General features: G+C 42.9%; 42 protein-coding genes (1 of these 42 running past the window's edge). 38 read left to right on the top strand and 4 right to left on the bottom strand.

The features are described from left to right. Both BS63_RS0102750 and BS63_RS0102755 read right to left on the bottom strand, forming a co-directional pair. A partial coding sequence (locus tag BS63_RS0102750; protein ID WP_032798538.1) for a transposase family protein occupies nucleotides 1-215 on the bottom strand: 215 nt, incomplete at its 3' end. Nucleotides 216-314: 99 nt separating this feature from the next. After that, nucleotides 315-1,523: an L-lactate MFS transporter gene (locus BS63_RS0102755; RefSeq protein WP_002962206.1), complete on the bottom strand. Its 1,209-nt coding sequence runs from the start codon at nucleotides 1,521-1,523 to the stop codon at nucleotides 315-317. Between the two features lie 233 nt (nucleotides 1,524-1,756). Between BS63_RS0102755 and BS63_RS0102760 the strand changes: the two genes are divergently transcribed. The 29 genes from BS63_RS0102760 to BS63_RS0102905 all read left to right on the top strand — a co-directional run bounded on the left by BS63_RS0102760 (nucleotide 1,757) and on the right by BS63_RS0102905 (nucleotide 45,896). Continuing rightward, a complete protein-coding gene (locus BS63_RS0102760; protein WP_002962205.1) occupies nucleotides 1,757-2,359 on the top strand; it encodes an NADPH-dependent FMN reductase in 603 nt (200 codons plus the stop codon). A gap of 18 nt (nucleotides 2,360-2,377) precedes the next feature. After that, entirely contained in the window at nucleotides 2,378-4,789 is a 2,412-nt protein-coding gene (locus BS63_RS0102765) for a flavocytochrome c (protein ID WP_002962203.1), read from the top strand. Between the two features lie 161 nt (nucleotides 4,790-4,950). Beyond that, a complete protein-coding gene (locus tag BS63_RS0102770) occupies nucleotides 4,951-5,862 on the top strand; it encodes a CPBP family intramembrane glutamic endopeptidase (protein ID WP_002962201.1) in 912 nt (303 codons plus the stop codon). Nucleotides 5,863-5,951: 89 nt separating this feature from the next. Beyond that, a complete protein-coding gene (locus BS63_RS0102775; RefSeq protein ID WP_002962199.1) occupies nucleotides 5,952-6,716 on the top strand; it encodes an HAD-IIB family hydrolase in 765 nt (254 codons plus the stop codon). Nucleotides 6,717-6,862: 146 nt separating this feature from the next. Then, nucleotides 6,863-7,366, top strand: coding sequence for a thiol peroxidase (gene tpx / locus BS63_RS0102780; RefSeq protein WP_002962196.1), 504 nt, complete (start codon nucleotides 6,863-6,865; stop codon nucleotides 7,364-7,366). Between the two features lie 286 nt (nucleotides 7,367-7,652). Continuing rightward, nucleotides 7,653-8,246: a restriction endonuclease subunit S gene (locus BS63_RS0102785; RefSeq protein ID WP_002962195.1), complete on the top strand. Its 594-nt coding sequence runs from the start codon at nucleotides 7,653-7,655 to the stop codon at nucleotides 8,244-8,246. 426 nt (nucleotides 8,247-8,672) lie between these two features. After that, nucleotides 8,673-13,337, top strand: a complete 4,665-nt coding sequence (locus tag BS63_RS0102790; RefSeq protein ID WP_028798420.1) for a glycoside hydrolase family 70 protein — start codon at nucleotides 8,673-8,675, stop codon at nucleotides 13,335-13,337. Between the two features lie 239 nt (nucleotides 13,338-13,576). Next, complete coding sequence (locus BS63_RS0102795; protein WP_002960484.1) at nucleotides 13,577-14,932, top strand: Nramp family divalent metal transporter; 1,356 nt, start codon at nucleotides 13,577-13,579, stop codon at nucleotides 14,930-14,932. 178 nt (nucleotides 14,933-15,110) lie between these two features. Further along, a complete protein-coding gene (locus BS63_RS0102800; RefSeq protein ID WP_002960486.1) occupies nucleotides 15,111-19,220 on the top strand; it encodes a glycoside hydrolase family 70 protein in 4,110 nt (1,369 codons plus the stop codon). 305 nt (nucleotides 19,221-19,525) lie between these two features. Then, nucleotides 19,526-24,052, top strand: a complete 4,527-nt coding sequence (locus tag BS63_RS0102805; RefSeq protein ID WP_028798421.1) for a glycoside hydrolase family 70 protein — start codon at nucleotides 19,526-19,528, stop codon at nucleotides 24,050-24,052. A 248-nt stretch (nucleotides 24,053-24,300) separates the two neighbouring features. Continuing rightward, nucleotides 24,301-24,621 carry a hypothetical protein gene (locus BS63_RS0102810; protein WP_002959652.1) on the top strand — a complete coding sequence of 107 codons (321 nt, stop codon included), beginning with the start codon at nucleotides 24,301-24,303 and terminating at the stop codon, nucleotides 24,619-24,621. 161 nt (nucleotides 24,622-24,782) lie between these two features. After that, nucleotides 24,783-25,013, top strand: coding sequence for a DUF1858 domain-containing protein (locus BS63_RS0102815; protein ID WP_002959651.1), 231 nt, complete (start codon nucleotides 24,783-24,785; stop codon nucleotides 25,011-25,013). A 1-nt stretch (nucleotide 25,014) separates the two neighbouring features. Further along, on the top strand, nucleotides 25,015-26,424 hold the full coding sequence (locus BS63_RS0102820) for a DUF438 domain-containing protein (protein WP_002959650.1): 1,410 nt from the start codon (nucleotides 25,015-25,017) through the stop codon (nucleotides 26,422-26,424). Nucleotides 26,425-26,499: 75 nt separating this feature from the next. Then, complete coding sequence (gene truB / locus BS63_RS0102825) at nucleotides 26,500-27,384, top strand: tRNA pseudouridine(55) synthase TruB (protein ID WP_002959648.1); 885 nt, start codon at nucleotides 26,500-26,502, stop codon at nucleotides 27,382-27,384. A gap of 5 nt (nucleotides 27,385-27,389) precedes the next feature. Beyond that, nucleotides 27,390-28,307, top strand: a complete 918-nt coding sequence (locus BS63_RS0102830; RefSeq protein ID WP_002959646.1) for a bifunctional riboflavin kinase/FAD synthetase — start codon at nucleotides 27,390-27,392, stop codon at nucleotides 28,305-28,307. Nucleotides 28,308-28,546: 239 nt separating this feature from the next. Next, nucleotides 28,547-28,960 (top strand): Spx/MgsR family RNA polymerase-binding regulatory protein, encoded by a 414-nt coding sequence (locus tag BS63_RS0102840; RefSeq protein WP_002959644.1) that lies wholly within the window; start codon nucleotides 28,547-28,549, stop codon nucleotides 28,958-28,960. After that, nucleotides 28,953-29,231 (top strand): UPF0223 family protein, encoded by a 279-nt coding sequence (locus BS63_RS0102845; RefSeq protein ID WP_002959642.1) that lies wholly within the window; start codon nucleotides 28,953-28,955, stop codon nucleotides 29,229-29,231. Before BS63_RS0102840 ends, BS63_RS0102845 begins: the two co-directional genes overlap by 8 nt. Beyond that, complete coding sequence (locus BS63_RS0102850; protein ID WP_002959640.1) at nucleotides 29,221-29,982, top strand: inositol monophosphatase family protein; 762 nt, start codon at nucleotides 29,221-29,223, stop codon at nucleotides 29,980-29,982. Before BS63_RS0102845 ends, BS63_RS0102850 begins: the two co-directional genes overlap by 11 nt. 241 nt (nucleotides 29,983-30,223) lie before the next feature. Further along, nucleotides 30,224-34,306: a glycoside hydrolase family 70 protein gene (locus BS63_RS0102855; protein ID WP_028798422.1), complete on the top strand. Its 4,083-nt coding sequence runs from the start codon at nucleotides 30,224-30,226 to the stop codon at nucleotides 34,304-34,306. 108 nt (nucleotides 34,307-34,414) lie between these two features. Beyond that, complete coding sequence (locus BS63_RS0102860) at nucleotides 34,415-35,731, top strand: RsmF rRNA methyltransferase first C-terminal domain-containing protein (RefSeq protein WP_002961542.1); 1,317 nt, start codon at nucleotides 34,415-34,417, stop codon at nucleotides 35,729-35,731. Between the two features lie 134 nt (nucleotides 35,732-35,865). Beyond that, complete coding sequence (locus BS63_RS0102865; RefSeq protein ID WP_019775437.1) at nucleotides 35,866-36,738, top strand: phosphate ABC transporter substrate-binding protein PstS family protein; 873 nt, start codon at nucleotides 35,866-35,868, stop codon at nucleotides 36,736-36,738. 103 nt (nucleotides 36,739-36,841) lie between these two features. Further along, the gene (gene pstC / locus BS63_RS0102870) at nucleotides 36,842-37,777 is read left to right on the top strand and encodes a phosphate ABC transporter permease subunit PstC (RefSeq protein WP_002961538.1); all 936 of its coding nucleotides are present in this window, start codon (nucleotides 36,842-36,844) and stop codon (nucleotides 37,775-37,777) included. Further along, a complete protein-coding gene (pstA, locus tag BS63_RS0102875) occupies nucleotides 37,767-38,654 on the top strand; it encodes a phosphate ABC transporter permease PstA (protein ID WP_002961536.1) in 888 nt (295 codons plus the stop codon). The genes pstC and pstA overlap by 11 nt, the downstream gene beginning before the upstream one ends. A gap of 11 nt (nucleotides 38,655-38,665) precedes the next feature. After that, a complete protein-coding gene (gene pstB, locus BS63_RS0102880; RefSeq protein WP_002961532.1) occupies nucleotides 38,666-39,469 on the top strand; it encodes a phosphate ABC transporter ATP-binding protein PstB in 804 nt (267 codons plus the stop codon). 11 nt (nucleotides 39,470-39,480) lie between these two features. Continuing rightward, nucleotides 39,481-40,239, top strand: coding sequence for a phosphate ABC transporter ATP-binding protein PstB (gene pstB, locus BS63_RS0102885; RefSeq protein WP_002961529.1), 759 nt, complete (start codon nucleotides 39,481-39,483; stop codon nucleotides 40,237-40,239). A 39-nt stretch (nucleotides 40,240-40,278) separates the two neighbouring features. After that, nucleotides 40,279-40,932: a phosphate signaling complex protein PhoU gene (phoU, locus tag BS63_RS0102890; RefSeq protein ID WP_002961527.1), complete on the top strand. Its 654-nt coding sequence runs from the start codon at nucleotides 40,279-40,281 to the stop codon at nucleotides 40,930-40,932. A gap of 106 nt (nucleotides 40,933-41,038) precedes the next feature. After that, nucleotides 41,039-43,582, top strand: coding sequence for a M1 family metallopeptidase (locus tag BS63_RS0102895; RefSeq protein ID WP_002961526.1), 2,544 nt, complete (start codon nucleotides 41,039-41,041; stop codon nucleotides 43,580-43,582). 264 nt (nucleotides 43,583-43,846) lie between these two features. Beyond that, nucleotides 43,847-44,521, top strand: coding sequence for a response regulator transcription factor (locus tag BS63_RS0102900; protein WP_002961524.1), 675 nt, complete (start codon nucleotides 43,847-43,849; stop codon nucleotides 44,519-44,521). Beyond that, entirely contained in the window at nucleotides 44,511-45,896 is a 1,386-nt protein-coding gene (locus tag BS63_RS0102905) for a sensor histidine kinase (RefSeq protein ID WP_002961522.1), read from the top strand. Before BS63_RS0102900 ends, BS63_RS0102905 begins: the two co-directional genes overlap by 11 nt. A 114-nt stretch (nucleotides 45,897-46,010) precedes the next feature. Here BS63_RS0102905 and rpsT read toward each other — a convergent pair whose 3' ends face one another. Continuing rightward, a complete protein-coding gene (gene rpsT / locus BS63_RS0102910) occupies nucleotides 46,011-46,259 on the bottom strand; it encodes a 30S ribosomal protein S20 (protein ID WP_019772096.1) in 249 nt (82 codons plus the stop codon). 52 nt (nucleotides 46,260-46,311) lie between these two features. Further along, nucleotides 46,312-47,232, bottom strand: coding sequence for a type I pantothenate kinase (gene coaA, locus BS63_RS0102915; protein WP_002961520.1), 921 nt, complete (start codon nucleotides 47,230-47,232; stop codon nucleotides 46,312-46,314). Between the two features lie 64 nt (nucleotides 47,233-47,296). Between coaA and BS63_RS0102920 the strand changes: the two genes are divergently transcribed. The 9 genes from BS63_RS0102920 to pulA form a co-directional block, all read left to right on the top strand. After that, the gene (locus tag BS63_RS0102920) at nucleotides 47,297-47,887 is read left to right on the top strand and encodes a class I SAM-dependent methyltransferase (protein WP_019777495.1); all 591 of its coding nucleotides are present in this window, start codon (nucleotides 47,297-47,299) and stop codon (nucleotides 47,885-47,887) included. Then, nucleotides 47,884-49,161 (top strand): pyrimidine-nucleoside phosphorylase, encoded by a 1,278-nt coding sequence (locus tag BS63_RS0102925; RefSeq protein ID WP_002963359.1) that lies wholly within the window; start codon nucleotides 47,884-47,886, stop codon nucleotides 49,159-49,161. The genes BS63_RS0102920 and BS63_RS0102925 overlap by 4 nt, the downstream gene beginning before the upstream one ends. A gap of 7 nt (nucleotides 49,162-49,168) precedes the next feature. Next, nucleotides 49,169-49,831, top strand: coding sequence for a deoxyribose-phosphate aldolase (gene deoC, locus BS63_RS0102930; RefSeq protein WP_002963360.1), 663 nt, complete (start codon nucleotides 49,169-49,171; stop codon nucleotides 49,829-49,831). Further along, nucleotides 49,818-50,237, top strand: coding sequence for a cytidine deaminase (locus tag BS63_RS0102935; protein ID WP_002963361.1), 420 nt, complete (start codon nucleotides 49,818-49,820; stop codon nucleotides 50,235-50,237). Before deoC ends, BS63_RS0102935 begins: the two co-directional genes overlap by 14 nt. Nucleotides 50,238-50,303: 66 nt before the next feature. Continuing rightward, nucleotides 50,304-51,356 (top strand): BMP family lipoprotein, encoded by a 1,053-nt coding sequence (locus tag BS63_RS0102940; RefSeq protein ID WP_157722639.1) that lies wholly within the window; start codon nucleotides 50,304-50,306, stop codon nucleotides 51,354-51,356. Between the two features lie 698 nt (nucleotides 51,357-52,054). Next, nucleotides 52,055-53,590 carry an ABC transporter ATP-binding protein gene (locus BS63_RS0102945; protein WP_028798423.1) on the top strand — a complete coding sequence of 512 codons (1,536 nt, stop codon included), beginning with the start codon at nucleotides 52,055-52,057 and terminating at the stop codon, nucleotides 53,588-53,590. Then, nucleotides 53,583-54,647: an ABC transporter permease gene (locus BS63_RS0102950; RefSeq protein WP_002960331.1), complete on the top strand. Its 1,065-nt coding sequence runs from the start codon at nucleotides 53,583-53,585 to the stop codon at nucleotides 54,645-54,647. Before BS63_RS0102945 ends, BS63_RS0102950 begins: the two co-directional genes overlap by 8 nt. Then, the gene (locus BS63_RS0102955) at nucleotides 54,644-55,597 is read left to right on the top strand and encodes an ABC transporter permease (protein WP_002960330.1); all 954 of its coding nucleotides are present in this window, start codon (nucleotides 54,644-54,646) and stop codon (nucleotides 55,595-55,597) included. The genes BS63_RS0102950 and BS63_RS0102955 overlap by 4 nt, the downstream gene beginning before the upstream one ends. A 131-nt stretch (nucleotides 55,598-55,728) precedes the next feature. Next, a protein-coding gene (gene pulA / locus BS63_RS0102960) for a type I pullulanase (RefSeq protein WP_080566238.1) crosses the window boundary here: on the top strand, nucleotides 55,729-57,671 show its 5' portion. It continues 256 nt past the right edge of the window; the window shows 1,943 of its 2,199 coding nt (coding positions 1-1,943); it begins with the start codon at nucleotides 55,729-55,731; its stop codon lies beyond the right edge, outside the window.

Genomic DNA, 57,671 nt, shown 5'->3' on the forward strand with positions numbered 1-57,671 from the left:
AGGGTGTCGTGAGATGGAATACCGTTTTCCAAGGTAAGTACACTACGTAAGGAAGTTTCATAGATATTTCCAAAATCCTCTATTTCTTCCCAGAATTCTGCACCTGAAAGGCGGGCAAAGAAGATGAGCAGCACAATATCAGCCAAGCTATGCTTGATCTTCCAATTGTCACGCTCATCACGGACAGTGATAAGAAATTCTATAATCTCAGACATAAAGACACCTCCTAAGTCTATTATAACTCCGGAGGTGGACTCTTTTTTATGAATCTATTATCTGAAAACGTTATTTTCTTCATGCGTTTGTCGTGTCTATTAAGCATTTTTCTTGCTCAATTTGGCGTAAACTAGGTTAATGGCCAAACCAATTAAAGCTAGCACGATTGCGACATAGAAGGCTGAGCTGTAATTGCCCTGATTACTACTTGCCATTTGCACGGCAACACGGGGAGCAAAGAAGGCTGCTAGGGAGTAACCGGTAAAGACAATCCCGTAATTGGTCCCTTGATTGACTGGTCCATAATTTTCCATAACGATAGAAGGAAAGACTCCCATGACACCACCAAAGCAAATTCCAAGGCCAATGATACCGATGGCAAAACCAAGCTGACCTGGAATGATGGTCAATACTAACAAGGCTAAGGCTACGACTGAATAAATGATGGTTAGGGTTTTACTTCGTCCCAGTTTATCGGAAACCGTTCCCCAGATAAAGCGACCGCTAGAATTACAAATAGAATAGAGACTGACATAGAGGGCAGCGGTTCCTGCCGATAGACCAAACATGGACTGACCAATTGTAGCCGCTTGGGAAGCAATCATGAGACCAGAGAAAGCACCAAGGAAAAACATGGAAATAACTGTATAGAAAATCGGTGATTTCAGCATACCCACCCAGTTGATATTGCGGGCACCAGAATTTTTCTGACTCGGTGGATTCCAACCTTCTGGTTTGTAACCTGCTGGAGCCGCCTTAATGAAGAAGCTAGCAATTAGGACAACAATGATATAAACCAATCCTAAAACACGAAAGGCAAATTTAGCATCATGGGTTTGAATCAAATGACTAGCTATTGGTGAGGCGATTACGGCTGCAAAGCCCATACCGGCTGTTAGGATACCAGATGCTAAGCCGCGCTTGTCAGGGAAGAGTCGTAAGGTATTGCTGAGAGCACCGGAATAAGCAAATCCTTGACCAAGCCCAGCCATCAAGCCGTAAGTGAGATAGAGCATACCTGGGCTGGTGGCAAAACCACTGAGACAAAAGCCAGTCGCAAAGAGGAGGGCACCAAGTGAGATGGTCCACTTAACATAGCCCTTATCAACTAGGTAGCCTCCAAGTATCATGGGGATAGGACCGATAGCATTATTAATGGTGAAGGCCAACATAATTTGGGGCATGGTCCAACCAGTTTGCTTGCTAAGGGGACCAGCCAAAACACTGAAGGCATAGATGGCACCTGTACAGAGGAGGATGGCAGTAGAAGCAGTAATTACTGGCCATCTGTTAAATTTTTTTGTCATAGGAAAAGTCCTTTCTAAAACTTTGTATATGTTTTCACAAAGACTATACTATCTTTTGAAAACGCTGTCAATGCTATTTAACAAAAAATCTAATAAAAGTTTGGAAATTTTGGTAAAAGCAATACTATTACACGATAAAAAGATACTATGACATTAAAAAATGGAAGATAGCGTTTACAAAAAAATAAGGGCGTAGTACAATGAGGATGAAAAAATGTGAAAGAGGTAACAAAATGAAATTAGTTGCGATTGTTGGGACCAATTCTGACCGGTCAACCAACCGGAAATTATTAAAATTCATGGCTAAACATTTTGCCCAAGAGGCTGAGATTGAAATTCTAGAAATTAAGGACCTGCCAGCCTTTAATGAACCTGAGGAAAAACAGGCGCCTCAAGTTGTAGCAGAATTTAATCAGAAAATTGCTCAAGCCCAAGGGGTCATCATTGCGACACCGGAATATGACCACACCATTCCAGCTCCCCTTTCAAGTACGCTGGAATGGATTGCCTATACCAGTCGACCTTTGATTAATAAGCCTGTCATGATTGTTGGGGTATCTCTGGGACTTCTGGGAACATCTCGGGCCCAAGCTCACTTGCGGCAAATCTTGGATGCGCCAGAGCTTAAGGCAAGAGTGATGCCAGGGAATGAATTTCTCCTGGGTCATTCTGAGCAGGTCTTGACCGATGATGGTCAGCTCAATAATCCTGATAAGGTCAGCGAGCTCGAAGACTGTTTTGCGGAATTCTTAGCTTTTGCTGAGCTGACCAACCAGCTGGTTAAGGAAACTGATACCAAGCGTAAACAAGCCTTTGCTTGGGAACTAGCCGACTAGGAGGAGAAGGGAGAAATCATGAAATTAGTTGCTATTACGGGGACCAATGCTAAACATTCCTATAATCGAAAATTGTTGCAATTTATGGCCAAGTACTTTGCTAAAAAGGCCCAAATTGATATTTTGGATATTGATCAGGTACCCATGTTCAATGAAACCGATGATCAAACGAATTCAGTGGTCATTCAAAATTTTAATCAAAAGATTTCAGAAGCGGATGGGGTTATTATTGCTACCCCTGAGCACAACCATACTATACCTTCTAGCCTCAACAGTCTTCTGGAATGGCTCTCCTTCAATATTCATCCCTTGGATGGCAAGCCAGTCATGATTGTTGGTGCTTCCTATTCTGAGCAAGGATCTTCTCGAGCTCAACTGCATCTGCGGCAGATTTTGGACGCCCCTGGTGTCAATGCGACCGTTATGCCAGGTAATGAATTCTTATTGGGCTTTGCCCACAAGGCCTTTGATGAGCAGGGTGACCTGAAAGACCAAAAGACGGTAGATTTCCTGGAAACCTGTTTCTATCGTTTTGTCCGCTTTGTGACCGTTGCCAATCAGCTCAATGAGCCTGAAGAAGTGCATTTTGAACCGGGCGATTATGAGGTGACAACAGAAGGTCACAATGGACCTCTGCCTGTAACGGTTACTTTGTCTGACGACCGAATTGAAAAGATTGATATTGATAGCTCAGGTGAAACCTCTGGGATTTCCGATATTGTCTTCACTCGGATTCCCAATGAAATCATTGAAGGCCAAACCCTCAATGTTGATACTGTTTCTGGAGCTTCTGTAACTTCCAACGGTGTCTTGGATGGAGTGGCAAGGGCTATTCGTCTGGCTGGTGGAAATCCTGACACCCTCAAGAAAAGACCTAAAGCTCCATCTGCCTTGGATAAGGAAGATAAGGACTTGACGACCGATGTGCTGGTTGTCGGTGGTGGGGGCGCTGGTCTATCAGCGGCTGCTACAGTCCTGCAGAAGGGAAAATCTGTCGTCCTCTTGGAAAAATTCCCAGCCCTAGGTGGTAATACCGTTCGAGCTGGTGGTCCTATGAATGCTCCAGACCCTGACTGGCAAAAGACTTTTGCAGCAAATCCTGGTGAAGCTCACAATTTGGAAGAATTGATTTCTATGGATTTGTCAGCTATTGATTCAGAATATCGGGATGACTTCCAAGCTCTGCAGGAACAAGTTCATGCCTATCTCAAGAATCCAAGCTTCCTCTTCGATTCTAGGCTACTCTATAGGATTCAAACCTATTTGGGTGGTAAGCGGACCGACCTCAAGGGTAATGAAATCCACGGTAATTACGATTTAGTCAAAATTCTGACCGAGCATGCTCTGGATTCGGTGCACTGGTTGGAAAATGTCGGGGTTGAATTTGACCACAGCGATGTAACCATGCCTGTTGGAGCCATCTGGCGGCGGGGCCACAAGCCTAAGGTGCCAATGGGATTTGCTTATATTTCTGTTTTGGACGATTACGTTCGCAAGGCTGGCGGCACTATATTGACGGATACTCCAGTTAAAGATTTGATTGTTGAAGACGGTCAAATCAAGGGTGCTATTGCGACCGGTCGCAACGGCCAAATTATCACCGTTCATGCCAAGGCTGTAGTTCTGGCTTCTGGTGGCTTTGGAGCCAATACCAAGATGCTTCAGAAGTACAATACCTACTGGACTGAGATTGATGATGACATCAAGACCTCGAACTCACCAGCCATTACAGGGGATGGTATCATTCTCGGTCAATCGGTCGGTGCTGATTTGGTAGGTATGGGCTTCACGCAAATGATGCCGGTTTCTGATCCAAATACAGGAGCCCTCTTCTCAGGCCTGCAAGTCCCACCAGCTAACTTTGTTATGGTCAATCAGCAGGGTAAACGCTTTGTCGATGAATATGGTAGCCGAGACAAACTGGCCCAGGCAGCTATTGACAACGGCGGCCTCTTCTACCTGATTGCTGATGATAATATCAAGGCGACTGCCTATAATACCAGCCAAGAAAAGATTGATGCCCAAGTGGTTGCGGGCACCCTTTTCCGCGATGATAGTCTGGAGGGCCTAGCTGAACAAATCGGTGTTAATCCAGAGGTTTTTGTTCAAACTATCGCTAACTATAATGCCTATGTTGATGCGGGTTACGACCCTGAATTTGATAAGGGAGCTTTTGACCTCAAGGTTGAAAAGGCACCATTTTATGCGACTCCTCGCAAACCAGCTGTTCACCATACTATGGGTGGCCTGAAGATTGATACTCAGGCCCATGTCCTCAACGAGAAGGACCAAGCAATTTCAGGTCTCTATGCAGCAGGAGAAGTTGCTGGTGGTCTCCATGCCGGTAATCGCCTAGGCGGTAACTCTCTGACCGACATCTTCACCTTTGGCCGCATCGCAGCCCAAACCGCTGTTGATGAATGGTGTTAAATACCTATTTAGATATTAAGGTACAGTTTTAGTCTGTGCCTTTTTGTTTTGATTGCCCTTGCAAATTTTGGTGGAATCTGTTATATTAAAATAGTATATATTAAATATATATACATCAAAATGGTACAACATAATTAAACCTAATTTGCGGAGGTGACAATATGAAGCAGAATATTTTTATAGAGACTGCTAAAGGTAGACTTATCAGGCCTATTGTTTTTGTGCTCCCACTTGGCCTTCTGTTGTTTATTGTTGGTCAATTGCTGGGAATTGGTATCGTAACTATTTTTGTCAAGATTTTATCCCTGCTTGGCTTGGCCAGCCAAACGACAGCTATAACGGCGTTGGCCTTTTTGAACTATGATTTTGGTGTTTTCTTGGTTTTCTTTGCCTGGGTCAAATGGGTTGAAAGGCGTCCCATTTCCTCTATGGGTCTCTTTAAGAATCGAGCAGGAGTGGAATTGCTAAAAGGTTGGCTCCTAGGTGGAGCAATGTTTACTTTGATTATCTTCTTACTTGGTCTTTTTGGTATTGTTCAGATCGATAAAATAAATCTGACGGTCTCAAGTCTAGGGTTTCTCATTCTTTTTATCCTAGCTTGGCAGGTCCAAAGTGCTGGTGAAGAATTGATGACCAGGGGCTGGTTATTGCCGGTTTTAGCCAGTCATCACCGCAGGATAACAGCCGTCTCCATTGTATCAGTCCTGTTTGCGGCCATGCATTTATTGAATCCTAATGTGACCCTGATTTCATTTGCCAATGCAACTCTTTTTGGTCTCATGATGTGTCTTTACCTTATTTGGAAAGGTAATCTTTGGGGAGCTTTTGGTATTCATGCGGCTTGGAACTGTTTTCAGGGTTCCATCTTTGGTGTTCAGGTTTCTGGTTTAGATGTGTTGCCGTCAGCTATTATTAAGCTCAAGTTGGCTGGACCAGACTTTTTAACCGGTGGTAAATTTGGTATTGAGGGAAGCTTGGTGACCTTAGTCATTTATGCATCTGTTTGTTTTTTCCTCTACCTGAAAATTCGTAAGAAAGTGGCAGTCAGGCCACAAATATCCAGTAAAAGCTAGGTTTCGGCCTAGTTTTTTGCTATAATCGTAAGTGCTTTAATAATGGTGGGTATGGCCATTTCTGAGCTATACTCAATTAGGAGTTTGCTATGAATTTTATTTTTGACTTGGATGGAACTCTGTCGTTTGATGGTTTTAGTATTGATGAAAAAATCAAGAAGGTCCTAGCCCAGGCCAGTAACTACGGACATAAAATCAATTTTGCTTCAGCTCGCTCTTATCGTGATTCCCTTAAGATGTTGGGTGAGGAACTGGCTCAGGAGCGGGTCTTCGGTCTTAATGGTGGCCTAGTTTATGAGAAAGGGCACTTAGTCCTAGAACACAACTTAGATCCTGTTGGCTATCAGGAAGCTCTTAAATATTGTCGTTATTATAACTTGCCTTACTTTGTTGACAATTCCTTTAATTATGCGACCGATAATGAAGAATATCTACCATTTATTAAGATGGTTGACCCCTTAAACCTTGCTCAGAAAGTTTCAGCTGATAAGTTGAAAGATCCGATTAAGATGGTTGTCTACTTGGGAAATCACGAAGATCTTCTGGCTGATATTAGTTATCGGACCAAGGAAATGAATCTGTTTGAATTGATTTATCACGAAAATGAGAAATGTCTTTATCTGAATCCCAGCAATATCAGCAAGGCTTCGACCATTAAGGAAGTTCTTGATGAGCCCTACATTGCTTTTGGTAACGATAAAAATGATATCAATATGTTTAAGGATGCGCTCTACGCTGTACAGGTCGGCCGCTATCCTTATTTAAAGATGTATGCTGATGATCAAGTGGACGCAGACAGTCAATTGGTTGCAGCTAAAATTTTGGAACTTTTCCAGGAATTTCAAGGGAAATAGTCCGATTAAGAAGTTAAGTGAGTCTGGGAATTTACTTCCAGACTTTTTTTATTGCTTTAGAGTCTCTAAACAAAATTTTAGAAATCTTTTTCTAAAAGAGTTATGATTGAGCTGCCGTTAGGAGACGGCTAGAAAGTGAGAAAACTATGCCAACATTTTTTGGAGAACCAGTTACTATAGCTATAGATAAACAATTTCAGGTGGGGGATATAGCACCAGATTTTACCTTGATGGCCTCGGATTTAAGCCAAAAAAGTTTATCGGATTTTGCTGGAAAGAAGAAGGTCCTCAGTATTGTGCCATCAATTGATACAGGAGTCTGTTCAACGCAGACACGGATTTTTAATAAAGAATTATCAGAGCTTGCGGATACAGTTGTGATCACTGTTTCAGCAGATCTTCCCTTTGCACAGGAAAAATGGTGTGGCGTGCAAGGTCTAGATGAGGCCATCATGTTGTCAGATTATTATGATAACCACTTTGGTCAGGCTTATGGAGTTTTGATGGAAGAGTGGCACCTACTGGCTCGGGCTGTTCTGGTCTTGGATGAAAAGAATAAAATTACCTATACCCAATACTTGGATAATATTAATTCTGAACCGGATTATCAAGCAGCAATTGCTGCGGTCAAGGCACTCAAATCTCTCTAATTAAGTTAGTTGAGTTTGAATCACGCTGTCAGGGCATGGCCGGTTTAAATTGATTATTCAGGTTTAGGAAAGCTAGCGATTTACTCTCTTATCTAGAGTTTAGGGGGGATGTCCCCAGACTAAGCTCACTCTTTTGCTTTCAGACTCAGGAAAAATCAGTCTCTGTCTCTCCTCAGACTGATTTTTTTTCTCCCTTTGATTTTCTTGAAAATTTAAGGTATGATATAGCAGAAGAATGAGTACTTTCATGGATTTCCATGAAAATAAAGGGAGAAGGAGGCATACCATGAAGCTAATTGAAGACTATCTTGCTAATCCGGTAAAGAAATTACCGTTAGGGCAAGTAGCGCGAGCTTTCAAAGGTAAGGCTGTGTCTGGTAAGGCTGATCCTGGTCGGATTAGTTATATTAATCTGTCAGATATGACGGAGTTTGGTATTGATTACGATCATCTTAAGACATTTGATGATGAGCAAGATAAGTTGCAAAAGTATCTCTTGGAAACTGGCGATGTTCTTGTGGCTTCTAAAGGAACGGTCAAAAAGGTTGCAGTTTTTGAAGGACAGGATTTTCCCATTGTAGCATCATCGAATATCACAGTCTTAAGGCCAATTGAGGAATTGAATGGCTTTTACCTCAAATTATTTTTAGAGTCTGATTTGGGTCAAGCCCTGATTGATACAGCCGATAAAGGTAAGGCTGTTTTGAACATCTCAACAGCTCAGCTCCTAGAAATTCCGGTTCCTCAAATCCCGCTTGTTAAACAGAACTATTTGGTGCAATATGCTTACAAGGGTCAGGCTGACTACGAACGTAAGTTGGCCCGTGCTCAGCAAGAGTGGGAGCATATTAAGCAAGAGGTAGCTAAAAATTTATTTTAAGCCAAGTGGGGAGAGTTTCCCAACCCTCAATTTTTTAATATCTCAGTCCCTGTTTTAAAATCATTTATATCTGTAAAATACTAGTCCGGTGACAGTTTGTCCCAGGCTTTTTCTTATGCCTTCAAACCGTTTTTATGAGAAATGAATCAACTAACCTAGCTGGTGGCTTACAATGCACTTGTAAGGGAAGCTTTCCGAAACTTACATGTTATCCATGAAAAAATCAGCTTGATTGATTTGAAATTGCCATGAAAGTTAATTGTCTGTAATGTTACTAGTTTGACACAATTATCAAAAAAACTGTTATTAAAGATACTCAGTTTTTAAATATGAAAGTGCTATTATGGAGGCATAGTTTGGTAGGAGGAATTGTATGTCTGCCAATAACTAAATATTTTAAGCTCATAGCTAGAGGAGTGTTTTTTTATGGAAAAAAAGCTACATTATAAGCTTCACAAGGTTAAAAAACATTGGGTTACGATTGCGGTAGCCTCTATTGGTTTAGTAAGCCTCGTTGGTGCTGGTACTGTTTCCGCAGAGGATAAGGTAGCTAATGATACGACGGCCCAAGCAACAGTAGGAGTAGATACTGGCCAGGGTCAGGCTACTACCAATGACGCGAATACGAACACTACAGATACTGACACGGCTGACCAATCAGCCAATACTAATCAAGATCAAGCAGGTTCTAATCAAAGTAACAATCAAGATCAGGCCAAGCAAGATACGGCCAATACCGATCAAAATCAGGCGGATAACAGTCAAACTGATAATAATCAAGCGACTGACCAAGCCACTAGTCCAGCGACAGATGGAACCAGTGTCCAACGAAGAGATGCCGCCAACGTGGCAACAGCAGCAGAACAAGAGGGACAAACAGATCCTTCTGAACAAGAAAAATCAGCAGCCCTGTCCCTTGACAATGTTAAGTTGATTGATGGGAAATACTATTATGTCCAAGCTGATGGCTCTTACAAGAAGAATTTTGCCATTACTGTCAACGGACAAATGCTCTACTTTGATAGCGATACTGGTGCCCTTTCGTCAACATCAACCTATTCCTTCTCACAAGGGACAACCAACTTGGTTGATGACTTCTCCAGTCATAACAAGGCCTACGATTCAACTGCTAAAAGTTTTGAATTGGTTAATGGTTATTTAACAGCTAACTCTTGGTACCGTCCAGCTGACATTCTGCGCAATGGTCAAACTTGGGAAGCTTCAAATGAAAACGACCTGCGCCCTGTTTTGATGAGCTGGTGGCCTGACAAGGATACCCAAGTTGCTTATGTCAACTACATGAATAAGTACTTGAGTGCAAATGAGACAGAAGTCACTAATGAAACATCTCAGGTAGATTTGAATAAAGAAGCTCAATCTATTCAAACCAAGATTGAACAAAAGATCACCTCTGATAATAGTACCCAATGGTTACGGACAGCTATGGAGGCCTTCGTTGCTACCCAGCCTAAGTGGAATATGAGTACCGAAAACTTCAATAAGGGTGACCACCTGCAAGGTGGGGCTCTGCTCTATACCAATTCAGATTTGACCCCTTGGGCAAATTCTGACTACCGTCTGCTCAACCGCACCCCAACTCAACAAGATGGTACTAAGAAATACTTTACTGAAGGTGGTGAAGGGGGTTATGAATTCCTGTTGTCTAATGACGTTGATAACTCAAACCCTGTCGTTCAAGCAGAACAACTGAACCAATTGCATTACTTGATGAACTGGGGCGATATTGTCATGGGAGATAAGGATGCCAATTTTGATGGCGTTCGAGTCGATGCGGTCGATAATGTCAATGCCGACTTGCTTCAAGTCTACAGCAATTACTTCAAGGACAACTATAAGGTAACAGATTCCGAAGCCAATGCTTTAGCTCATATTTCTATCCTTGAAGCTTGGTCACTAAATGATAACCAATATAATGAAGATACAAATGGTACCGCCCTGTCTATTGATAACTCATCTCGTTTGACCTCTCTAGCTGTTTTAACCAAGCAACCTGGTCAACGGATTGACCTCTCAAACTTGATTAGTGAATCGGTCAATAAGGAGCGGGCTAATGATACGGCCTACGGCGATACTATTCCGACCTATTCCTTTGTTCGAGCTCATGACTCAGAAGTACAAACAGTCATTGCTAAAATTGTTAAGGAAAAGATTGATACCAATTCAGATGGTTATACCTTTACTCTTGATCAGTTAAAGGATGCTTTCAAGATTTATAATGAGGATATGGCTAAGGTTAATAAGACCTATACCCATTATAATATTCCGGCAGCCTATGCGCTTTTGCTAAGCAACATGGAATCTGTCCCTCGAGTGTATTACGGTGATCTTTATACCGATGACGGTCAGTACATGGCTAAAAAATCTCCTTACTATGATGCTATCGCAACTATGCTGCAAGGTCGCATAGCCTATGTCTCAGGCGGTCAAAGTGAAGAAGTTCATAAGGTTAATGGGAACAACCAAATCCTTTCATCTGTCCGTTACGGTCAAGATCTCATGTCTGCCGATGATACTCAGGGTACCGACCTTAGTCGGACTTCTGGTCTAGTAACTCTGGTCAGCAATGATCCAAACCTCGACCTAGGCGGAGACAGCCTTACAGTCAATATGGGCCGAGCTCATGCTAACCAAGCCTATCGTCCATTGATTTTAGGGACTAAGGATGGTGTTCAATCCTATCTCAAGGATTCTGATACCAACATTGTTAAATACACTGATGCCAATGGTAATTTAACCTTCACAGCCGATGATATTAAGGGTTACTCAACCGTTGATATGAGTGGTTATTTGGCTGTTTGGGTGCCAGTTGGCGCTAAGGATGGTCAAGATGTGCGTGTTGCAGCAGATACCAATCAAAAGGCAGATGGTAAGTCCCTCAAGACTTCAGCTGCCCTTGATTCTCAAGTCATCTATGAAGGCTTCTCAAATTTCCAAGACTTTGCAAATAATGATGCAGATTATACCAACAAGAAAATTGCTGAAAATGCCGACTTCTTCAAGAAATTGGGTATCACTTCGTTTGAAATGGCTCCACAATACGTTTCAGCCACAGACGGTAGCTTTTTGGATTCTATCATTCAAAATGGTTATGCCTTCTCAGACCGCTATGACCTTGCCATGAGCAAGAACAATAAATACGGTTCTAAGGATGATTTGGCTAATGCCCTCAAGGCCCTCCACGCTAATGGTATTCAAGCCATTGCCGACTGGGTACCAGACCAAATTTATCAATTACCAGGTGAAGAAGTGGTAACGGCTAAACGGACCAATAGCTATGGTAATCCAACCTTTGATGCCTACATCAATAATACCCTCTATGCTACCAATACTAAGAGCAGCGGAAGCGACTACCAAGCTCAATATGGTGGTGCCTTCTTGGATGAGCTCAAGGCTAAATACCCAGACATGTTCACCGTTAACATGATTTCAACTGGTAAGCCAATTGATCCCTCAACCAAGATTAAACAATGGGAAGCTAAATACTTCAATGGTACCAACGTCCTTGGCAAGGGTGCTGGTTATGTCCTCAGTGATGATGCAACCGGTAAGTACTTCACCGTAAATGAAAATGGTGACTTCCTACCAGCCAGCTTCACCGGTGACCAAAATGCCAAGACAGGCTTCTACTATGATGGCACTGGCATGGCTTATTACTCAACTTCGGGTAATAAGGCTGTCAACAGCTTTATCTACGAAGGTGGTCACTATTATTACTTCGATAAAGGTGGTCACATGGTGACTGGTAGCTACAAGGCCGAAGACGGTAATGATTATTACTTCTTGCCAAATGGTATTCAGATGCGGGATGCCATCTATCAAGATGCTCAAGGAAATAGTTACTATTACGGTCGGACAGGTATTCTTTACAAGGGAGACAACTGGTATCCATTTGTAGATCCTAATAATGCTAACAAGACGGTCTTCCGTTACTTCGATGCTAATAATGTCATGGCTATTGGCTATAGAAACATGTATGGTCAAACCTACTACTTTGATGAAAATGGTTTCCAAGCTAAAGGCCAACTCTTAACTGACGATAAGGGTACCCATTACTTCGATGAAGATAATGGTGCCATGGCTAAGAATAAATTTGTCAATGTTGGTGATGACTGGTACTACATGGATGGTAACGGTAATGCGGTCAAGGGACAATACCCTGTCAACAACCAAATCCTTTACTTCAATCCAGATACTGGTGTCCAAGTTAAGGGTCAATTTATCACCGATGACCAAGGTCGTACTTCCTATTACGATGCCAACTCAGGAGCCCTCAAATCTAATGGTTTCTTCACACCAAATGGTAACGACTGGTACTATGCTGAAAATGGTTATGTCTACAAGGGCTTCAAACAAGTAGCTGAAAACCAAGATCAATGGTATTACTTCGACCAAACTACTGGTAAGCAAGCCAAGGGAGCTGCCAAAGTTGACGGACGAGACCTTTACTTTAACCCTGATTCAGGTGTCCAAGTCAAGGGTGACTTCGCAACAGACGAATCTGGTAATACCAGCTTCTACCGTGGTGATAACGGTGATAAGGTCGTCGGAGGTTTCTTCACAACCGGTAACAATGCTTGGTACTACGCTGATAACAATGGTAATCTTGTCAAAGGCTTCCAAGAAATAGATGGAAAATGGTACCACTTTGACGAAGTAACTGGCCAACAAGCTAAGGGAGCAGCCTTGGTTAATGGTCAACAACTCTATTTCGATGTAGATTCCGGTATCCAAGTCAAGGGTGACTTTGTCACAGATGGTCAAGGAAATACTTCCTATTATGATGTCAATTCTGGTGATAAGAAGGTCAATGGCTTCTTCACAACTGGTGACAATGCTTGGTACTATGCTGATAGCCAAGGCAACCTAGCCAAGGGTCGCAAGTCTATTGACAATCAAGACCTCTACTTTGATCCTGCAACTGGTAAGCAAGCCAAGGGCCAACTCGTTTCTATCGATGGTCGCAATTATTACTTCGATAGTGACTCTGGTAATATGGCCAAGAACCGTTTTGTCCGCATCGGTGATCAATGGATTTACTTCGGCAACGACGGTGCCGCTACCAACCTATAAATTCTAATAAGCTGATGATTCAGCCACAGACAAAAATCGCTATGCACAGCATGGCGATTTTTGAATGTAAAGAGGAAGAGGGGAGAAGTGGATGAAGAGCTCCTACATCGAACTCGAAAGATAAGAGGAATGATAACCCACTCTAAATTTACTCCCGTTAATTTACTTGTTAGGCGTGCCTAATTTTTGCTTTTCTGTTATAATGAAGGCAAGTAAAAGAATAGAAAAGAGGATTTCTTTTGGAAAGCCCAAAGAATAACTATAGAGCAAATAAGGCCTCTTTGAGCGAGGTTAATCAGAGTGTTGCTGTTCCTGAGACAGCTTCATTTTGGCGAACGCTCAAGGCCTTTATTGGACCGGGTGCCCTAGTAGCAGTCGGTTATATGGACCCTGGAAATTGGATTACCAGTGTGGTTGGTGGTGCTTCTTATAAGTACCTCTTGCTGTCGGTGGTCTTGATTTCCTCCTTGATGGCCATGCAGCTGCAGCAGATGGCAGGGAAACTTGGCATTGTTACCCGTCAGGATTTAGCCCAGGCAACCGCTAATCATCTGCCAGCCTGGTTGCGTTACATCCTATTTGTCATTATTGAGTTGGCCCTGATGGCGACGGATCTAGCAGAGGTTATAGGTTCAGGGATTGCCCTCCACCTGCTTTTTGGTTGGCCCTTAATGCTGTCAATCTTTGTCACCATTTTAGATGTCTTTCTCTTATTAGGACTTATGAAGCTAGGTTTTCGTAAGATAGAAGCAGTAGTCTCGACCTTGATTATGACCATTTTGCTCATCTTCGTTTATCTGACCGTGATTTCTCAGCCTAGCATTTCAGGCATTTTCAAGGGCTTCGTCCCAAGTGCTTCGATTTTTGACCTCCAGCAAACGGGAGCCAATAGTAAGCTCACCCTAGCTCTAGGTATTATTGGGGCGACCGTCATGCCCCACAATCTCTATCTGCACTCGTCTATTTCTCAGACCAGGCGGGTGGATTATGATAATCCTGAGTCCATTCGGCGGGCAGTCCGCTTTATGACCTGGGATTCCAACATTCAGCTCAGTCTGGCCTTCATTGTCAATTCCTTGCTCCTGATCTTGGGGGCGGCCCTCTTTTATGGCCATGCTAGTGAAATCTCGGCCTTTGCCCAGATGTATAATGCCCTAGCAGACCCTAAGATTGCAGGGAGTGTAGCTAGTGGCCTTTTGTCGACCCTCTTTGCGGTAGCCCTCCTGACTAGTGGTCAAAATTCAACCATTACTGGTACCCTGACTGGCCAAATCGTTATGGAAGGTTTTGTCCATCTGCGCTTGCCTCAATGGTTTATTCGTTTGGTGACCAGGCTACTAGCCCTCTTGCCAGTGATTCTTGCTGCTTTGATTTGGGGCAGCAGGGAAAAGGTTCTGGATCAACTGATTGTCTATTCCCAGGTCTTCCTTTCACTGGCTCTGCCTTTCTCGATCTTCCCCCTCATTTATTTCACCTCTAGTAAGAAATTGATGGGCGAACACAAGAATGCCATCTGGAACACTGCCCTGGCCTATGGAGTAGCGGTCATTCTCACCATCTTGAACATCAAGTTAATTATTGATTTGTTCCAATAAATATGAATCTCTTTAAAGAATAAATTTAAAGAGATTTTTATGTTGTTTTACAATCTAATGACAAATTTAGGATTTCTGAGATTAAACTTAAATAACATGTTAAAATAAATTGATAATTAAAATTATTTGGTTATTAAAGTTTTAATTGTCGAATTTTTTTATAAGGAGAATGATATTCATGGAAAAAAATTTGCGCTACAAATTGCATAAGGTTAAAAAGCAATGGGTAGCCATTGGTGTGACGACCGTAACGCTTAGCTTTCTAGCTGGAGGCCAAGTCGTTGCAGCCGACACAAACAATAATGACGGGACAAGTGTTCAGGTCAACAAAATGGTGCCAAGTGATCCCAAGTTTGACGCTCAAGCCCAAAACGGTCAACTTGCTCAAGCTATGTTTAAGGCTGCTAATCAAGCAGATCAAACTGCTACAAGTCAAGTTAGCCCAGCAACAGATGGCAGGGTTGATAACCAGGCGACACCAGCAGCTAATCAACCTGCGGCTAATGTGGCCAATCAAGATGTGGCCAATCAAGCGGCCAATGCTGGAGATCTTAATCGTCAGTCGGCTGCCGATACGTCGACAGATGGCAAGGCCCTTCCTCAAACCAAGGACCAGCCGGGACACTTGGAAACTGTTGATGGCAAAACTTACTATGTGGATGCCAATGGTCAACGGTTGAAAAACTACTCAACCGTAATTGATGGTAAGACCTATTATTTCGATGGGCAAACAGGTCAAGCACAAACAGACTTGCCTAAGACTGGTCAAGACAATCAGCAAAATGTGCCAGATAGCTATGCGGCCAACAATCAGGCCTATAGCAATGAGGCTTCCAGCTTCGAGGCGGTCGACAATTATTTGACTGCCGATTCTTGGTATCGCCCTCGCAAGATTTTGAAAAATGGCCAGAGCTGGCAGGCTAGTTCAGAAGGTGACCTGCGTCCTATTCTCATGACCTGGTGGCCAGATGCGGCAACCAAGGCAGCCTATGCCAACTTCTGGGCTAAAGAAAGCCTGATTTCAGGTTCTTACAGGCAAAATTCTGCCAATCTTGATGCGGCTACCCAGAATATTCAAGTGGCTATTGAAAAGAAAATTGCTGCTGAAGGTAATACCAACTGGTTGCGCGATAAGATGTCTCAATTCGTCAAGTCACAAAATCAATGGAATAGTGCTTCAGAAGACAAGACAGATTATCCTAACCAAGACCATTTGCAAGGTGGTGCCCTGCTTTTCAGCAATAGTGATGCCACTCCTCAAGCAAATTCTGACTGGCGCTTGCTCAACCGCAATCCAACTAATCAAACCGGTCAACAAAAATACTTCAAGACCAACTATGCTGGCTATGAATTGCTCCTGGCCAACGATGTTGACAATTCTAATCCGATTGTTCAGGCTGAGCAACTCAACCAATTCCACTACCTGATGAATTGGGGCGAGATTGTCATGAATGACAAGGATGCCAACTTTGACGGTGTTCGGGTCGATGCCGTTGATAATGTTGATGCCGACCTCCTGCAAATTCAAAGGGATTATTATAAGGCTAGATATGGCACCGACCAAAACGAAAAGAATGCCATTGACCACCTGTCAATCCTGGAAGCCTGGTCAGGCAATGACAATGACTACGTTAAGGACCAAAATAATTTCTCACTCTCTATTGATAATGACCAAAGAAGCTACATGCTGGCGGCTTTTGCCAATCCAGCTAATAAGCGGGGCAACTATCTGGGCCAATTAGCTACTGTTGGTCTTAAGAACCGTACAGGCAATAATAATTCAGATCCCGTTCCTAACTATGTCTTTATTCGGGCCCATGACTCTGAAGTTCAAACTCGGATTGCAAAGATTATTCGTGAAAAACTGGGTAAAACCAATGCTGATGGTCTGACTAATCTGACTCTGGATGATCTCAACAAGGCCTTTGACATCTACAACCAGGATATGAATAGTGTTGACAAGCAATACTATCCAAACAACCTACCAATGGCTTATGCCTGGATGTTACAAAACAAGGATACGGTAACTCGGGTCTACTACGGGGATATGTATACCGATAATGGTCAGTACATGGAAACCAAGACACCATTCTACAATGCTATCGAAGCCTTGCTTAAGGGTCGGATTAAGTATGTTGCCGGTGGACAAGCGGTTGGCTATAACCAATGGAATCGTGTATTAACCTCGGTTCGTTACGGTAAGGGTGCCAATTCAATCAACGATGCTGGTGATGCAACTACCAGAAATTCTGGTATGGCCCTCTTGATTAATAATCAACCAAACTTCCGAGCCAACAGTAATATTACCCTTAATATGGGGGCTGCCCATAGGAATCAGGCCTACCGTCCTTTGCTCTTGTCAACCCAAAATGGGACCGCAACCTACCTCAATGATAGTGATGTCAACTCGAGCCAATACAAGTATACGGATGGTCAAGGTCGCCTGACCTTTAATGCTTCTGAACTCCGAGGTGTTTCTAATGTCCAAGTTTCTGGTATGATTCAGGTTTGGGTACCGGTAGGAGCAGCAGCTGACCAAGATGTACGGACAGCGCCAAGCACCAGTGCAACCAGAGATGGCAATATTTACCACCAATCTGATGCTCTGGACTCACAAGTTATCTACGAAGGCTTCTCAAACTTCCAAGCATTCGCACAAAATCCTGACCAATACACCAATGCCGTCATTGCCAAGAATGCTGACCTCTTTAAGTCTTGGGGTATTACCCAATTTGAAATGGCTCCGCAGTATGTGTCGTCAGAAGATGGGACCTTCCTTGATTCTGTCATTTTCAATGGTTATGCTTTCTCAGACCGTTATGACTTGGCCATGAGCAAGAATAATAAATACGGCTCTAAGCAAGATTTGGCCAATGCTATCAAGGGTCTCCACGCTGCAGGTATCAAGGTCCTTGCTGACTGGGTACCAGACCAAATGTATAACCTACCTGGTAAAGAAGTGGTAACCGCAACTCGGGTTGATGAATATGGTAGAACACGTTCAGGTGCTACTATCAATAAAACCCCTTATGTAGTTAACACCAAGACCTATGGAGATTACCAAGAGCAGTACGGTGGTAAATTCTTGAATGACTTGCAAAAGCTCTACCCAAGTCTCTTTACAACCAAGCAAATCTCAACTGGTAAGCCAATTGACCCATCAGTTAAGATTACCAACTGGTCTGCTAAGTACTTCAATGGTAGCAATATTCTTGGGCGTGGCGCTAAGTATGTCCTGAGTGAAGGCAATAAGTATCTCAACTTGACCGGTGGTAAGCTCTTCTTGCCAACCGTCCTCAATAATACTTACGGTCAGCCACAGGCTTCAAGCAAGGGCTTCGTTTCTAAAGCTGATGGCATTCATTATCTGGATGAAAATGGCCAAGAAGTCAAGAACCAGTTCAAAGAGATTGCTGGTAGCTGGTATTACTTCGATGCCAATGGTAAGATGGCAACCGGCCAAACCAAGGTAGGAGATGACACCTATCTCTTTATGCCAAATGGTAAGCAACTCAAGGAGGGCATTTTGTACGATGGCAATAAGGCTTATTACTATGACAATAATGGCCGGACCTGGACCAATAAAGGCTTTGTAGAGTTTCGTGTCAATGGCCAAGACAAGTGGCGTTACTTCAATGGTGATGGCTCTATCGCTATTGGTCTGGTGACACTGGATAACCGGACGCTCTACTTTGATGCTTATGGTTACCAGGTTAAGGGACAAACCGTTACCATCAATGGTAAATCCTATACCTTTGATGCTGACCAGGGTGATTTGGAAAAGACCGATAATAAAGATAATCCAAATCCAGCGCCAGATAATCAAGGTGGCTGGGAATCCTTGGGAGACAACCAATGGGGCTACCGCAGAAATGGTAAACTCCTGACCGGTCACCAAACTATTGATGGCCACCAGGTCTTCTTCCAAGATAATGGCGTTCAGGTCAAGGGTGGAACTGCCAAGGATGCTTCAGGCGTCTTGCGTTTCTATGACCGTGACCAAGGACGCCAAGCTGGTAAGGGCTGGTACTCAACATCAGATAACAACTGGGTTTATGTTGATGATTCTGGTAAGGTTCTGACTGGTCTCCAAGATATCAATGGTCAAACCGTCTACTTTGATGAGAATGGTATCCAAGCCAAAGGCAAGGGTGTCTGGGATAATAACGGCGGTCTTCGTTACTTTGAAGCCGACTCTGGAAATATGATCAGAGACCGTTGGAAGAATGTCGACGGAACCTGGTATTACTTTAACCGAGATGGTCTAGCTTCTTATTATAGATGGTAAAATCTAGTCACTAATAACAACACTTTTTCTAGCAAAGCGTAGATGATTTTCTAATCTTTGGCTAGAGGAGGGTTGTTTTTCTTTGAAATTTGGGACTCAAATGACATCTGTAACTAATTTGCAATGGCTTTTCATAGTGTCAAAGGCCCTATTTAGAGCTTTTTAAGAAAAAACGTTTTCTTGCTTATAAAAAATGTAAATAACTAGTAATTTTTTTGAAAAAGTGCTACTATAGTTTGGAAAGTGAAATAGTTTTTAGGTCAATATTATTTTACTATCGAAAATATTATGGGAGAATGATTTTCATGGAAAGAAAATTGCATTACAAATTACACAAGGTAAAAAAACAGTGGGTAACGATTGCCGTTGCCTCTGCTGGTTTGGCTAGCATTGTTGGTGCTGGTTCATTAAGCCAAACTGTTTCTGCCGATGACTTAGCCAAGGAACAAGCTGCGGCTAGTCAACAAAAGGCAGCAGCCAATCAGAATGAGGACGAAGTGGCTTCTGATGCAGCAAATACGGCCAGTGCCAAAGTGACTTCTGAAAAAGAAGTTAGCCAAGCTTCTGACACGACTTCGGAAAGCAGCCAAGTTCAAAGCCAAGACCAAGCTAGTGCTAAGCAAGCAAGCGACCTTGCTCCAGCGACAAAGGCAGCACCACAAGCTGAATCTCAGGCTGGGACAAGCACGGCTAGTTCAGAAGCAGCACCTGCTGCCTCTAGCCAAGAAGTTGCCAAGTCTACTACTGGCTCAGTCAGTCAAAATGAAGAAGCAGCAGCCTTGTCTCTTGCTAACATCAAAAAAATTGATGGTAAATTTTACTATGTTATGGCAGACGGTTCTTATAAGAAGAACTTTGCCATTACAGTTGATGGTCAAATGCTTTACTTTGATGCCAAAACAGGTGCCCTGTCTTCAACCTCTACTTATTCTTTCAGTCAAGGTTTGACACCAATTGTTTCTGATTTCTCAGTCAACAACAAGGCTTTCGATTCTTCTGAAAAGAGTTTTGAATTGGTTGATGGCTATTTGACAGCTGAAAGCTGGTACCGTCCTGCTAAGATTCTTGAAAATGGTAAAACTTGGGTTGATTCTAAAGAAACTGACCTACGCCCAGTTCTGATGAGCTGGTGGCCAAACAAGGATACGCAAGTTGCCTACCTTAACTACATGAGCAAGGCACTTGGTGGCAAGGAAGAATTCACAACTGAAACCTCCCAATTGACCTTGAATACAGCCGCTGAGTTGATTCAAGCTAAAATTGAAGCTCGCGTTTCTAAAGAACAAGGAACAAAGTGGTTGCGTGAAGCTATGGCAGCCTTCGTTGCTACCCAATCTCGTTGGAATAAGGACAGCGAACAATACGATAAGGCTGACCACCTGCAAGGCGGAGCCCTGCTCTATACCAATAACAACTTGACAGAGTGGGCAAATTCAAACTGGCGCCTGCTTAACCGTACCCCAACTCGTCAAGATGGTAAAACCCATTACTCTAAGGCTGACAAATACGGTGGTTATGAATTCCTCTTGGCCAACGACGTGGATAACTCTAACCCAGTCGTTCAAGCGGAAATGCTCAACCAAATCCACTACCTCATGAACTGGGGTGAAATTGTGATGGGTGATAAGAATGCCAACTTTGATGGTATTCGTGTCGATGCCGTGGATAACGTCAATGCAGATACTCTGCAACTCTACACCAACTACTTTAATTCTGTTTATGGTGTCAACAAGTCTGAAGCCCAAGCCCTGGCTCACATCTCAGTCTTGGAAGCATGGTCTTACAATGATAATGACTATAACCAAGACACCAACGGGGCTGCCCTGGCTATGGACAATGGTCTACGCTTTTCCCTGCTTTATACCTTGACCCGTCCGATCAATGAACGGACACCTGGTATGTCAACCCTGATTAAATCAGAATATGGTTTGACTGACCGGACTAAGAATGATAAGTATGGAGATACCCAACCATCTTATGTTTTTGTTCGGGCGCATGACTCAGAAGTGCAAACCGTTATTGCACAAATCATCAAGGAAAAAATTGATCCAACAACCGATGGTTTCACCTTCACCTTGGACCAATTGAAACAGGCCTTTGAAATCTACAACAAGGATATGAATAGTGTTAACAAGCACTATACCCACTATAATATCCCAGCAGCCTACGCTGTCATGTTGTCTAATATGGAATCCGTAACCCGGGTTTACTATGGTGACCTCTTCACCGATGATGGTCAATACATGGCATCTAAATCTCCATATTATGATGCCATCAACACTCTCTTGCGGGCTCGCATTCGTTACGCAGCCGGTGGTCAAATTATGGAACACAATTCCTACAAACCATCAGCAGCCATGAAGGCAGCCCATCCAGATGCTGGTAATGTCCTTGGTAACAGCGAAGTCTTGGTATCGGTTCGTTTCGGTCAAGATGTCATGTCTGCCGATGATATGACTGGTGGTAAGCTGGCTAAGACCTCTGGTATGTTCACCCTGATTTCTAACAACCCTGAATTGGAATTGGATGTCAATGAAGAAATCAAGGTTAACGTTGGTAAAATCCATGCTGGCCAAGCCTACCGTCCCTTGCTTTTGACAACTGATAAGGGTCTGCAAAAGTATCTCAATGATTCTGATACCAAGTTGACCAAGGTTGCTGACAAGGATGGTTTCATTACCTTCAAGGGTAGCGAAATCAAGGGTTACAAACAAGTCGAAGTCAATGGTTACCTCTCAGTTTGGGTACCAGTTGGTGCTAAGGCTGACCAAGACATTCGTGTGGCCCCTTCAACAGCGGCTAAGGGTGAAAAGGACAAGACTTACACAGCTAGCCAAGCTTTGGAATCGCAATTAATCTACGAAGGCTTCTCAAACTTCCAAGATTTTGTTCAAAAAGATTCCCAATACACCAACAAGAAGATTGCCGAAAACACTGACCTCTTCAAAGCTTGGGGCGTAACTTCATTTGAAATGGCTCCTCAATATGTTTCAGCAACCGATGGAACCTTCCTGGATTCTATCATTGAAAACGGTTATGCCTTCACCGACCGTTATGACCTTGCCATGAGCAAGAACAATAAATACGGTTCTAAGGAAGATTTGGCCAACGCCCTCAAGGCCCTTCACGCAGCTGGTATTCAAGCCATTGCTGACTGGGTACCAGACCAAATTTACCAACTGCCTGGTAAGGAAGTTGTTACCGCTAGCCGGGTTGACAACTACGGTCGTGTGAAAGTTGACCAACCACTAGTTGAAAAACTTTATCTGGCCAACACCAAGAGCTCAGGAAAAGATTTCCAAGCTAAATACGGTGGTGAATTCTTAGCAGAACTGCAAAAGAAATATCCTGAAATGTTCACGACTAAGATGATTTCAACTGGTAAAACCATTGATCCATCTGTCAAATTGAAAGAATGGTCTGCTAAGTACTTCAACGGAACCAACGTCCTTGATCGTGGTACGGACTATATCCTCAGTGATGAAGGTACTGGTAAATACTTTACCGTCAATGAAAAAGGTGACTTCTTACCTGCCTCATTGACTGGTAATAAGGATGCCAAGACTGGTTTCTACAACGATGGTAAGGGCATTGTTTACTACACAACCGCCGGTAACAAGGCTAGATCAGCCTTCGTAACAGAAGCAGGTAATACCTATTACTTCGACTACACCGGCCATATGGTAACAGGCCCTAACGTTATTAACACTAAATTCTATTACTTCTTGCCAAATGGTATCATGCTTAAGGATGCTATTAAGCAGGATGAAAAAGGTCGTTCCGTATACTACGGTAAGACTGGTGTTATGTACAAGGGTGGCCGCGATAATGAATGGTTCGCCATGACAGACTCTAAGGGTCAAATGCGTTTCCGTCACTTTGACAGGTACGGCTTCATGTCTATCGGTTTGGTAACCATCAACCAAAATGTTCAGTATTATGATGAAAATGGTTTCCAAGTTAAAGGTGAATTTGTAACCGATCAGGATGGACAAACCCGTTACTTCGACCAAGGTTCAGGTAACTTGGTTAAGGGACAATTCCTCAACAAGGATGGCAACTGGTACTACCTTGATGACCAAGGGCTAGTTGCTAAAGGAGCTCAGACAATTAAAGGTCAAAAGCTTTACTTTGACACAAAAACCGGTGTCCAAGTTAAAGGGGATTTTGTAACGGATAAAGATGGCAATACCTTCTTTTACAGTGGAGATACTGGCGATTTAATCCTTGGTCAGTTCTTCTCAACTGGAAATAATGCTTGGTTCTATGCTGATGAAAATGGTCATGTCGCTAAGGGAGCTAAGACTATCAGAGGTCAGAAGCTCTACTTTGATACAAAAACAGGTCAGCAAGCTAAGGGACGCTTTATCCGTGATGACAAGGGGGTTCGTTACTATGATGCTGACACAGGTACCTTGGTAACCAACGCTTTCCTTGAAACTAAGGCTGGTTCTAACCAATGGTATTACATGGGAGCAGATGGTTATGCTGTCAAGGGGAACCAGACCATAAAAAATCAGCACATGTATTTTGATGCTGAAACTGGCCAACAAGCTAAGGGAATTATAGTGACAGATGCCAATGGTCGCAAGTATTTCTATGATACTTTTACTGGCAGTCGTGTTGTAAACCAATTTGTTTTGGTTAATGGAAATTGGTATTTCTTTGGTTATGATGGAGCTGCAGTAACAGGTTTCCATGATATCAAGGGACAACACCTTTACTTCAATTCCGATGGAACACAGGCCAAAGGGACTACGGTAAAAATTGGCAATCGCAGCTATACCTTTGATGCTCACACTGGTGAGCTGACATCTGTTCATTATGGCTGATTGTCAGACTGCAAAGAAAAGAATCGAGTTTCTCGGTTCTTTTTTGAATTTGGTTAAGTTTCAAATCTTATATTGGCCTTGCCTGCCGGAAAATTTTGATTTTCGAAGAGGATAAGGTGACATTTTAAGCTGGAATAGCGACATTTGGGGATATGTCTATAGACTGCAGGTTATAGGTATAGTAGACTGTATTAGTTGAATTTACTCAGCAACATTAACTCTCATAAATCTGAAAGGAATTATCACAAATGAAATCACCAATCAAGAAAATCCTCTTCACCTCAGCCTTAGTAGCTGCCATTTTTGCTGCGGGGTCTAGCGTTTCAGCTCTAGGTGTAACGGAAACCAACCGCTACGGCAGAGCGGAGAATCCTAATCTTCATCGGACTTTTTATGATTACAATGTCCACAACATGGATATCAACGGCAACCCTATTCAAGAGCAAGGGACTGATTTCAGCCAATATTACTGGCGTGGAGATGAATCCGGTAGCACAACTAGCTATGATGAAAATACCCATGTAACCACAACCATCACCTATACCGTCCGTTACTGGGAAGCTAAATAAATGATTTAGTTGCTTTAAAGCAGCTATTAGTTACCAAGAAGTGAGGTTGGAGCCCGTTGGGTTCTGACTTTTTTCTTTTTTTAATGTTCAGCTTGATTTGTTCGTAAGCCGTTTTCCTCTGTTATAATAAAGATATTAAAAGAGAAAGTGAGTCAGTTTCTATGACCAATACTATAGATTTATCAAGACCGGTTGCTGAGATTTTGGAGGAGCATCCGGAGCTCAAGGATATTCTCCTTGAACTGGGGTTTAAACCCTTGGCTAACCCCCTGATGTTAAAAACTTTGGGACGAACTACAAGCCTTAAGGCAGGCTCGAAGTTGGCCAAGATTCCCCTAGAAAAAATAAAGCAAACATTGGAATTTAATGGCTATGAGGTGAAGGGAGATTGAGATGGCAGAAGAACGTATTGAAATACTAAAAGATATTTTAGTTGCCCTTCATCATGGTGCCAGTCAAGAGTCGGTCCAGGAGCGTTTTAATCAGAACTTTCAGGGTGTTTCAGCTTTGGAAATTTCTCTCATGGAACATGAACTGATGTCTGATGAAAAATCCGGCGTAACTTTTGAAGATGTTATGGACCTCTGTGATGTCCATGCTAATCTCTTCAAGAATGCTGTTCAAGGTGTGGAAGTAGCTGATAGTGACCAACCTGGCCATCCTGTTTATGTTTTTAAGCAAGAAAACTTAGCCTTGCGTGGCGCTCTTTTGAGGATTCGTCGACTCTTAGAAAATCTAGCTCAGCCTGAAAATGAGGAATTTCAGACTGATATTCTTAAGGGTTTAAAAAATCAAATTCGCTTGTTGGGACAATTCCGGCGACATTATCAACGCAAGGAAGAGCTTTTCTTTCCCATTATGGAATCTTATGGTCATGATTCGCCCCCCAGAGTGATGTGGGGTGTTGATGATGAGATTCGTCAGCTTTTTAAGGATTTTCAAACCAAGGTGGAAGAGTTGCCAGCTCTTGAGATTTCAATTGTTAGACAAAGCTTCGAGGCCTTTGCTGATGAATTTGAACAGATGATTTTTAAGGAAGAATCTATTCTTTTAATGATTCTTCTTGAGATTTTCACTCAGGATGATTGGTTGAAGATTGCTGAAGAAAGCGAGGCTATTGGTTATGCCATTGTTAAGCCAGAAGAGGTATGGATTCCCAAGAGGGAAAGTTTTGAGCCTAATCAACCGTCTCCTGCCGATAGTAATCAGCTAGAAAGGGATTCAAAAGTAGTAGATGAGCAAACCTCAAAACAGAGCCAGGCTAATAATCCTAGGCCTCTAGATTGGGACGCCACCAATAAGCAGGAGCAGATTATTGAGACACCAGCTGGTCAATTTCCCCTAACCTTTGAGCCTCGTAAGGAAGCACTGGATCGCCAAGTACCACAAAAATTTACCAATGGTTATCTGTCGCTAGACCAAGCCAATCTGATTTTGGATCATCTGCCCTTAGAGGTGACCTTTGTTAACAAGGATGATATCTTCCAATATTATAACAATAGCGTTCCCGCTAAGGATATGATTTTCAAAAGAGTGCCCAGTCAAATTGGTCGCGATGTCGAACTTTGCCATCCACCTAGGGTTTTGGACAAGGTCAAGAAGGTCTTTGAATTATTGAAAACGGGTCAGAAGGATAAGGTGACCATGTGGTTCAAATCGCAAAAGAAGGGCAAATTTGTTTATGTGACTTATGCCGCTGTCCGAGACCAAGCAGGAGAATTTCAGGGAGTGCTTGAGTATGTTCAGGACATCCAACCCTTCTTTGATTTAGAAGGAGATAGTCAACGCGATATTATTGATTAAGCAAAAACTGTAGGGGGAGTAGGTTTTGAAAAGCCTCTCCTTTCTTTTGTTCTTGAAAAAAGGTATAATAACAGAATGATTAACGGTATTATCAACCTCAAAAAAGAAGCTGGTATGACCAGTCACGATGCGGTTTTTAAACTGCGAAAAATTTTAGGCGAAAAGAAAATTGGTCATGGTGGAACCCTTGATCCTGATGTTACAGGGGTACTGCCAATTGCTGTCGGCAAGGCGACTCGGGTTTTGGAATACATGACTGAGAGTGGCAAGGTCTATGAAGGCCAGATAACTCTGGGCTATTCCACCACGACTGAGGATGCTAGTGGGGAACTGGTTCGTGAAACGCTCTTGAACCAGGACCAATTGACGGCCGAGCAGGTTGACCTGGCAATGGCTAGCTTTCTGGGAGAGATAACTCAAATTCCGCCCATGTATTCTGCGGTTAAGGTTAATGGTCGCAGACTCTACGACTATGCCAGGACAGGTGAAAGTGTTGAGCGGCCTCAACGCCAGGTAACCATCAGTGAGTTCTTTCGGACATCTCCTTTGACTTTTGAGGACGGTCTCTGCCGTTTTGATTTTCGGGTGGCCTGTAGCAAGGGAACCTACGTTCGAACTCTGGCAGTTGATCTGGGGGTTGGACTGGGCCTGGCCAGTCATATGTCAGCCCTGAGACGGACGGCTTCGGCAGGGCTGGTTCTTGAAAAGTCCTTTAGTCTCGCTGAGATTGCTGACCAGTTGGAAAGGGGAGAAGCAGATTTTCTGCTTCCTCTTGAATATGGGGTTCTTGATTTGCCTAGGGTGGAACTGGAAAAAGCGCAGAAGACTGAGATTTCCTTCGGTCGCTTTATTAGACTGGATTCTCAAGAAGCTATCTTGGCAGCCTTCTATGAGGACAGGGTTCAGGCCATTTTAGAAAGAAGGGGTCACCTTTATAAACCGCGAAAGGTTTTAATCTAAGCATGATGAAAATTATTGAAATAGACAGTTATCAGGCCATTGAGCAAGAAGAGGCAACGGTTCTTGTTCTGGGCTATTTTGATGCCCTCCACAGGGGCCACAAGGTTCTCTTTGATAAGGCCAGGGAAATTGCCAAAAGGGACCAGTTAAAAATTGCAGTTCTGACCTTCTTTGAATCGCCCAAGCTGGCCTTTGCCCGCTTTGAGCCTGATTTACTCAAGCATATTACTTATCCTGAGAAACGTTATGCCAAATTTGCTGACTACGGGGTGGATTACCTCTATCTGACCAATTTCACCACGGCTTTTTCCCAGATTTCTTCGGATGATTTTATCAAGGATTATCTGGGTCAACTCAAGGCCAAGGCTGTTGTCGTTGGCTTTGACTATAAATTTGGTCACAATCGGACGGATGCCGACTATTTAGCCAGAAATTTTTCAGGCCCTGTTTATACAGTAGCAGAAGTCAGCCAAGATGGTCAGAAAATTTCTTCAACTCGGATTCGTCACTTGATTGCTCAGGGGGATGTTGCCAAGGTCAATCAATTATTGGGTTATGAATTCTCCACTCGTGGCATTGTCGTTCACGGAGATGCTAGGGGCAGAACCATCGGCTTTCCAACGGCTAATTTGGCAACTCTAGATAGAACCTTCCTGCCAGCAGATGGGGTCTATGTTACGGATGTCTTGCTCAAAGGGCAACGCTATCGGGCCATGACTAGCATTGGAAAGAATGTCACCTTTGGTGGCACCGAACTCCGCCTAGAGGCTAATATTTTTGACTTCTCTGGTGACATTTACGGCGAAGAACTTGAAATCATCTGGTTGAATAAGATTCGTGAAATGGTTAAATTCAATGGCATCGATGACTTGATTGACCAACTCCACCAGGACCAAAAAATAGCCAAAGAGTGGACACTTTAGAGTAAGGCTGGCAATTACGTTTTCAAATTTAGAATGCAGTTTTGGAACATACAGGAACGGAATTTCAAGTTATTGGTTTGACTACCTAAGACGAGACGATCTAGGAGGGTCTCTTGGTCTGCTGAGACTGGGCCAATCTGGGAACTGTAAATTCCAGCAATAGGGGGCTCAACCTTACCTAGCATTTTTATAGTTTTTTGTGTATAATGTCAGGGTGAAAGGGTTTTAAAAACGACTTTATGATTACACTATTTTTATCTCCGTCATGCACCAGCTGTCGTAAGGCACGATCTTGGTTAACCAACCACGAGGTTGCATTTCAGGAACATAATATTATAACCAGTCCTTTATCTGCTGATGAGTTGAGAGCGGTCCTAGCTTTGACGGAAAATGGGACTGAGGATATCATTTCGACACGTTCAAAGGTCTTTCAAAAATTGGATTTGGATGTTGATGACCTCTCTATCTCAGAACTGATTGATTTGATTGCCAAAAATCCTAGCCTTTTGCGCCGACCAATTATCTTGGATAAGAAGCGGATGCAAATCGGTTTTAATGAAGATGAAATTCGAGCTTTTCTGCCGCGCCACTACCGTGAGCAAGAGCTCCGTCAAGCCACGATTAGAGCAGAATTAGAAAGTGACCATGACTAAAAATTATTCCTACCCACTAGATGCTTCATGGAGCACTGAAGAGATTGCATCAGTGCTTTATTTTTTGAATCAGGTTGAGGCTGCTTACGAATCTAAGGCTAAGACAGAGACACTTTTGGAAGCCTATCGGTCGTTTAAAAGGGTAGTGCCAAGTAAGATGCAAGAAAAACAGATCGACCGTGAGTTTGAAAAATCTAGTGGTTATTCGAGCTATCGAGCTGTCCAGGCAGCTAGGATTAATGCAGGAGGGTGGGTTTCTCTTGAAAGATAAATTTGAATTTGCCCAAGATTTAATCCGTCAAGCCGTGACTTATGTCAGAAATCGGATGACTGAGGATTTGCAGATTGAAGAAAAGACTCGCTTTGATGATTTGGTCACCAATATCGATAAAGACACTCAAGATTTCATGGTTAGTCGTATTCAGGCAAACTACCCAGATGACTACATCCTGGGGGAAGAAAATGATCTTTACCACGATGTCAAGGAAGGTCATGTCTGGGTGTTAGATCCCATTGATGGGACTGTTAATTTTATTGCTCAGGGTCGTGATTTTGCCGTCATGATTGCTTACTACGAAGAAGGACTTGGAAAATTTGGTCTTATCTATGATGTTACAGGTGGGAACCTCTACAGCGGTGGAGGTCAATTCGAAGTGACCTGTAATGGCAAGCCTTTATCCTCCTACCAGAATCGCCCTTTGTTTCGACAGTTGCTGGGGGCTAATGGTCGGATGTATGCTGACAACTACCTTGGTCTAGCGGACTTTGCCCAGGAGCTCCTTGGTGTACGTGTGCTAGGGAGTGCTGGTATTAGTATGAGCCGAGTTTTAGAGGGCCAACTCTTTGGTTATTGTTCGTCTATTTCTCCTTGGGATTATGCAGCTGCTAGTATTATGGGGGAAAAGTTGGGCTATGAACTCTTGACCATGACCGGAGAACCTCTAGACTATAAAAGTCGCCAAGCGGTGATGTTTATTCCGAAAGCAGAAGTAGCCAGAGTGAAAAAAGTCATTCACAAGTAAAGATAAATCTAAGAGCTATCTCATTAAGTAAGATAGCTTTTTTATATTCACAGATTCTAGCGTGGGAGGTAAGTTTTTTGTGAAGAATAAACTATTTCAAAAGGTAGGAAATAACTTTGTAAAATTATAATAATTAATTAGTAATAATTCAAATAATATGTTATTATGATTAAGATATTGAAATAGTTTGAAGAGAGATACAATTTCACATATCGAACAAATAATCATAAAGGAGTTTCCCATGGAGAGAGAAACAAAATTGCATTACAAGATGCGTAAAGTCAAGAAAAGATGGGTAACTGTAGCGATTGCTACGGTCGCTCTGCCAATGTCTCTATTGTTGGCACCATCTGCAAGTGCAGATGACAGTGTTGCAGCAGCCAATCAAACAAGCCTTACGACCGCTCAGTCTAACCAAGGAACTATTACAGCTACTAATAATCAGGTATCTCCTGCAGTTGAAACAACAGCGGATGCTGTTTCAATTCAAGCTGATCAAGATTACCTTAAAGTCGGCAAAAGTGTTGACATTGCTGTCACCCCTGATAATAGTGTCCAAACTAGTGATGCTGTCTCTTCTAATGAGAAAGTCCAAGTGCAAACATCTGCTGTTAGAACTCAAGTAAATCGCATGGTTCCAACTAATACAGCAACCACAGCAGCGACAAGGCAGGCTCAAGCTCAACCAAAAGTTGTTAAAACAGAAGTAAGTAGGTTGGTGGCGACAAGGCCCGATTTTAAAAATACTGGCACAAATCTCAATAATCTTAATCTGAAAAATTCAGTAGTTCAGCCACAAGAGAATAGTTTTGCAAAGAATAACCAAGCATACAGCAATCAGGCCGCTAGCTTTGAAACTGTTGATAATTATTTGACAGCAGATTCTTGGTATCGACCAAAGGCTATCTTGAAGGATGGGAAAACTTGGACTGCAAGTAGTGAGAGCGACTTCCGGCCAGTCTTGATGTCATGGTGGCCAGACACGGCAACTAAGACGGCCTATGTTAACTTCTGGGCTAAGGAAGGTCTGATTTCTAATCAAGCAGCAAGAAATATAGATACAGCGGTTCAATCTATTCAAACCGCTATTGAAAAGAAGATTTCTACTGAAGGGAATACTGCTTGGTTGCGCAGCAAAATGACTCAATTTGTGCAATCACAAAGTCAGTGGAATATCAATTCTGAAAATCCAACGAGTTATCCTAGCCAAGACCACTTGCAAGGTGGTGCCCTGCTCTTTTCAAACAGTGATGCTACGGCCCAGGCCAATTCAAACTGGCGTTTGCTTAATCGCAATCCCTCTCAGCAGGATGGTCATGTCAACTATCATAAATCATCTTACGGTGGTTATGAATTGCTCTTAGCCAATGATGTGGATAACTCAAATCCAATCGTTCAAGCAGAACAGCTTAACCACTTCCACTACCTCATGAACTGGGGTGAAATTGTTATGGGCGATAAGGATGCCAACTTTGACGGTGTCCGGGTCGATGCAGTTGATAATGTTGATGCTGACTTGCTCCAAATTCAACGGGATTACTATAAAGCAAAATACGGTACGGATAAAAGCGAAAAAAATGCGATCGACCACTTGTCAATTTTGGAAGCCTGGTCAGGCAATGATAATGATTATGTTAAAGATCAAAATAACTTTTCGCTTTCTATCGATAACGACCAACGCTCTGGCATGTTAAAAGCTTTTGGGTATGCCTCTGCTTACCGTGGGAATTTGGGGAACCTTGCGACTGCTGGCTTGAAGAAACGCAGTAACACTAGTAGTGGGGATCCAATTCCTAATTACGTCTTTATTCGGGCCCATGACTCAGAAGTTCAGACACGGATTGCCACTGTTATTCGTGAAAGACTAGGAATGGGTAATGTTGATGGTTTGACTAATATCACTTTGGATGATTTGGAAAAAGCCTTTGCTATCTATAATCAGGATATGTACTCAGTTGATAAGCAGTATTATATCAACAACCTACCTATGGCCTATACTTGGATGTTGCAAAACAAGGATACGGTTACTCGAGTTTATTATGGTGATATGTATACTGACAACGGTCAGTATATGGCAACTAAAACCCCATTCTACAATGCCATTGAAACCATGCTTAAAGCTCGTATCAAATATGTGGCCGGTGGTCAACAAGCAGGCTATAATCAAGGATGGAATGGCGGAATTTTGACCTCTGTTCGTTACGGTAAAGGTGCAGATAGTGTTACAGATCGTGGGACTAGTGAAACCCGCACATCTGGTATGGCTGTCTTGATTAACAATATGCCTAACTTCCAAGCTTCTAGCGGCGTAACTCTCAGCATGGGGGCTGCGCATAAGAATCAAGCCTACCGTCCTCTCTTGCTATCAACCAAGGATGGCATTGCGACTTACCTTAATGATCGCGATGTGTCAAGTAGTCAATATAAATACACAGATAGTCAAGGACGCTTGAGTTTCAGTGCTTCTGAACTTCGCAGTGTTGCTAACGTACAAGTTTCTGGTATGATCCAAGTCTGGGTACCAGTCGGAGCAGCTGATAACCAAGATGTTCGCACTGCTCCAAGTACGGCTAAGACTACGGATGGAAATATTTACCATCAAACCGATGCCCTTGATTCTCAAGTTATCTACGAAGGTTTCTCAAACTTCCAAGCCTTTGCTAAGACCCCTGAACAATACACCAACGCTGTAATCGCTAAAAATGCTGACCTCTTCAAGTCATGGGGCATCACTCAATTTGAAATGGCACCGCAATACGTGTCATCTGAAGATGGAACCTTCTTGGACTCCATCATTCTCAATGGTTATGCCTTTAGCGACCGCTATGATTTGGCTATGAGTAAGAACAATAAGTATGGCTCTAAAGAAGACTTGGCCAATGCTATTAAGGCTTTGCATGCCGCAGGTATCAAGGTTCTGTCTGACTGGGTGCCAGACCAAATGTATAACCTGCCAGGAAAAGAGGTTGTTACGGCAACTCGGGTTAACCAATATGGTCAAACAACCGCAAGGGCAGCCATCAATAAGACCCCTTACGTGGTCAACACTCGGACTTATGGCGACTACCAAGAGCAGTATGGTGGTAAATTCTTGGATGAGTTGCAAAAGCTCTACCCAAGTCTCTTCACGACTAAGCAAATCTCAACAGGCAAGGCAATTGATCCATCAGTTAAGATTACCAACTGGTCAGCTAAGTACTTCAATGGTTCTAATATCTTGGGCCGCGGAGCTAAGTATGTCCTTAGTGATGGTAAGCAGTACTTCAATTTAACTAGTGGTAAACTTTACTTGCCAACTGCTTTGTTGAGTAATGCGACGACGACTACTCAGCCATCCACTCCTAGCCAACCTACTCAACCATCTAAGCCATCGACAAAATCTGCGGGTATTTCTTACGATGGCAAGGGATACATTTATCGTTTGGCAACTGGTCAACGGGTCAAGGACAGCTTGGTTACCGATAAGGGCAATCTCTATTATTTCGGTAAGACTGGTTACATGGCCACAGGTATGCAGAAGGTAAAAGGGGCGACCTACTACTTTGGTAAAGAAGGCAAGGCTTTGAAGAACGGTATCTATACGGATGCAGCCGGTAAGAGCTATTACTTCAATAATGACGGCAAACGCCTAGAAAATGGGTATTACTCCTTTGGCGTTGACAAGTGGCGTCATTTTGAAAATGGTGTGATGGCCGTTGGACTAACCAAAGTTAAGGGCAAAGCTAACACTTATACTCAGTACTATGATGTCCAAGGAATCCAGGTCAAGGGAGACTTTGTTACTGGTGAAGATGGAAAAGTGAGATATTTCGACAAGAAGTACGGAAACATGGTGACCAACCAATTCATTACTAATTCAAAAGGTCAACGGTCTTTCTTCACTTGGAATGGAACTCGCTATGAAAATGGTTACTATCAATTTGGTGACAAGTGGCGTCACTTCACCAATGGTATTATGGATGTTGGCTTGACTCAGGTTAAAGGGAAATACAAGACCTATACACAATTTTATGACCCTCAAGGAATTCAGGTCAAGGGTGGCTTTGTCAAGGATAACAACGGTAAGCTAAGATATTTTGATGAAAAGTATGGGAACATGGTTTCCAACCAATTTATCAAAAATTCTTATGGCGAACGCTTCTACTTTGGTAATGATGGGGTAGCTGTCACGGGTCACCGCGTTATTGATGGCAAATCTTATCACTTCAATGATAAAGGTGTACTCATTAAAAAATATAGTAATGACTCTACTAGTTATCGACCAGCCTATCGACCACGCTATATTAACAGGTTCTATTCTGGATGGTTTGGTATCTGGTTCTAAGCTCTAAATATTCTTTAAAAAAATGGATAATCCGAAGCTCTATCGTCTTGGATAGATAAAAAAGGTTAGATGGCTGTAAACCTCTAGCCTTTTTGATATAATAAAATCATGACTTTGCCTAAGGACTTTATTGAAAAATATCAAAGATTATTGGGGAATCAAGCTGCAGATTTCTTGGCGACTTTTGAGCAAGAAGCAGTAGCAGCCTTTCGAACTAATCCCCTGAAAAAAGTGCAGAAGGACTTTTCTGACCCCATTGCTAATACCCTTTGGGGCCATTTTGGCAAGGTCTCTGGTAAGTCCATTGAGCACGTGACTGGCTTAGTCTATTCCCAGGAACCAGCTGCCCAAATGGTCGCCCAAGTGGCAGCGCCGCAAAAGGGTATGAAGGTTTTGGATCTGGCTGCCGCTCCTGGAGGGAAGACGACGCATTTGCTTTCCTACTTAGACAATACAGGAATTTTGGTGAGTAATGAGATTTCCAAAAAACGTAGTAAGATTTTAGTGGAAAATGTCGAGCGTTTTGGAGCAACCAATGTCGTTGTGACCAATGAAAGACCTGAGCGCTTGGCTAAGACTTTTAAAGATTATTTTGACCTGATTGTTTTGGATGCTCCTTGCTCTGGTGAGGGGATGTTTCGCAAGGACCCAGATGCTTGCCAATATTGGGACAAGGACTATCCGGCTCAATGTGCTAACCTGCAAAAGGAAGTTTTGCAGGAGGCCATGAAGATGCTAGCTCCATCAGGGCGGCTAGTCTACTCGACCTGTACCTGGTCACCAGAGGAAAATGAAGCAGTGGTGGTCTGGCTCCTAGAAAGTTATCCAGACCTGGAACTCCTTCCTATAGAAAAAATCAATGGGATGGTAGAAGGGCTGGACATGCCCCAGGTGGCTCGGATGTATCCTCATCTCTTTGAGGGGGAGGGGCAATTTGTTGCCCATTTTCAGGATAAGCGATCAGCCCCTAGCCAGCCCCAAAAGGTCAAGTCGCCTAGATCAAATTTGACTGCCGAGCAAAGGCAACTTTGGCAAAATTTTTCTAAGAAATATTTGCGTATAGACCTGTCGGGCTTGCTTCAGACCTTTGGGAATCAACTCTATTGCCTGCCTGAGGGTCTGCCAGATTTGACCGGACTCAAGTTGGCCCGCAATGGCCTCCATCTGGGCACCTTTAAAAAGAAGCGCTTTGAGCCCTCTTTTGCTCTTGGGTTGGCCCTGACCAGCGACCAAGTTAAGCAAGGTGTGACTTTGAGCCCAGAGGATTTCAAAGCCTATGTCTCAGGAAATACGGTCAGCATCTCTGGTGATTACCAAAATGGCTGGTATCAAGTGTTAGCTGAGGGTAATGGTCTCGGATTTGCCAAGTTAGTTAATGGCACCCTCAAGAATTATTTCCCTAAGGGCCTGCGCTTCAATTCTTGATGTAACAGTTCTGTTACATTGGGATGGCTATATATCAAAAAAAAGTCTAATATGATATGATTAGATGAGAAGTTTGATGCTTCTAAGAATTGGCTGATTATGCTTGATTTTGAAAATAAATACAGGATTTTAAAATGAAAAAATGGAATAAAAAGCGTCTCCTTTTCGCCATGATGATGGGGGCAGCCCTTTTCTGCCTATCGGCTTGTGCCTCTTGGATTGACCGCGGGGAGAATATCACCAGCGTTGGCTCAACAGCCCTCCAACCCATGGTTGAAGGAGCAGCAGATACCTTCTCTGAGGAGCATCAAGGCAAGACTGTCAATGTCCAGGGCGGTGGCTCTGGTACAGGTCTTTCCCAGGTTCAGTCTGGCGCTGTTCAGATTGGCAATAGTGATGTTTTTGCTGAGGAAAAGGACGGCATTGATGCCAGTAAATTAGTAGACCACCAGGTTGCTGTTGCTGGGATTGCTGTCATTGTCAATAAAGAAGTCGGCATGAAAAACCTGACAACTGACCAGCTGCAAAAGATTTTCACTGGCCAGTACACCAATTGGAAACAGCTAGGTGGTAAAGATTTAGAGATTACTATCATTAATCGGGCAGCCGGCTCAGGGACACGTTCGACCTTTGACAGTGTGATTATGAAGGGCAAGTCCAGTAAGCAGAGCCAGGAACAAGATTCCAACGGGATGGTTAAGTCCATTGTGGCTCAAACCCCTGGTGCCCTCTCCTATTTAGCCTTCGCTTACGTAGATAGCTCGGTTTCAATGGTTAAACTTAATGGTCATGAAGCCAATGCTAAAAATGTTGCGACTAATGACTGGCCTCTCTGGTCTTACGAACACATGTACACCAAGGGAAAAGCTGATGGTCTAACCAAGGAATTCCTTGATTATGTCCTCAGCGATAAGGTCCAAAAGGGTGTCGTCAAACGGATGGGTTATATCTCTATTAATGATATGAAGGTTACTAAGGACGCCCAAGGTCGTGTGACGAAAAAATAAGGCTAATCATGACTAAGCTAGGGCCGGAAAGAGCCCCGAGCCTATCGGCACGGCTCTTACTGACTGATCTGTTTAGTACATTCCCTTCCTCTAAGGAGTTTTCATGAAAAAACAAGATTTGGCGAAGCAGTTGACCTCGCCTTCAAAAAATTCACGGCTGGAGAAATTCGGTAAGACAATCACTTTCCTCTGCTTAATTCTGATTGTCTTCATCGTGGCCATGATCTTACTCTTTGTTGCTCAGAAAGGTCTCTCAACCTTCTTTGTCAACGGGGTCAATATCTTTGATTTCCTCTTTGGCAAAAATTGGCAACCGACGGTCAAGGATGCTCATGGTAACTACATTATGGGGGCCCTGCCAATGATTACAGGTTCCTTCATTGTTACTATTCTCTCTGCCTTGATTGCGACGCCATTTGCTATCGGCGCAGCTATTTTTATGACAGAAATTTCACCCAAGCGTGGGGCAAAACTTTTGCAGCCAGCAATCGAGCTGCTGACAGGGATTCCTTCCGTCGTTTATGGATTTATCGGTTTGCAGGTTATTGTTCCCTTTGTTCGGGCCCTATTTGGGGGAACTGGATTTGGGATTCTCTCAGGAGTCTTCGTTCTCTTTGTTATGATTCTTCCTACGGTGACCTTCATGACAACCGATAGTCTGCGGTCTGTACCCCGTCATTACCGTGAAGCTAGTTTGGCTATGGGGGCAACCCGCTGGCAAACCATCTGGCGAGTTATCCTAAGGGCAGCCAAGCCTGGTATCTTTACCGCAGTTGTCTTTGGTATGGCCCGTGCCTTCGGTGAAGCCCTAGCTATCCAGATGGTGGTTGGGAATTCGGCTGTCATGCCAACCTCTCTGATTACACCAGCCTCAACCCTGACTTCGGTTTTGACCATGGGAATCGGAAATACCGTTATGGGAACGGTTCAAAATAACGTTCTCTGGTCACTTGCCTTGGTTCTCTTGATTATGAGTTTGGCTTTCAATATGTTGATGAAGTTCATCACTAGGGAGAAAAAAGTAAACTATGAACGCTAAAAAAGTTGATAAGATTGTGACAGCTGGTCTCTATACTATTGCTGGCATTATCGTGGCAGTTTTAGCTGCTTTAATTCTTTATATTTTAGTCCGTGGACTTCCGCATGTTACTTGGCATTTTCTGACTGGAAAATCATCCGCTTACCAAGCTGGCGGTGGTATTGGTATTCAGCTCTATAACTCCCTTTTCCTCTTAGTTATCACTCTGATTATCTCCATTCCCTTGTCTATGGGAGCCGGAATCTATCTATCGGAATATGCTAAGAAGGGGCGTTTGATTAATTTTGTAAGGACCTGTATTGAAATCTTGTCCTCCCTGCCTTCGGTTGTTGTTGGTCTTTTTGGTTATTTGATTTTTGTTGTTCAATTCCAGTATGGTTTTTCAATTATTTCTGGTGCCTTGGCTCTGACAGTTTTCAACCTTCCCCAGATGACCCGTACAGTCGAAGACAGCCTTAGAAATATTCACCATACTCAGAGAGAAGCGGGATTAGCCTTAGGTCTATCACGCTGGGAAACTGTTCTGCATGTGGTTATTCCAGAAGCTATTCCAAGCATTATTACTGGGGTAGTTTTAGCTTCTGGTCGGATTTTTGGTGAAGCTGCTGCCCTGATTTATACCGCAGGCCAATCGGCGCCGAGTGTCGACTGGAGTAATTGGAATCCCTTAAGCATCAGTAGTCCTATCTCAATTTTTCGGCAATCGGAAACCTTGGCTGTTCATATTTGGAAGGTGAATAGTGAAGGCACTATCCCTGATGCAACTATGGTTTCTGCTGGTAGTGGCGCCGTTCTTCTGATTTTCATCTTGATTTTCAATTTATCAGCCCGCTATCTCGGTAAGAAAATGCATGCTAGATTAACTTCTGCCAAGTAAGAGGATAACTAATGACTGAATATAATTGGGACGAACGTTATATCATGAGTTTTGAGGGCAAGGAACTAGCCCTGGCAACTAAGGACCTCCATGTTTATTATGGGTCAAAAGAAGCCATCAAAGGTATTGATATGCAGTTCGAAAAGAATAAAATTACGGCTTTTATTGGTCCGTCAGGTTGTGGGAAATCTACCTTCTTACGTAGCCTCAATCGGATGAATGATACCATTGATATTGCAAAAGTAACTGGACAAATCCTCTATGAAGGGATTGATATTAACCGTCCAGAAATTAATGTTTATGAAATGCGCAAACATATCGGCATGGTCTTTCAAAGGCCTAATCCTTTTGCCAAGTCTATTTATAAAAATATCACCTTTGCCCATGAGCGAGCAGGTGTCAAGGATAAAAAAGTTTTAGATGAGATTGTGGAAACCTCATTAAAACAGGCTGCCCTCTGGGATCAGGTTAAGGATGATTTGCACAAGTCAGCCTTTACCCTATCTGGCGGTCAACAACAACGGCTCTGTATTGCTCGGGCTATTTCCGTGAAGCCAGATATTTTGCTCATGGATGAACCGGCCTCAGCCCTTGACCCAATTGCTACCATGCAGCTGGAAGAAACGATGGCTGAACTTAAGGAAGATTACTCTATTATTATTGTTACCCACAATATGCAGCAGGCTGCTCGGGTCAGCGATTATACGGCCTTCTTTTATTTAGGGGACTTGATTGAGTATGATAAGACAAGACATATTTTCCAAAATGCCCACTGTCAATCAACCAGTGATTACGTGTCTGGTCGTTTCGGATAGAAAGGGAACTTATGACGGAACCAATATTACAGGTCAGAGATTTATCTGTTTACTATAATAAGAAAAAAGCTCTGAACAATATTAATATGGATTTCATGCCCAATGAAATTACAACTTTGATTGGGCCATCGGGTTCAGGTAAATCAACCCTGCTTCGGGCGATTAATCGGATGGGAGACCTCAACCCAGAAGTTACATTGACCGGAGCAATCACCTACAATGGTCATAACATATACGGTCCTCGAACCGATACCGTTGAACTTCGAAAGGAGATTGGTATGGTCTTTCAACAGCCCAACCCTTTTCCTATGACCATCTACGAAAATGTGACTTATGGTTTAAGAATTAAGGGGATTCGAGATAAGGCTGTTCTTGATGAAGCTGTTGAAACCTCATTGAAAGGCTCTTCAATCTGGGATGAGGTTAAAGATCGTCTGCATGATTCGGCTCTGGGGCTTTCAGGCGGCCAGCAGCAGCGGGTATGTATTGCCCGAGTTTTAGCAACCAGTCCCAAAATTATTCTAATGGATGAGCCAACATCGGCGCTAGATCCAATATCTTCTGGTAAGATTGAGGAAACTCTTTATGGCTTGAAAGATAAATACACCATGTTGATTGTAACTCGGTCAATGCAGCAGGCTTCACGGATTTCCGATAAGACCGGTTTTTTCCTGGCCGGTGATTTAGTCGAATTTAATTCAACCAAAGAAATGTTTCTCAATCCTGCTCACGAAGAAACTGAAGATTATATCAGTGGTAAATTTGGTTAATGTCTACCGACTAAATAGATAGAAAGAAATAATTTGCTTATGTTACGTACACAATTTGAAGATGAATTAGATAAGTTGCATAATCAGTTTTATGCGATGGGAACGGAAGTCAGTTCTCAAATCAGTAAGACAGTTCGTGCCTTTATCAGTCATGATCGTCAGTTGGCTAAAGAGGTCATTGAAAGTGATGAGATTGTTAATAACTATGAAACTAAGTTAGAAAAGAAATCTCTAGAAATTATTGCCCTCCAACAACCTGTATCAATAGACTTGCGGACTGTAATCACAGTTCTAAAGGCTTCTAGCGACGTTGAACGCATGGGTGACCACGCTTCAGCTATTGCTAAAGCAACCATTCGGATGAAAGGAGAAGAGCGGATTAAGGAAGTTGAGGACCATATCAATAGAATGGGACGAGCGGTTCGTATCATGGTTGAAGAAGCCATGAATGTCTATATTAAGGCGGATGAAGCAGCAGCCTATGCAGTGGCGGCTCACGATGAACATATTGATAACCTCTTTGTTGAGACGCAAAATATGACTGTTGAAGCCATCAAGGCCAATCCTGATGCAGCCTTCGCTGCTAAGGAATACTTTCAAGTTCTTATGTACTTGGAACGAATTGGAGATTATGCTCGCAATATTTGTGAGTGGGTGGTCTATCTGAAGACAGGAAAAATTATCGAACTTTAGTAACGAATATGTTATAATTAAGATTGGTTTTGGCCGATCTTTTTTTGGCCTAAGAAGTGTTATAAATTATAAATTTAAACCAATTAATCAACGATTAAGGAGTCTTATGAATTCAGTAGAACACTTTATTGAAAAGTTTGTCCCTGAAAATTACAATATCTTCTTGGATATTAATCGTCAGGAAAAAACTTTCTCGGGTAACGTTGCCATCAGCGGTGAAGCCCTAAATAATCAGGTTTCTTTCCACCAAAAAGATTTGGCGATTTCGTCCGTCCTTTTGGATAACCAGCCAGTAGAGTTTGAACTTGATCAAGTTGGACAGGCTGTTCATCTTAATCTTCCAGAAACCGGCAGCATGACTCTGGTTTTGGAATTCTCCGGAAAAATCACCGATAATATGACGGGGATTTATCCATCCTACTACAGTGTTGATGGTGTCAAGAAGGAAGTGCTGGCGACCCAATTTGAAAGCCACTTTGCCCGTGAGGCCTTCCCTTCAATTGATGAACCAGAAGCCAAGGCGACCTTTGATTTGGCCATCAAATTTGACCAAGTAGAAGGCGATCTTGTCATCTCCAATATGCCTGAGACAAATGTCCAATTGCGACAAGATACTGGCGTTTGGACCTTTGAGACGACTCCAAGAATGTCCTCCTATCTTTTGGCCTTTGCTCTGGGTGACCTACAAGCTAAGAAGGGGCAAACTAAGAATGGAACGGAAGTCGGAATCTTTGCGACCAAGGCTCACAAACCATCTTCCTTAGACTTTGCCTTAGATATTGCTGTTCGTGTTATTGATTTCTATGAAGACTATTATGGTGTTGCTTACCCAATTCCGCATTCCTATCACTTGGCCCTGCCTGATTTTTCAGCAGGTGCCATGGAAAACTGGGGCCTAGTGACCTATCGGGAAATCTACTTGATTGTGGATGAAAATTCAACGGCAGAAACACGCCAACAAGTTGCTCTCGTTATTGCCCATGAATTGGCCCACCAGTGGTTTGGTAATCTGGTTACTATGAAGTGGTGGGATGATCTCTGGCTCAATGAATCCTTTGCTAATATGATGGAGTATGTTTCTATTGATGCCATTGAGCCAACATGGAATATTTTTGAAGATTTCCAAACAACAGGTGTACCACTGGCTCTCAAGCGGGATGCTACGGATGGAGTTCAATCCGTCCATGTAGCGGTAAATCATCCTGACGAAATCAATACTCTCTTTGACCCAGCTATTGTCTATGCTAAAGGAAGCCGCCTTATGCATATGCTTCGTCGTTGGTTGGGAGATAAGGATTTTGCAGCTGGACTCAAGGCTTATTTTGAAAAACATCAGTATCGCAATACTATTGGTCGCGACCTTTGGAATGCTCTCTCAGCAAGTTCAGATAAGGATGTGGCTAGCTTTATGGATGCTTGGCTGGAACAACCTGGATACCCTCTTGTTACGGCTCAAGTTCTTGATGACAACTTGATTCTCAGTCAGAAGCAGTTCTTTATTGGTGATTATGAGGAGGAGAATCGCCTCTGGCAAATTCCGCTTAATAGCAATTGGTCTGGTCTACCAGATACCCTCTCGCAAGCTAGTTTGACGATACCAAACTACTCTGCGCTAGCTGCTCAAAACGAAGGTGCTCTGCGCTTGAATACGGGTAATACAGCCCACTATATCACCAACTATCAGGGACAGCTTTTAGATGGTATTTTAAATGATTTTGCTGAACTAGATAAGACTTCTAAACTGCAAGTCCTGCAAGAGCGCCGCCTCTTGGCTGAAAGTGGTGAAATTTCTTATGCTGATCTTGTACCTCTGTTGACTATGCTGTCAGAGCAGACATCCTACATGGTTTCTGCAGCTGGCGAACAAATTATTTCAGGACTAAATCGCTTTATTGATGAAGGATCTGACAGTGAGCAAAACTTTAAGCAAGTGATTAAAATGGTTGCTGGACAGAACTTTGCTCGTCTAGGTTTTGAAAAGCGTGATGGAGAAGCAGATGAGGATGAGATGGTTCGCCAATCAGCGATTCGTCTTATGCTTAAGGCAGATGATGAGACAGTAATAGCTGGGGTGCATGAGATTTTCCAAGCCTATCAGAATCAGCTTGAATCAATTCCCGCTGCCATCCGTGCTTCTGTCTTGAACAATGAGATGAAGCATGCTGAGACCCCTGCTCTTGTCCAAGAGTATTTGGATGCTTATGTTACAAGTACTGATGGTATTTTTAAACGACAACTTTCTAATGCCCTCTCAAATACTAAGGATCAAGCTAGCCTGACCCACATTCTGACCCAATGGCAAAACAAGGATGTAGTGAAACCACAGGATTTAGCAACTTGGTATGCCTATTTCCTCCAACATTCCTTTACCCAGATGGAGGTATGGAATTGGTCAAAAGAAAATTGGGAATGGATTAAATCTGCTCTCGGTGGTGACATGAGTTTTGATAAGTTTGTTATTTATCCATCCAATTACTTCAAGACCGAGGAAGCTCTAGCAGATTACAAGACCTTCTTTGAGCCTAAACTGGATGATATGGCCATTTCTCGGAATATCACCATGGGGATTAAAGAAATTGCAGCACGAGTTGCTTTAATCCAGCAAGAAAAGGCTGCAGTTGAAGTAGCCATTGACCTTGCAGCAAAATAAGAAAAAGTAGGGCCTAGATAGTTTTCTGGGTCTTTTTGATAGGGGGAGACAATAGGCGGTGGCAGTGCCATTAGTCAATGTTTTAGACCCATTTCAGCTAGTATTGATAGACTGAAGCAATATCCTAAGATATAAAGGGAGTTTCTATGGTTTTGCTGGGAAATGATTATTCTTAGCTGAATTTTTATCTACCCTTTGTTGGAATAGGTTAGGACAAGTCGTTAGAATTATGGTAAGATAGAATGAAGATTGGAGTATTGTTCAATGATTAAAATTTTATTAGTAGAAGATGATTTAAGTCTTTCAAATTCCGTCTATGATTTTCTAGATGACTTTGCTGAAGTTACCCAAGTCTTTGATGGAGAAGAAGGCCTATTTGAAGCAGAAACTGGTGTTTATGACTTGATTCTGCTTGATTTGATGTTGCCAGAAAAAGATGGTTTCACCGTTCTTAAGGAATTACGTGATAAGGGTGTTGCAACCCCTGTTTTGATTACAACCGCCAAAGAAGCACTTGATGATAAAGGACATGGTTTTGAACTGGGTGCCGATGATTATCTGACCAAGCCTTTCTACTTGGAAGAATTAAAGATGCGGATTCAGGCCCTTTTGAAGCGTTCAGGTAAAATCAATGATAAGTTGCTGACCTATGGCGATTTAGAATGTGATACCTCCACTAATACCGTTACTGTAAATGGTAAGATTGTCGAATTGTTGGGTAAGGAATTTGACCTCTTGGTTTATTTCTTGCAAAATCAAAATGTTATCTTACCTAAGACACAAATTTTTGATAGAATTTGGGGCTTTGATAGTGATACAACAGTTTCTGTTGTTGAGGTCTATGTTTCTAAGATTCGTAAAAAATTAAAGGGAACGGATTTCGAAAAATGTCTACAAACACTGCGCAGTGTGGGGTATATTCTAAAGGATGTTAAATAAGTTAAAGAAGAGGATCTTTTCTGAAGGGTTCTCGACTTTTCTTCACTTCCTATCCGTTTTCACTGTTATTTTCCTAGTGATGACCATTCTGATTTTGCAAATTATGCGGATTGGAATCTACTCATCGGTTGACGATAATCTCAACAAGGCTGTAGATAGTGTTGATTCTTATATCTACATGAATATGTACAGAGCTAGCCTTTATTCAGCCTTTGGCGGAAAAAATAATTCTGATTTATCTGTTTTAACCGATGGTGATGAATTTTTAGGAAACGGGACAACTTTGCCTGGTAATGCTAATTCAACGGTGAATCAAAGTCCAAATAAATCTCATGTTGAATTGAATGCAACTATTGAAACCATTATATATGACAAGAATGGTAAGGTACTTAATAGCTCGGAAATATTTTCTGGTCTTAATAAGCTGAAAATTGATAAGAGTGAGCTAGGCGAGGTTAACGAGGTTAGTGTTAACGGTAGCTTTCGTGAAAAGGAGCATTATCGGTATAAGACTGTCTCGGTGTCGGACAAGCAATTCCCAAAGGTTGCTTATGTGACGATTGCTATTAGTGTTAACCAATTAGATAGTGCCAATTCTCGCTATCAAATTATTATCATTACGGTTATGATTATTTTCTGGCTCTTATCTGTCTTTGCCAGTGTTTATCTGGCTAATTGGTCGCGTAAGCCAATTCTTGAAAGTTATGAGAAACAGAAGAATTTTGTAGAAGATGCCAGTCATGAGTTGAGGACGCCTCTAACGGTTCTCCAAAATCGTTTGGAAAGTCTTTTTCGTAAGCCTGATGAGACCATTTTGGATAATTACGAGACTGTCGCCTCTAGTTTGGAAGAAGTTCGGAATATGCGGATTTTAACCACGAATCTTTTGAATCTGGCTAGACGTGATGACAAACTTAATCCAGAAATTGAAGAAATTGAACCTAATTTCTTCGACAATATTTTTGAGAATTATAGTTTAATTGCTGAGGAAAGTGGCAAAGTCCTATCTTGTAGCAACCAATTAAGGACCTCAATCAAGTCGGATAAGACCTTGATTAAACAAGTTATGACTATCCTTTTTGATAATGCTGTTAAGTATACTGGAGATGACGGTGCTATAAGGATTACTGTTTCCAATAGTGATAGAAAGCTGGTTATTACTGTTGCGGATAATGGTTCGGGAATCAGTGAAGAAGACAAATCGAAAATTTTCGATCGATTTTATCGGATTGACAAGGCGCGAACCCGGCAGACTGGTGGTTTTGGTCTAGGACTATCCTTAGCTAAGCAGATTGTTGAAGCTTTGAAGGGGACTATTGCTGTTCGAGATAACACACCCACGGGTACTGTTTTTGAAATTAAATTAAATACTTAAAAAGACCTGTCGCTTTTATAGCGGCGGTCTTTTCATCTGCCCAAAATATTGGAGATTTTCTTTTTAAAGATGTTATTTCCAGTAAATAAAAAAACCTCCAAAGGGAGGTGAATTTTAGCCAAGTTTAGCTGCAAGACGAGCTTTATCACGGCTAGCTTTGTTCTTGTGAATCAAACCTTTAGAATGAGCTTTATCGATTGCTGAGCTAGCAGCACGGAAAAGTTCTTCAGATGGGTTTGCTTCAAAAGCTTTGATTGTAGTACGCAAAGCTGATTTTTGAGCTGAGTTCTTTTCGTTTTGCTTAACGTTAAGTTCAGCACGCTTGATAGCTGATTTAATATTTGCCAAAGTTTTCACCTCCATTTTTACTAACCATTCCATTATATAGGAAATGGCTGGCTTTGACAAGTCCCAATCACTTTTTCAGGTAAATTTTATCAATCTTATGATTATGAGATTTGTGGAGAATAAGTTCGGCACGATTGCGAGTTGGCTCGATATAATTTTCTAAATTGACTAGATTAACACTTTGCCAAGTTTTCTTGGAAATGGCTAGAGCCTCCTTTAAGTCTAACTGAGTAAAAGAATAGTAGTAGTTTTTCTGATCAGTTTTAGCCAATTCCAGAAGGGTCTGGAAACGTTCCAGATACCATTTCTCAATATGGACAATTTCAGCATCAATATAGATAGAGAAGTCATAGTAGTCGTTCATATAGAGACGGTGGTTTTGCTGGTTTTGAAAGACATTGATGCCTTCGACGATAAGAAAATCTGGTGCTTGAATCGTTTCTTTTTGTCCGGGGACAATATCATAGATTTCATGCGAATAGACTGGAATGGAAAGGGTCTGACCATTCTTCATACCATCTAGGAAATTAATCAGCCGCTCCATGTCATAACTTTCGGGAAAGCCCTTCTTATCCAAGATTCCCTTGTCAATCAGAGTTTGATTGGGGTAGAGAAAACCATCGGTGGTCACCATCTCGACGCGACTATTTTTGAAAGTCCGAGCTAGAAGCAGTTGCAGGAGTCGGCTCGTGGTTGATTTTCCGACAGCAACAGAACCTGAAATGCCAATGATAAAAGGCCTTTTTTTAGCCTGCTTTTGCAGGAAAATTCCCTTGGCAAAGCTGAGATTTTCCTGAGCATTTTTATAGATTTGAACGAGACTGATCAGTGGCAGGTAGACATCCCTGACATCCTGAATGTCAATCTTATCATTGAGACTTTTAATGGAATCCAACTCTGCTTGAGTCAAGGGTGCTTGTTCAGCCTGATGCAAGCCCTGCCAGTTTCGCCGGCTGATTTCTTCAAAATTGATAAATTCATGAGACATAGGACTATTGTAGCACAATTTATGATAAAATGAGGTGACTCAAAAAGGGAGAAAATAAAGAAAAATGGCCAAGATGTACTATGCTCAAAACCCTGATGCTCAGCATGATATCCACGATTTGCAGGTTCAGCTGCTAGGGGAGATTTTTAACTTCTATACCGACTCTGGCGTCTTCTCGAAAAAAATGATTGATTACGGCAGCCAGGTTCTTTTGTCTGCCCTGAATTTTTCAGCCGATCAAAGTCTCTTGGATGTGGGCTGTGGTTATGGCCCCTTGGGAATTAGCCTAGCTAAGGTTCAATGCTTAGAGGTGACCATGGTTGATATTAACCAGCGAGCCCTGGATTTGGCCCAAAAGAATGCCCAACGTAATGGTGTGAGGGTTAAGGTCTTCCAATCCAATGTTTATGAAGCGGTTGAGGACAGTTTTGACCATATTATTAGCAATCCTCCCATTCGAGCTGGAAAACAAGTTGTTCATGAAATTTTGGCAGGAGCTTACGGCCATCTCAATCAGGGAGGCAGTTTGACCATCGTCATCCAGAAGAAACAAGGGGCTCCTAGTGCCAAGTCCAAAATGGAGCAAGTTTTTGGCAATGTTGACCTTGTCAAAAAAGATAAGGGCTACTATATCTTAAGGAGTATCAAGGAATGAGAGCAGTTGATTTAATTCAGAAAAAACGTAATGGAGGTCAATTGACAACTGAGGAAATCCAGTGGCTGATTGGCGGCTATGTGAAGGGAACTGTGCCGGATTATCAAATGTCTGCCTTTGCTATGGCGACCTACTTCAAGGGAATGACTATGGCTGAAACCCGTGATTTGACCATGGCTATGGTTGCTTCGGGTGACCAGCTTGATTTGTCTGCCATTCCTGGGATCAAGGTTGACAAGCATTCGACCGGTGGTGTCGGTGATAAGGTCACCTTGATTCTGGCTCCTTTGGTCACTAGTTTTGGTGTCCCTGTTGCTAAGATGAGTGGAAAAGGCTTGGGGCATACGGGTGGCACCCTTGATAAACTAGAGTCAATCAAGGGCTACCAGATTGAAGTTGCAGAAGCGGCCTTTATTAAACAGGTCCAAGATATTGGCATTGCTGTCATTGGCCAATCCGAGCAGATGGTCAAGGCCGACAAACTTCTCTATGCCCTGCGGGATGTTACCGCAACGGTTGATACCATGCCCTTAATTGCCAGTTCGGTGATGTCTAAAAAGATTGCTGCTGGCTCTGATGCTATTATGTTGGACGTCACTGTGGGTGATGGTGCCTTCATGAAGACCGTTGAAGAGGCTGAGAAGCTGTCGCGAACCATGGTGGACTTGGGAAAAGAAGTCGGCCGTCAGACCATCGCTGTCATGACCAATATGAGCCAGCCCTTGGGCCAGGCTATCGGCAATCGTTTGGAAGTCCTTGAAGCTGTACAAATCATGCAGGGAAAGGGTCGGGTCGATATAAGAGACTTTATCTGTCAGCTGGCCCAGATTATGCTCAAGCTGGGTGGCCTAGAGGTTGGTCTAGATGATATTGAGCAATACCTAACCCAGGGTCAAGCCTTGAAGAAGTTTGAAGAGTTAGTAGCTGCCCAGGGTGGACAAGTGCAAGACATCTATCGTCCTGTCAAAACCAAGTTTGTCTATGAAGTCAAGGCTGAGCAGTCGGGCTATATAGCAGAATTGCCCGCTCTCTACTTTGGTCGCTTCGCCATGGAAATCGGAGCTGGCCGTGCCGTAAAATCCGACCAATTAGACTATGATGCGGGAATTTTGTTCGATAAAAAAGTGGGGGATGCGGTTTCAGAAGGAGAATTATTGGCAAAAATCTACTCCAATCAAGAAATCCCTCAAAAAAAGATTACAGAATTCGCAAAAAATGTTACAATAAATAACGTAAAAGTCCATAGAAAAGAAATACTAAAAATTATTGATTAGGAGAGAGATGTCAATTAATAAGTATATTGATCACACCTTGCTTAAGCCAGAGGCTAGTCAGGAACAGATTGATAAATTATTGGCCGAGGCTAAAGAATATGACTTTGCCTCAGTCTGCGTAAATCCCTACTGGGTTGCACGTTCTGCCCAAGCCTTAAAGGATTCGGACGTTAAGGTTTGTACTGTTATTGGTTTCCCTTTGGGAGCCAATACAACAGCGGTCAAGGTCTTTGAAACTAAGGATGCCATTGCCAACGGAGCTGATGAAGTGGACATGGTGATCAATATCGGTCAGTTGAAGTCTGGCAACTATGAAGCTGTCAAAGAAGATATTAAAGCCTTGGTTGAAGCATCTGGAGATAAGTTGCTTAAGGTCATTATTGAAACCTGTCTATTGACCGATGATGAGAAGGTTAAGGCCTGTCAATTGGCTGTAGAAGCAGGGGCAGACTATGTCAAGACCTCAACTGGCTTCTCAACCGGTGGTGCTACAGTTGCTGATGTGAAATTGATGCGTCAAACTGTCGGTGATAAGGTCGGTGTCAAGGCCTCTGGTGGTGCTCGTAGTTACGAGGATGCCAAGGCCTTTGTTGAGGCCAGTGCAAATCGAATTGGGGCATCAGCTGGTGTCGCCATCGTCCAAGGAGAAAAGGCCAGTGGCAACAAGTAATTTAGACTTGCTCCAGCTGGCCAAAGAAGCTAGCCAGAAGGCCTATGCTCCCTATTCACACTTTCCGGTTGGAGCAGCTATCAAGACCAAGTCTGGGCAAGTTTTTCAAGGCTGTAATATCGAGAATGCTAGTCTAGGCCTGACCAACTGTGCCGAAAGGACGGCTATCTTTAAGGCAGTCTCTGAAGGTTACCAGGACTTTGTTGGCTTGGCCATTTATGGTCATACCGATCAGCCAATCTCTCCCTGCGGAGCTTGTCGGCAGGTTATGACTGAGTTCTTTGATTTTTCTTGCCCCGTTACCCTTATTTCTAAAGACGGTACGACAGTCGAGATGACAGTCGGTGAGTTATTACCATACTCATTTCAGGGCCAAGAATGGGCACCTGCTAAACATTTGGATTAGACCTTCGGGTTTAAGATATTTTGCAACTTAGTTGCGACTTTTTAGAGGAGGAGTTCATTCATGAAGATGAACAAAAAACTTATTGGCTTAGGTTTGGCAGTGGTTGCCATCCTATCACTTGGTGCATGTAGCCGTTCGTCTCAATCGTCATCCAGCAAGGTTAAGGCTGCGATCGTTACTGATACTGGTGGGGTTGATGATAAGTCCTTTAACCAGTCTGCCTGGGAAGGTATGAAGGCTTGGGGTAAAGAAAATAAACTCAAGGAAAAGACCGACTACACTTACTTCCAATCTAAGAGTGAATCTGATTATGCAACTAATCTTGATGCTGCTCAAAACAAAGGCTTCAATCTTGTCTTCGGTATTGGCTACAACTTGCATGATGCTATTAGCGATGCGGCTAAGGCTAATACAAAAACCAATTATGTTTTGATTGACTCTGAAGTTATTGGTCAAAAGAATGTGGCCAGCGTTCTCTTTGCCGATAACGAAGGTGCTTACTTGGCAGGTATCGCAGCAGCTATGCAAACCAAGACTAACCATGTTGGTTTCGTTGGTGGGGTTAAATCAGACACTATTACCCGTTTTGAAACTGGCTTCAAGGCAGGTGTCGCTTCGGTAAACAAGGACATCAAGGTAGATGTTCAATATGTTGGTTCTTATAATGACGCAACCAATGGTAAGGGTATCGCTGATTCAATGTATTCGAGTGGTGCTGATGTCATCTACCATGCTGCAGGTGCTTCTGGTACTGGTGTTTTCACCGCTGCCAAGGATATTGACCAAAAACTTTCTGCAGACAGCAAGGACAAGGTTTGGGTAATCGGTGTTGACCGTGACCAAACTGACGAAGGTAACTACAAAGCGACCGATAAAGAATCTAACTTTGTTTTGACCTCTACCATCAAGGAAGTTGGTACTGTTGTTAAGGATATTGCCAATGACCAATTGGACGGTAAGAAGTTCCAAGCTAAGACAACAACTTATGGTTTGAAGGACAAGGGTGTTGATATTGTCACCAATAACCTGCCAGAAAAGACCAAGAAGGCTGTTGAATCTGCTAAGAAGGACATCATTGACGGTAAAACTACTGTTAAAGATGGTGTTAAAAACAAATAAGTAACTTGAGAGAGGGATAAGCAAATTGCGAACTAACCTTAGTGAATTGCTTTCTCCTCCCTAGTTCCTTAGTCTTGAAAGGGCGACCTAAAGGGTCGCTTTTTCAGAGTAAGGCTGAGATTTTTATTTCAGTTAAGAGACCCATAGCTTGGGGAAACGAGTACTCTTTGCAGTTAAAAACTTTCAACTGACAGCCTAGTATGGTCATGTCTTACTAAAACGATAGAATTTCTTAGCCGATGAGGTAAGGGGGGAGTGATACTTTCACCAAAGTGGTATTATTAGTAGCAACTGTGCTTGTTGCTACTAATAACGGAAATTTTGAGAGAGGTTTAGTCCGGTGGACTAAATCTGTCTGAGCCTAAAAACTAGAGAGCGAAGGGCTCAAAATTTATCACGGGGCAAAGATATCAGCTACTAAAGTAGCGATGTCTAACGCCAATCACTATAAGGATTGGCTAGCCCCCTGATTAACTCGGTTAGCCCAGTAAAATCGACTGGCTTAACCTCGTGTAACAATGAAACTCCATCAGGAGTTTGCTTGCGTCCGCACTTTTTACGAAAGTATCCATTGGTAGTTTTGATTTTAATTCAGTATAAGAAGTAGTAGACAAGGCAGGTTCGCCCGTTTCTATCAGAACTGGCGGTCCCAATGAGTCTCTTAACTGTCCTAAAAATTTAGAAGAAAGGGAACATCTATGACACAAGAAACTGTCATTGAAATGCGGAATATCACTAAAAAATTTGGTGATTTTGTCGCTAACGAGCATATTAATCTTGACGTCAGGTCTGGAGAAATCCATGCCCTGCTAGGTGAAAATGGTGCTGGTAAATCAACTCTGATGAATATGTTGTCAGGCTTGTTGGAGCCAACAGAGGGAGAGATTTTTCTAAAAGGTCAGGTTGTCAAGCTGGATTCACCTTCCAAATCAGCCAACCTAGGTATCGGTATGGTTCACCAACACTTTATGTTGGTGGATGCTTTTACAGTCACAGAAAATATTATTCTGGGAAGTGAAGTTACCAAGGGAGCCATGCTGGATTTGAAGAAGGCTAGCCAAACCATTAAGGACCTATCGGAAAAATATGGTCTGGCTGTTGATCCTGAGGCTAAGGTTGCCGATATTTCTGTTGGTGCCCAGCAGCGGGTGGAAATCCTCAAAACCCTCTATCGGGGAGCCGATATTCTCATTTTTGATGAACCAACAGCCGTTTTGACTCCTGCAGAGATTGCTGATTTGCTGGAAATTATGCGTAATCTTGTCAAGGAGGGCAAGTCCATCATCCTGATTACCCATAAGTTGGATGAAATTAGGGCTGTCGCTGACCGAGTGACGGTTATCCGTCAGGGTAAATCCATTGAAACAGTTTCTGTGGAAGGAACCAGCAGTAAGGAACTGGCTGAAATGATGGTCGGTCGGGCCGTCTCCTTCAAAACTGATAAAAAGGCTTCCCAACCCAAAGATACAGTTCTGGCCATCAAAGATTTGGTAATCAATGAAAATCGTGGCGTTCCAGCTGTCAAAGGCCTCTCTCTTGATGTCAAGGGCGGTGAAATTGTTGGGATTGCTGGAATTGACGGCAATGGTCAGACCGAGTTAATTCAAGCTATTACAGGTCTTCGCAAGGCCAAGTCTGGCTCGATAAAGATTAAAGGACAGGAAGTAACAGATGCTAGTCCCCGCCATATTACGGAGATGAGTGTCGGTCATATTCCTGAAGACCGTCATCGTGATGGTATGGTCCTAGAAATGACTCTGGCGGAAAACATGGCCCTGCAGACCTATTATCAAGAGCCTTTCAGTCACCATGGTATTCTCGACTATAATTATATTAATAAGAATGCTAGACGCTTGATGGAAGAATTTGATGTTCGGGCTGCCAGCGAATTGGTTTCGGCCGGTTCCCTCTCGGGTGGTAACCAGCAAAAGGCTGTTATCGCTCGCGAAATTGACCGTGACCCTGACTTGTTGGTTGTCAGTCAGCCGACACGGGGCTTGGATGTCGGAGCTATCGAATATATCCGTAAGCGGCTGGTAGCTGAGCGTGATAAGGGCAAGGCCGTCATCGTTGTCAGCTTTGAATTGGATGAAATTCTGGATCTATCAGACCGGATTGCGGTTATTCATGATGGTAAGATTCAAGGTATTCTTGATCCTAGTCAAACCAATAAACAAGAGCTGGGTATTTTGATGGCTGGTGGCCAATTAGAGAAGGAGGAAGCCCATGTCTAAAAAAATGCAGAACTGGACAGTACCTCTGATTGCTGTCTTCTTGGGAATGATAGCAGGAGCTGTTCTCATGCTCATCTTTGGCTATAATCCTATCTTTGCTTACAATGATTTGTTGTATACTTCCCTCTTTTCTTCTGTTAAGAATATTGGTGAAGTATTGGCACAGACCGGACCGCTTATTTTGATTGCCTTAGGTTTTGCAGTATCCTCCAAGGCTGGTTTTTTCAATGTTGGTCTTCCGGGACAAGCTCTGGCAGGTTGGTTCGTTGCTGCCTGGTTTGCCCTCCTCCATCCCGATTTTCCTAAGCCAGTTTCAATCTTGGCAACAGTTCTGATTGCTCTGATTGCTGGTGGTCTCATTGGAGCTATTCCTGGTATTCTCAGGGCCTATCTGGGAACCAGTGAAGTTATTGTCACCATTATGATGAACTATATAGTTCTCTATTTGACTCAGGGGCTGATTGGTAATTTTTCAAAATCGATTATGAGAACGACAGAAGCCACCCAAAAGGTTTCTCAGTCGTCTTCCTATCAAACGGACTTTCTCAGAAATCTAACCGAGGGCTCCCACTTTAACCTGGGCTTCTTTATGGCTTTGATTGCCGTGGTCATCATTTGGTTCCTGATGAAGAAAACCAAAACCGGTTATGAAATTACAGCGGTTGGTCTTAATCCAAATGCTGCCCAATATGCTGGGATGTCTGCCAAGAGAACGATTGCCCTTTCTATGGTTATCTCTGGGGCCCTCTCAGGTCTGGGAGGAGCAGTCTATGGTTTGGGTTACTTCGAGAACTTCTTCGAGCAGTATTCTTCCCTGCAAATCGGTTGGGATGGAATGGCGGTAGCTCTCTTGGCTTCCAACAATCCGATTGCCATTCCCTTTGCCGCTCTTCTCTACGGAATCCTAGCTATCGGTAAAACTGGTATGCAGGATGTTCCTCAAGAAGTTATTGATGTTGTTTCGGCTTTGATTATCTTCTTTGTTGGATCTAATTATATTATTCGCCGTTATATCAAACTGCGTAAGCAAACAGCTAGCAAAGGAGAAAAATCATGATAGCAGTTATTGCCACAATTGTGGCTTCAACCCTCAGTTATGCGACTCCCTTGATTTTTACCTCAATCGGAGGTACCTTCTCTGAACGTGGCGGTATCGTCAACGTCGGTTTGGAAGGTATCATGGTTATGGGTGCCTTCTCAGGTGTTGTCTTCAATCTAAGCTTCGCTGATCAATTTGGTAAAGCAACTCCCTGGCTTGGCTGTCTGGTTGCTGGTTTGGTTGGCTTAGTCTATTCTTGTCTGCATGCTTTGGCGACGATTAACTTTCGTGCTGACCATGTGGTCTCGGGTACCGTCCTCAACTTGATTGCCCCATCTTTGGCGGTCTTTCTCTGTCGTTTCCTCTACAATGGTAATGGGCAAACACCGACCATCAAGGTGAATTTCAGCACCAGTTCGGTTCCACTTCTCAAGGATATCCCGATTTTGGGCCGGATTTTCTTCACCAATATTCCAATTTTGGCTTATGTGGCGATTATTTTCTCCTTCCTTGCCTACTTCATTATCTTTAAGATCCGTTTTGGTCTGCGTCTGCGCTCTGTTGGTGAACATCCCCAAGCAGCTGATACTTTAGGAATTAATGTCTCTCTCATACGCTATGCAGGTGTCCTGATTTCTGGTTTCCTCGGTGGTGTTGGGGGTGCAGCCTATGTCCAATTGAATTCTAATAACTTTAGTATTGGAACAATTGTTGGGCCAGGTTTCATCGCTCTGGCAGCCATGATTTTTGGCCGCTGGAATCCAATCGGAGCTATGCTGTCCAGCCTTTTCTTCGGACTGCCGCAGTCTCTGGTTAACAGTACCAGCCAAATTCCAATTTTGGCCCACATTCCAGGACCATATCTGAAAACAATCCCTTATATCATCACTATCTTGGTTCTGGCCGTCTTCTTTGGTAAGGCCGTCGCTCCTAAGGCAGATGGTGTCAACTATATTAAATCTAAGTAGAATTTTTATCAATCAAAGCAGAAGGCTAGAATCAGCAGATCCTGGCCTTTTAACCTATTCTTTAGAATGTAACTATGATAAAATGGAAGTAGTGAGAACGAGTATTTTTATAGAATTGGGAGTTTTGTAAAATGTTAAAAAATCAAATTACGGTTCACTTTCATAGCAGGAGTGAACACTATGAAAATTACAGCATGTGGAAATGGCTGGATGGCTACTGGGGAGAGGACGCCTTCTTTAGCGGACAGGATGACTTCGGCTTGGTCGGACAAATCAATTATCCATCGGAAAACTTTGTCCGTCAGGTAAGTCTTCTGGTCAAGACGACCGATTGGTCCTCCCAGACCTGTGATTATGCAGTTAGGCGTTTCTTGGGCGATGCCCCCAACAATATCTGGATTGTCGAAGGTGATAGCAATGTCTATTATTCCAAGCAGGTAGCTCTAACTAGCCCCCTCTATACTGGCCAGGACAATACTGCCTTTGATATGGGGATTAGAGCCAATGATTTTGACCACCGTTGGGCTTACCAGGGTTGGTTAGGCTTTCGTTACCAGGAGAAGAAGACCAAATTCAAGATCTGGTCGCCCCTGGCGGATCGGATTTACCTCCTTCTTTATGAGAAGGACCAGGCACCAGCTAAGATTATTCCCATGGGAAGGGGCCGAAAGGTCAATACCGACCACCACGAATTAAACACACATGGTGTTTGGTCTGTAACCGTTGAGGGAAATTTGGAGGGTTGGTCTTATCAGTACCGTATCTATCACGAAGAGAACTTTTACCAAGATACTAGAGATCCTTATACTAGGGCTCTCAGTTTGGATAACAAGAGATCGTTAATAGTATCGGATCGGAGCTTACGTCCCCAAGGTTTTTCAGTTAAACAAGGCAAGGCAGCTCATTGGCGGGGCGGTAATGCCTGTGCTTCAGTCATCTGTGAGCTGCATGTCAGGGACTTTACCAATGATAGCTCGTCTGGTATAGAAGAGAACTTGCGTGGGACTTTTCTAGGAGCCTGCTACCCTAGGAGCCACAATTTTGCTGGCGATTCGACGGGGATTGATTATATCAAATCTATGGGCTATTCCTATATTCAATTACAGCCCATCTTTGATCATCATAAAACTTATTCGGATGAAGGAAAGATTCTCTACAACTGGGGGTACGATCCGGAAAACTACAATGTTCCGGACAGACAGTTTGCAATGGATCAGATAGATCCTCTGGCACCAATTTTAGAATTCAAGAGAATGATTCAGGCCTATCATGATGCTGGTATTGGTGTCATTATGGATGTGGTTTATAATCATACTTATTCTTCCCATAATTCCCCCTTCCAACTGTCATCACCTTATTATTATTATCGCATGCAAAATGATGGCTCTTTTCAAGATGGTTCAGGCTGTGGCAACGAAACAGCTAGCGAAAAGGAAATGTTTCGCAAGTACATGCTAGATTCCATTCTCTATTGGACTGAGGAATACAATATAGATGGCTTTCGTTTCGACCTAATGGGGCTCCATGATGTTGATACTATGAACCTGATTCGCAACACCTTGGATGGCATTGACCAGCAAATCCTAGTTTACGGCGAAGGTTGGGATATGGGAGTGGGGATTCCAGTCAGACAGAAGGCCATGAAGGCCAACGCTGATCAGTTGCCTAGGATTGCTTTCTTTAATGACAATGCTAGGGATGCTGTCAAGGGGCGTGAGGTCTATGGAGATATTGAAGCTGGCTTTGTTTCAGGAGCTCCCTTAGAGTGGGAGGTCTCTCAAGCACTCTTGGGTAGCCAAGCTTTTGCACCATACTCAATGCCTGGTCAAGTTTTGAATTATATTGAGGCACATGATAACTATAATCTTCATGATCTTTTAAAAGTTTTACATCCAGAAGACAGTAAAGAAGATAGAAAGGCCAGAGTCTATTTAGCCAATGCCCTGAATCTGTCCATGCAGGGTCTGTGTTTTATGCAGCTGGGTCAAGAATTTATGAGGACAAAAATTAGGTCAACTGGAGGAAATGGCGAGATAACAGCTCAAGATTTACTGAGAGCAAGAAATAGTTATAA

Origin of the sequence: Streptococcus sobrinus DSM 20742 = ATCC 33478, assembly GCF_000686605.1 — a bacterium.
Taxonomy (GTDB): Bacteria; Bacillota; Bacilli; order Lactobacillales; family Streptococcaceae; genus Streptococcus; species Streptococcus sobrinus.

Coding starts and splice junctions, on each gene's coding strand:
- BS63_RS0102755 (WP_002962206.1), bottom strand. CDS start 1,523: ATGACAAAAAAATTTAACAGATGGCCAGTAATTACTGCTTCTACTGCC.
- BS63_RS0102760 (WP_002962205.1), top strand. CDS start 1,757: ATGAAATTAGTTGCGATTGTTGGGACCAATTCTGACCGGTCAACCAAC.
- BS63_RS0102765 (WP_002962203.1), top strand. CDS start 2,378: ATGAAATTAGTTGCTATTACGGGGACCAATGCTAAACATTCCTATAAT.
- BS63_RS0102770 (WP_002962201.1), top strand. CDS start 4,951: ATGAAGCAGAATATTTTTATAGAGACTGCTAAAGGTAGACTTATCAGG.
- BS63_RS0102775 (WP_002962199.1), top strand. CDS start 5,952: ATGAATTTTATTTTTGACTTGGATGGAACTCTGTCGTTTGATGGTTTT.
- tpx (WP_002962196.1), top strand. CDS start 6,863: ATGCCAACATTTTTTGGAGAACCAGTTACTATAGCTATAGATAAACAA.
- BS63_RS0102785 (WP_002962195.1), top strand. CDS start 7,653: ATGAAGCTAATTGAAGACTATCTTGCTAATCCGGTAAAGAAATTACCG.
- BS63_RS0102790 (WP_028798420.1), top strand. CDS start 8,673: ATGGAAAAAAAGCTACATTATAAGCTTCACAAGGTTAAAAAACATTGG.
- BS63_RS0102800 (WP_002960486.1), top strand. CDS start 15,111: ATGGAAAAAAATTTGCGCTACAAATTGCATAAGGTTAAAAAGCAATGG.
- BS63_RS0102805 (WP_028798421.1), top strand. CDS start 19,526: ATGGAAAGAAAATTGCATTACAAATTACACAAGGTAAAAAAACAGTGG.
- BS63_RS0102810 (WP_002959652.1), top strand. CDS start 24,301: ATGAAATCACCAATCAAGAAAATCCTCTTCACCTCAGCCTTAGTAGCT.
- BS63_RS0102815 (WP_002959651.1), top strand. CDS start 24,783: ATGACCAATACTATAGATTTATCAAGACCGGTTGCTGAGATTTTGGAG.
- BS63_RS0102820 (WP_002959650.1), top strand. CDS start 25,015: ATGGCAGAAGAACGTATTGAAATACTAAAAGATATTTTAGTTGCCCTT.
- truB (WP_002959648.1), top strand. CDS start 26,500: ATGATTAACGGTATTATCAACCTCAAAAAAGAAGCTGGTATGACCAGT.
- BS63_RS0102830 (WP_002959646.1), top strand. CDS start 27,390: ATGAAAATTATTGAAATAGACAGTTATCAGGCCATTGAGCAAGAAGAG.
- BS63_RS0102840 (WP_002959644.1), top strand. CDS start 28,547: ATGATTACACTATTTTTATCTCCGTCATGCACCAGCTGTCGTAAGGCA.
- BS63_RS0102845 (WP_002959642.1), top strand. CDS start 28,953: ATGACTAAAAATTATTCCTACCCACTAGATGCTTCATGGAGCACTGAA.
- BS63_RS0102855 (WP_028798422.1), top strand. CDS start 30,224: ATGGAGAGAGAAACAAAATTGCATTACAAGATGCGTAAAGTCAAGAAA.
- BS63_RS0102860 (WP_002961542.1), top strand. CDS start 34,415: ATGACTTTGCCTAAGGACTTTATTGAAAAATATCAAAGATTATTGGGG.
- BS63_RS0102865 (WP_019775437.1), top strand. CDS start 35,866: ATGAAAAAATGGAATAAAAAGCGTCTCCTTTTCGCCATGATGATGGGG.
- pstC (WP_002961538.1), top strand. CDS start 36,842: ATGAAAAAACAAGATTTGGCGAAGCAGTTGACCTCGCCTTCAAAAAAT.
- pstA (WP_002961536.1), top strand. CDS start 37,767: ATGAACGCTAAAAAAGTTGATAAGATTGTGACAGCTGGTCTCTATACT.
- pstB (WP_002961532.1), top strand. CDS start 38,666: ATGACTGAATATAATTGGGACGAACGTTATATCATGAGTTTTGAGGGC.
- pstB (WP_002961529.1), top strand. CDS start 39,481: ATGACGGAACCAATATTACAGGTCAGAGATTTATCTGTTTACTATAAT.
- phoU (WP_002961527.1), top strand. CDS start 40,279: ATGTTACGTACACAATTTGAAGATGAATTAGATAAGTTGCATAATCAG.
- BS63_RS0102895 (WP_002961526.1), top strand. CDS start 41,039: ATGAATTCAGTAGAACACTTTATTGAAAAGTTTGTCCCTGAAAATTAC.
- BS63_RS0102900 (WP_002961524.1), top strand. CDS start 43,847: ATGATTAAAATTTTATTAGTAGAAGATGATTTAAGTCTTTCAAATTCC.
- BS63_RS0102905 (WP_002961522.1), top strand. CDS start 44,511: ATGTTAAATAAGTTAAAGAAGAGGATCTTTTCTGAAGGGTTCTCGACT.
- rpsT (WP_019772096.1), bottom strand. CDS start 46,259: ATGGAGGTGAAAACTTTGGCAAATATTAAATCAGCTATCAAGCGTGCT.
- coaA (WP_002961520.1), bottom strand. CDS start 47,232: ATGTCTCATGAATTTATCAATTTTGAAGAAATCAGCCGGCGAAACTGG.
- BS63_RS0102920 (WP_019777495.1), top strand. CDS start 47,297: ATGGCCAAGATGTACTATGCTCAAAACCCTGATGCTCAGCATGATATC.
- BS63_RS0102925 (WP_002963359.1), top strand. CDS start 47,884: ATGAGAGCAGTTGATTTAATTCAGAAAAAACGTAATGGAGGTCAATTG.
- deoC (WP_002963360.1), top strand. CDS start 49,169: ATGTCAATTAATAAGTATATTGATCACACCTTGCTTAAGCCAGAGGCT.
- BS63_RS0102940 (WP_157722639.1), top strand. CDS start 50,304: ATGAACAAAAAACTTATTGGCTTAGGTTTGGCAGTGGTTGCCATCCTA.
- BS63_RS0102945 (WP_028798423.1), top strand. CDS start 52,055: ATGACACAAGAAACTGTCATTGAAATGCGGAATATCACTAAAAAATTT.
- BS63_RS0102950 (WP_002960331.1), top strand. CDS start 53,583: ATGTCTAAAAAAATGCAGAACTGGACAGTACCTCTGATTGCTGTCTTC.
- BS63_RS0102955 (WP_002960330.1), top strand. CDS start 54,644: ATGATAGCAGTTATTGCCACAATTGTGGCTTCAACCCTCAGTTATGCG.